The 56,630-nt window shown below is 56.2% G+C and carries 55 protein-coding genes, 2 tRNA genes and 3 pseudogenes (1 of these 60 running past the window's edge); 20 read left to right on the top strand and 40 right to left on the bottom strand.

Features of this window, described 5'->3' with window-relative positions:
- From treZ to GV764_RS15985, 8 genes are all read right to left on the bottom strand, one after another.
- Window positions 1–1,527, bottom strand: the 5' portion of a protein-coding gene (gene treZ / locus GV764_RS16020) for a malto-oligosyltrehalose trehalohydrolase (protein ID WP_161660992.1). It extends 258 nt beyond the left edge of the window; only the first 1,527 of its 1,785 coding nucleotides appear in the window; it begins with the start codon at window positions 1,525–1,527; the stop codon falls past the left edge of the window.
- A 417-nt stretch (window positions 1,528–1,944) separates the two neighbouring features.
- Complete coding sequence (locus tag GV764_RS16015) at window positions 1,945–3,171, bottom strand: Zn-dependent hydrolase (RefSeq protein WP_161660991.1); 1,227 nt, start codon at window positions 3,169–3,171, stop codon at window positions 1,945–1,947.
- Window positions 3,168–3,650 (bottom strand): L-2-amino-thiazoline-4-carboxylic acid hydrolase, encoded by a 483-nt coding sequence (locus GV764_RS16010; protein WP_125295086.1) that lies wholly within the window; start codon window positions 3,648–3,650, stop codon window positions 3,168–3,170. The genes GV764_RS16015 and GV764_RS16010 overlap by 4 nt, the downstream gene beginning before the upstream one ends.
- A 17-nt stretch (window positions 3,651–3,667) precedes the next feature.
- Window positions 3,668–4,825, bottom strand: coding sequence for a branched-chain amino acid ABC transporter substrate-binding protein (locus tag GV764_RS16005; protein WP_161660990.1), 1,158 nt, complete (start codon window positions 4,823–4,825; stop codon window positions 3,668–3,670).
- Window positions 4,826–4,852: 27 nt separating this feature from the next.
- Window positions 4,853–5,572, bottom strand: coding sequence for an ABC transporter ATP-binding protein (locus GV764_RS16000; protein ID WP_161660989.1), 720 nt, complete (start codon window positions 5,570–5,572; stop codon window positions 4,853–4,855).
- On the bottom strand, window positions 5,565–6,332 hold the full coding sequence (locus GV764_RS15995) for an ABC transporter ATP-binding protein (RefSeq protein WP_161660988.1): 768 nt from the start codon (window positions 6,330–6,332) through the stop codon (window positions 5,565–5,567). The genes GV764_RS16000 and GV764_RS15995 overlap by 8 nt, the downstream gene beginning before the upstream one ends.
- Complete coding sequence (locus tag GV764_RS15990; RefSeq protein WP_161660987.1) at window positions 6,329–7,435, bottom strand: branched-chain amino acid ABC transporter permease; 1,107 nt, start codon at window positions 7,433–7,435, stop codon at window positions 6,329–6,331. Before GV764_RS15990 ends, GV764_RS15995 begins: the two co-directional genes overlap by 4 nt.
- An 8-nt stretch (window positions 7,436–7,443) precedes the next feature.
- Window positions 7,444–8,394 (bottom strand): branched-chain amino acid ABC transporter permease, encoded by a 951-nt coding sequence (locus tag GV764_RS15985; protein WP_161660986.1) that lies wholly within the window; start codon window positions 8,392–8,394, stop codon window positions 7,444–7,446.
- Window positions 8,395–8,565: 171 nt separating this feature from the next.
- Here GV764_RS15985 and GV764_RS15980 point away from each other — a divergent pair, with 171 nt between their 5' ends.
- Window positions 8,566–9,489 carry a LysR substrate-binding domain-containing protein gene (locus GV764_RS15980; protein WP_161660985.1) on the top strand — a complete coding sequence of 308 codons (924 nt, stop codon included), beginning with the start codon at window positions 8,566–8,568 and terminating at the stop codon, window positions 9,487–9,489.
- 61 nt (window positions 9,490–9,550) lie between these two features.
- Here the strand turns inward: GV764_RS15980 and GV764_RS15975 are convergent, their stop codons facing one another.
- Together GV764_RS15975 and GV764_RS15970 are read right to left on the bottom strand one after the other, a co-directional pair.
- Window positions 9,551–10,039, bottom strand: coding sequence for a DMT family transporter (locus tag GV764_RS15975; protein ID WP_161660984.1), 489 nt, complete (start codon window positions 10,037–10,039; stop codon window positions 9,551–9,553).
- Window positions 10,040–10,048: 9 nt separating this feature from the next.
- Window positions 10,049–10,483 carry a DMT family transporter gene (locus GV764_RS15970; RefSeq protein ID WP_161660983.1) on the bottom strand — a complete coding sequence of 145 codons (435 nt, stop codon included), beginning with the start codon at window positions 10,481–10,483 and terminating at the stop codon, window positions 10,049–10,051.
- Window positions 10,484–10,583: 100 nt separating this feature from the next.
- On the opposite strand from GV764_RS15970, the gene GV764_RS15965 reads away from it, so the two are divergent.
- Both GV764_RS15965 and nepI read left to right on the top strand, forming a co-directional pair.
- Window positions 10,584–11,516, top strand: a complete 933-nt coding sequence (locus GV764_RS15965) for a LysR family transcriptional regulator (protein WP_161660982.1) — start codon at window positions 10,584–10,586, stop codon at window positions 11,514–11,516.
- A 110-nt stretch (window positions 11,517–11,626) separates the two neighbouring features.
- On the top strand, window positions 11,627–12,808 hold the full coding sequence (nepI, locus tag GV764_RS15960; protein WP_161660981.1) for a purine ribonucleoside efflux pump NepI: 1,182 nt from the start codon (window positions 11,627–11,629) through the stop codon (window positions 12,806–12,808).
- Here the strand turns inward: nepI and GV764_RS15955 are convergent.
- Window positions 12,795–13,769: an apurinic/apyrimidinic endonuclease family protein gene (locus GV764_RS15955; protein WP_161660980.1), complete on the bottom strand. Its 975-nt coding sequence runs from the start codon at window positions 13,767–13,769 to the stop codon at window positions 12,795–12,797. The two genes, nepI and GV764_RS15955, sit on opposite strands and share 14 nt — an antisense overlap.
- 133 nt (window positions 13,770–13,902) lie before the next feature.
- On the opposite strand from GV764_RS15955, the gene bla reads away from it, so the two are divergent.
- Window positions 13,903–14,766, top strand: a complete 864-nt coding sequence (bla, locus tag GV764_RS15950) for a class A beta-lactamase (protein ID WP_161660979.1) — start codon at window positions 13,903–13,905, stop codon at window positions 14,764–14,766.
- A gap of 6 nt (window positions 14,767–14,772) precedes the next feature.
- On the opposite strand, the gene GV764_RS15945 is transcribed toward bla, so the two are convergent.
- On the bottom strand, window positions 14,773–16,191 hold the full coding sequence (locus GV764_RS15945) for an aminotransferase-like domain-containing protein (RefSeq protein ID WP_161660978.1): 1,419 nt from the start codon (window positions 16,189–16,191) through the stop codon (window positions 14,773–14,775).
- 175 nt (window positions 16,192–16,366) lie between these two features.
- Here GV764_RS15945 and GV764_RS15940 point away from each other — a divergent pair, with 175 nt between their 5' ends.
- Both GV764_RS15940 and GV764_RS15935 read left to right on the top strand, forming a co-directional pair.
- Window positions 16,367–16,528, top strand: coding sequence for a DUF1127 domain-containing protein (locus tag GV764_RS15940; RefSeq protein ID WP_161661013.1), 162 nt, complete (start codon window positions 16,367–16,369; stop codon window positions 16,526–16,528).
- A 147-nt stretch (window positions 16,529–16,675) separates the two neighbouring features.
- Window positions 16,676–17,845, top strand: a complete 1,170-nt coding sequence (locus GV764_RS15935) for a coiled-coil domain-containing protein (protein WP_161660977.1) — start codon at window positions 16,676–16,678, stop codon at window positions 17,843–17,845.
- A gap of 264 nt (window positions 17,846–18,109) precedes the next feature.
- Here GV764_RS15935 and GV764_RS15930 read toward each other — a convergent pair.
- The 6 genes from GV764_RS15930 to deoC form a co-directional block, all read right to left on the bottom strand.
- Window positions 18,110–18,185, bottom strand: a tRNA-Thr gene (locus GV764_RS15930).
- 154 nt (window positions 18,186–18,339) lie between these two features.
- Window positions 18,340–19,239, bottom strand: a complete 900-nt coding sequence (locus tag GV764_RS15925) for a sugar phosphate isomerase/epimerase family protein (protein WP_161660976.1) — start codon at window positions 19,237–19,239, stop codon at window positions 18,340–18,342.
- Window positions 19,236–20,366 (bottom strand): Gfo/Idh/MocA family protein, encoded by a 1,131-nt coding sequence (locus GV764_RS15920; RefSeq protein WP_161660975.1) that lies wholly within the window; start codon window positions 20,364–20,366, stop codon window positions 19,236–19,238. The genes GV764_RS15925 and GV764_RS15920 overlap by 4 nt, the downstream gene beginning before the upstream one ends.
- Before the next feature lie 37 nt (window positions 20,367–20,403).
- Window positions 20,404–20,904 (bottom strand): D-ribose pyranase, encoded by a 501-nt coding sequence (gene rbsD, locus GV764_RS15915; protein WP_161660974.1) that lies wholly within the window; start codon window positions 20,902–20,904, stop codon window positions 20,404–20,406.
- Between the two features lie 29 nt (window positions 20,905–20,933).
- Window positions 20,934–21,845, bottom strand: a complete 912-nt coding sequence (locus GV764_RS15910; RefSeq protein WP_201743229.1) for a ribokinase — start codon at window positions 21,843–21,845, stop codon at window positions 20,934–20,936.
- A gap of 72 nt (window positions 21,846–21,917) precedes the next feature.
- Window positions 21,918–22,619 (bottom strand): deoxyribose-phosphate aldolase, encoded by a 702-nt coding sequence (gene deoC / locus GV764_RS15905; protein ID WP_161660973.1) that lies wholly within the window; start codon window positions 22,617–22,619, stop codon window positions 21,918–21,920.
- Between the two features lie 232 nt (window positions 22,620–22,851).
- Here deoC and GV764_RS15900 point away from each other — a divergent pair, with 232 nt between their 5' ends.
- A complete protein-coding gene (locus tag GV764_RS15900) occupies window positions 22,852–23,739 on the top strand; it encodes an AraC family transcriptional regulator (RefSeq protein ID WP_161660972.1) in 888 nt (295 codons plus the stop codon).
- Between the two features lie 16 nt (window positions 23,740–23,755).
- Here GV764_RS15900 and proA read toward each other — a convergent pair whose 3' ends face one another.
- Both proA and proB read right to left on the bottom strand, forming a co-directional pair.
- Window positions 23,756–25,009 carry a glutamate-5-semialdehyde dehydrogenase gene (proA, locus tag GV764_RS15895; RefSeq protein ID WP_161660971.1) on the bottom strand — a complete coding sequence of 418 codons (1,254 nt, stop codon included), beginning with the start codon at window positions 25,007–25,009 and terminating at the stop codon, window positions 23,756–23,758.
- 9 nt (window positions 25,010–25,018) lie between these two features.
- Window positions 25,019–26,122, bottom strand: coding sequence for a glutamate 5-kinase (gene proB, locus GV764_RS15890; protein WP_161660970.1), 1,104 nt, complete (start codon window positions 26,120–26,122; stop codon window positions 25,019–25,021).
- Between the two features lie 292 nt (window positions 26,123–26,414).
- On the opposite strand from proB, the gene phoE reads away from it, so the two are divergent.
- The gene (gene phoE, locus GV764_RS15885; RefSeq protein ID WP_161660969.1) at window positions 26,415–27,470 is read left to right on the top strand and encodes a phosphoporin PhoE; all 1,056 of its coding nucleotides are present in this window, start codon (window positions 26,415–26,417) and stop codon (window positions 27,468–27,470) included.
- 70 nt (window positions 27,471–27,540) lie between these two features.
- Here the strand turns inward: phoE and crl are convergent, their stop codons facing one another.
- The 3 genes from crl to gpt all read right to left on the bottom strand — a co-directional run bounded on the left by crl (window position 27,541) and on the right by gpt (window position 29,813).
- Complete coding sequence (gene crl, locus GV764_RS15880; protein WP_161660968.1) at window positions 27,541–27,942, bottom strand: sigma factor-binding protein Crl; 402 nt, start codon at window positions 27,940–27,942, stop codon at window positions 27,541–27,543.
- 57 nt (window positions 27,943–27,999) lie between these two features.
- Window positions 28,000–29,241: an esterase FrsA gene (gene frsA, locus GV764_RS15875; RefSeq protein ID WP_161660967.1), complete on the bottom strand. Its 1,242-nt coding sequence runs from the start codon at window positions 29,239–29,241 to the stop codon at window positions 28,000–28,002.
- 113 nt (window positions 29,242–29,354) lie between these two features.
- Entirely contained in the window at window positions 29,355–29,813 is a 459-nt protein-coding gene (gene gpt, locus GV764_RS15870) for a xanthine phosphoribosyltransferase (protein ID WP_161660966.1), read from the bottom strand.
- 257 nt (window positions 29,814–30,070) lie between these two features.
- On the opposite strand from gpt, the gene pepD reads away from it, so the two are divergent.
- Window positions 30,071–31,528, top strand: coding sequence for a cytosol nonspecific dipeptidase (pepD, locus tag GV764_RS15865; RefSeq protein ID WP_161660965.1), 1,458 nt, complete (start codon window positions 30,071–30,073; stop codon window positions 31,526–31,528).
- Between the two features lie 34 nt (window positions 31,529–31,562).
- Here the strand turns inward: pepD and GV764_RS15860 are convergent, their stop codons facing one another.
- From GV764_RS15860 to GV764_RS15820, 9 genes are all read right to left on the bottom strand, one after another.
- Window positions 31,563–32,075, bottom strand: a complete 513-nt coding sequence (locus tag GV764_RS15860) for a GNAT family N-acetyltransferase (protein ID WP_161660964.1) — start codon at window positions 32,073–32,075, stop codon at window positions 31,563–31,565.
- Between the two features lie 24 nt (window positions 32,076–32,099).
- On the bottom strand, window positions 32,100–33,155 hold the full coding sequence (gene dinB / locus GV764_RS15855) for a DNA polymerase IV (RefSeq protein ID WP_161660963.1): 1,056 nt from the start codon (window positions 33,153–33,155) through the stop codon (window positions 32,100–32,102).
- A 99-nt stretch (window positions 33,156–33,254) separates the two neighbouring features.
- On the bottom strand, window positions 33,255–33,467 hold the full coding sequence (gene nqrM / locus GV764_RS15850; protein ID WP_161661011.1) for a (Na+)-NQR maturation NqrM: 213 nt from the start codon (window positions 33,465–33,467) through the stop codon (window positions 33,255–33,257).
- A 2-nt stretch (window positions 33,468–33,469) separates the two neighbouring features.
- Window positions 33,470–34,696: an NADH:ubiquinone reductase (Na(+)-transporting) subunit F gene (gene nqrF / locus GV764_RS15845; protein ID WP_161660962.1), complete on the bottom strand. Its 1,227-nt coding sequence runs from the start codon at window positions 34,694–34,696 to the stop codon at window positions 33,470–33,472.
- Between the two features lie 9 nt (window positions 34,697–34,705).
- Entirely contained in the window at window positions 34,706–35,302 is a 597-nt protein-coding gene (gene nqrE, locus GV764_RS15840) for an NADH:ubiquinone reductase (Na(+)-transporting) subunit E (protein ID WP_125295130.1), read from the bottom strand.
- Between the two features lie 4 nt (window positions 35,303–35,306).
- Entirely contained in the window at window positions 35,307–35,945 is a 639-nt protein-coding gene (locus GV764_RS15835) for an NADH:ubiquinone reductase (Na(+)-transporting) subunit D (RefSeq protein WP_125295131.1), read from the bottom strand.
- Entirely contained in the window at window positions 35,938–36,732 is a 795-nt protein-coding gene (locus tag GV764_RS15830) for a Na(+)-translocating NADH-quinone reductase subunit C (RefSeq protein WP_161660961.1), read from the bottom strand. Before GV764_RS15830 ends, GV764_RS15835 begins: the two co-directional genes overlap by 8 nt.
- Window positions 36,725–37,963, bottom strand: a complete 1,239-nt coding sequence (locus tag GV764_RS15825) for an NADH:ubiquinone reductase (Na(+)-transporting) subunit B (RefSeq protein ID WP_161660960.1) — start codon at window positions 37,961–37,963, stop codon at window positions 36,725–36,727. The genes GV764_RS15830 and GV764_RS15825 overlap by 8 nt, the downstream gene beginning before the upstream one ends.
- Before the next feature lie 2 nt (window positions 37,964–37,965).
- Window positions 37,966–39,309, bottom strand: coding sequence for a Na(+)-translocating NADH-quinone reductase subunit A (locus GV764_RS15820; RefSeq protein WP_161660959.1), 1,344 nt, complete (start codon window positions 39,307–39,309; stop codon window positions 37,966–37,968).
- Window positions 39,310–39,771: 462 nt separating this feature from the next.
- Between GV764_RS15820 and dpaA the strand changes: the two genes are divergently transcribed.
- Window positions 39,772–40,509: a peptidoglycan meso-diaminopimelic acid protein amidase gene (dpaA, locus tag GV764_RS15815; RefSeq protein ID WP_161660958.1), complete on the top strand. Its 738-nt coding sequence runs from the start codon at window positions 39,772–39,774 to the stop codon at window positions 40,507–40,509.
- Here the strand turns inward: dpaA and GV764_RS15810 are convergent.
- Both GV764_RS15810 and lpcA read right to left on the bottom strand, forming a co-directional pair.
- Window positions 40,480–41,247 (bottom strand): class II glutamine amidotransferase, encoded by a 768-nt coding sequence (locus GV764_RS15810; RefSeq protein WP_161660957.1) that lies wholly within the window; start codon window positions 41,245–41,247, stop codon window positions 40,480–40,482. The genes dpaA and GV764_RS15810 overlap by 30 nt on opposite strands.
- A gap of 47 nt (window positions 41,248–41,294) precedes the next feature.
- Window positions 41,295–41,876, bottom strand: coding sequence for a D-sedoheptulose 7-phosphate isomerase (gene lpcA / locus GV764_RS15805; protein WP_125295137.1), 582 nt, complete (start codon window positions 41,874–41,876; stop codon window positions 41,295–41,297).
- A gap of 228 nt (window positions 41,877–42,104) precedes the next feature.
- Here lpcA and fadE point away from each other — a divergent pair, with 228 nt between their 5' ends.
- Both fadE and GV764_RS15795 read left to right on the top strand, forming a co-directional pair.
- Window positions 42,105–44,549: an acyl-CoA dehydrogenase FadE gene (fadE, locus tag GV764_RS15800; RefSeq protein WP_161660956.1), complete on the top strand. Its 2,445-nt coding sequence runs from the start codon at window positions 42,105–42,107 to the stop codon at window positions 44,547–44,549.
- Between the two features lie 162 nt (window positions 44,550–44,711).
- Window positions 44,712–45,485: an amidohydrolase gene (locus GV764_RS15795; RefSeq protein ID WP_161660955.1), complete on the top strand. Its 774-nt coding sequence runs from the start codon at window positions 44,712–44,714 to the stop codon at window positions 45,483–45,485.
- Here GV764_RS15795 and GV764_RS15790 read toward each other — a convergent pair.
- From GV764_RS15790 to dnaQ, 3 genes are all read right to left on the bottom strand, one after another.
- A complete protein-coding gene (locus tag GV764_RS15790) occupies window positions 45,482–46,744 on the bottom strand; it encodes a pyridoxal-phosphate-dependent aminotransferase family protein (protein ID WP_161660954.1) in 1,263 nt (420 codons plus the stop codon). The two genes, GV764_RS15795 and GV764_RS15790, sit on opposite strands and share 4 nt — an antisense overlap.
- 167 nt (window positions 46,745–46,911) lie before the next feature.
- A tRNA-Asp gene (locus tag GV764_RS15785) sits at window positions 46,912–46,988 on the bottom strand.
- 130 nt (window positions 46,989–47,118) lie between these two features.
- Window positions 47,119–47,850 (bottom strand): DNA polymerase III subunit epsilon, encoded by a 732-nt coding sequence (gene dnaQ, locus GV764_RS15780; protein WP_161660953.1) that lies wholly within the window; start codon window positions 47,848–47,850, stop codon window positions 47,119–47,121.
- Here dnaQ and rnhA point away from each other — a divergent pair.
- Entirely contained in the window at window positions 47,804–48,379 is a 576-nt protein-coding gene (gene rnhA, locus GV764_RS15775; RefSeq protein WP_328515176.1) for a ribonuclease HI, read from the top strand. The two genes, dnaQ and rnhA, sit on opposite strands and share 47 nt — an antisense overlap.
- Here rnhA and GV764_RS15770 read toward each other — a convergent pair.
- The gene (locus tag GV764_RS15770) at window positions 48,372–49,091 is read right to left on the bottom strand and encodes a class I SAM-dependent methyltransferase (RefSeq protein WP_161660951.1); all 720 of its coding nucleotides are present in this window, start codon (window positions 49,089–49,091) and stop codon (window positions 48,372–48,374) included. The genes rnhA and GV764_RS15770 overlap by 8 nt on opposite strands.
- Before the next feature lie 33 nt (window positions 49,092–49,124).
- On the opposite strand from GV764_RS15770, the gene gloB reads away from it, so the two are divergent.
- Window positions 49,125–49,880 (top strand): hydroxyacylglutathione hydrolase, encoded by a 756-nt coding sequence (gloB, locus tag GV764_RS15765; RefSeq protein ID WP_161660950.1) that lies wholly within the window; start codon window positions 49,125–49,127, stop codon window positions 49,878–49,880.
- 71 nt (window positions 49,881–49,951) lie between these two features.
- Entirely contained in the window at window positions 49,952–51,316 is a 1,365-nt protein-coding gene (gene mltD, locus GV764_RS15760; RefSeq protein ID WP_161660949.1) for a murein transglycosylase D, read from the top strand.
- 52 nt (window positions 51,317–51,368) lie between these two features.
- On the opposite strand, the gene GV764_RS15755 is transcribed toward mltD, so the two are convergent.
- Window positions 51,369–52,136: a class I SAM-dependent methyltransferase gene (locus tag GV764_RS15755; protein ID WP_161660948.1), complete on the bottom strand. Its 768-nt coding sequence runs from the start codon at window positions 52,134–52,136 to the stop codon at window positions 51,369–51,371.
- 69 nt (window positions 52,137–52,205) lie between these two features.
- A complete protein-coding gene (locus tag GV764_RS15750; protein WP_125295176.1) occupies window positions 52,206–53,009 on the bottom strand; it encodes an endonuclease/exonuclease/phosphatase family protein in 804 nt (267 codons plus the stop codon).
- Between the two features lie 258 nt (window positions 53,010–53,267).
- Here GV764_RS15750 and yafC point away from each other — a divergent pair, with 258 nt between their 5' ends.
- From yafC to GV764_RS22125, 5 genes and pseudogenes are all read left to right on the top strand, one after another.
- Entirely contained in the window at window positions 53,268–54,173 is a 906-nt protein-coding gene (yafC, locus tag GV764_RS15745; protein WP_161660947.1) for a DNA-binding transcriptional regulator YafC, read from the top strand.
- Between the two features lie 103 nt (window positions 54,174–54,276).
- A pseudogene (locus GV764_RS22135) lies at window positions 54,277–54,861 on the top strand (DDE-type integrase/transposase/recombinase); the annotation flags it as partial.
- 64 nt (window positions 54,862–54,925) lie between these two features.
- Window positions 54,926–55,919, top strand: a pseudogene (locus GV764_RS15735) (IS3 family transposase); the annotation flags it as partial.
- A 280-nt stretch (window positions 55,920–56,199) separates the two neighbouring features.
- Window positions 56,200–56,429: pseudogene (locus GV764_RS22130) on the top strand (IS3 family transposase); the annotation flags it as partial.
- Window positions 56,426–56,630 (top strand): hypothetical protein (locus GV764_RS22125; protein WP_236651886.1); only part of this gene is annotated, 205 nt, incomplete at its 3' end. The pseudogene GV764_RS22130 and the gene GV764_RS22125, both read left to right, overlap by 4 nt.

Below are 56,630 nucleotides of genomic sequence, written 5' to 3'. Positions count from 1 at the left end.
CAGCAGCTGGCGGGTCAGCGCCAGCCACTGTTTGCCCTGCTCGCTGGAGCGGCGGTGCCAGTCCAGCTTCGAGCGTTCGAAGGTTTGCGCGGCGTTGGGATCGGGCACGTCTTCGCCATCGTGGCCGTGATGGCCCTTAAACTCTTTGGCCCGCCCTTCGCGCACCGCTCTGGCGAGATCGCCATGGAAGTCGGTAAAAAACAGGAATGGGTTGGTTTCGCCATACTCCTCGCCCATAAACAGCAGCGGGATATGCGGCGACAGCAGCAGCGTGGCGAGCAGCACTTTGGTGCGATCCGCGCCCGCCAGCGTGATTAACCGGTCGCCGTGCGCGCGGTTGCCGGTCTGATCGTGGTTCTGGATAAAATCGACAAAGGCAGTGGGCGGCTGGCCGGTGCTGTCCACCCCGCGTGCTTTACCCGCATGGGGCGAGTATTCCCCCTGCCAGGCAAACCCTTCCGCCAGGCTGCGGGCGACGTGTTGTTCCGGCTGTTCAGCAAAATCTTCGTAATAGGCGTGGGTTTCACCGGTGGCGAACACGTGAACGGCATTGTGGAAATCATCGTTCCATTCTGCGGTAAACAGCGGCGCGGCCCCCTGCTCAGTGCGGGGATGCAGGTCGATGATATTGCTGCTGTCTTCGGTCGTCAGGTGAATCGGCCGGTCGGTGATTTCCGCGCGGATGCGTTCGGCAATCTCGTTCAGGACGTGTTTTTCTGAGAGGTCATGAATATGGTCGATGGCGTCAAAGCGCAGGCCGTCGAGGTGGTATTCCTTCAGCCAGTAAAGCGGCGCGTCGACAATATAACGGCGCACCGCGTCCACGTCATAGGCGATGCCTGGCCCCCAGGGGGTCATACGCTCTTTATGGAAGAAATCCGGGGCCAGCAGCGGCAAATAGTTGCCTTCCGGGCCGAAGTGGTTGAGTACAATGTCCAGCACCACCGACAGACCGTAGCCGTGGGCGGCATCGATAAAGGCTTTGAAATCGTCCGGCGTGCCATAGGCAGAATGCGGCGCGTAAAGCAGCACGCCATCATAGCCCCAGCCGCGATTGCCGCCGAACTGCGAGACGGGCAGCACTTCGATCATGGTGATGCCGAGTTCGGCGAGATACGGCAGCTTTTCAATCGCCGCGCGGTAAGTGCCTTCAGGAGTAAAGGTGCCGAAGTGCATCTCATAGACCACCGTTTCTTCCCACGGACGCCCCCGCCAGCCGGTGTTTTGCCAGGCGTACTGGTCAGGATCAATGACCAGAGACGGTCCGTTTACATCGGCTTTTTGCGCGCGCGACGCCGGATCGGGGACCGCCATGCCGTCGGCGAGCACAAACTGGTACTCTGCGCCGGGCGATACGCCGGTCGCCTCAAGTTCAAACCAGCCGTCATCGGCGGCCTTCATCGGCGTATCTTCGCCATTAAGCCGCAGCGCCATACTCTGCTGCCCGGGCGCCCACAGGCGAAAGCGCACTGCGCCATCCGTTACAAACTCACTGCCCCAGCTTTTAATAAAAGTGTTGGATCCCATATCAATGCCTCGTTTAACCCAAAAGTGAGCAATGCACGCCACCGCGCCTTTGTCGCCGGGGCGAGCTCCAGTAGCTTAAACGCGAAAGTCAGTCCTGAATGCCACCACGGGCCGGTCGTCTCCAGGTTGTCCTGAAGATGCCGGCACCGCAAAGAGAGGGGGATTGAAACGGTCTCCAGATACCGTGACACCAGGTTCCATACGAAAATCAATCATAGACTATGGGGTGAAAAGTGAAGGGAGACAGTCACAAAGCAGCGCAGGGGCAATACCGCTCAGAACGGCCGGGAAGCGTGAAAGATGAAAGGGTTAATGAGCGGAATATATTTTGCCAAAAAAATGAAAGAGTTCCTTTCACGGGCGGCTTTTACGTTTCGGCCAGCGTGAAATGCGGCGTTGCCGCCGCACTGTCATAATTTACCTTTCCTGCGCTGCCAGCAACACACTATTCAACAGCACATTCGCGCCTTTTTCCGACCAGGATTGATAAATATTTTCTGCTTCGTTATGGCTGATGCCTTTGACGCAGGGAATAAAAATCATGCTCGCCGGGGCAATTTTGCTGATGTAACAGGTATCGTGGCCTGCGCCGGATACCATGCGTTTGGTGCTGTAACCCAGTTCCCGCGCCGCCTGTTCGCTGCGGCTCAGGCAGCCCGCGTCAAAGACAATGGGCGCATAATCGAAAATCCGCTCCACGTTCGCCGTCACGCCGCGCGCCGCCAGGTGGTCTGCCGCCTGGCGCAGCGCGGCTTCCATCGCGACCAACGCTTCGGTTTGAGGGTGGCGGAATTCCACGCTGCATACCACGCGGGACGGTACAACGTTACGCGAGTTCGGTGTGATATGTGCCATACCGATGGTGGCGCGTCCGTCTGGCGCGTGCTGTACGCCGATCTCTTCAACCTTCAGCGCCAGTTCGGCAAACGCGGTGAGCGCGTCGCGACGGCTGAGCATCGGCGTGGTGCCCGCGTGGGCGGCAAATCCGTCCAGAGTAAGGGTAAACCAGCGCTGGCCCATCGCCGCATGCACTAAACCGATATCGATGGCTTCATCTTCCAGAATCGGTCCTTGCTCAATATGCAGTTCATAGCAGGCGTGAACCGGGAACGCGCGGGCGGGCGTCTCACCTTGATAGCCGATAGCCTCCAGCGCCTCGCCCACGCTGACGCCTGCGCTGTCGGTCCGGGAATACGCGAATTCCTGCGAAAACTGCCCGGACCAGACGCCGGAGGCCAGCATCGCAGGCGCAAAACGCGCGCCCTCTTCGTTGGTCCAGTTCACCAGCACGATGTCGCGTTCGGTTTCAATGGCGCGATCGTTCAGCGTGCGCAGCGCTTCCAGCCCGGCCAGTACGCCGTAGATACCGTCATAGCGCCCGCCCAGCGGCTGGGAATCGACGTGCGAGCCGGTCATTACCGGCGCAAGTTCAGGGTTTTTACCCGCGCGGCGGATAAACATATTGCCCATGCTGTCGACGTCGCAGCTGAACCCGTCTTCCCGCGCCCAGTCGCGCAGCAAATTGCGGGCCAGGCGATCGTCTTCGCTCAGCGCCAGACGGGTGACACCTCCGGCAGGCGTGCCGCCGATGTGCGCCATCGTCTCCAGGGTTGACCACAGGCGCGCGGCGTTAACGGCGATCATGCTTTATCCTTAGTGCTGCGGTAGCGGAAATCGCAGCACGAGCCGCCCTGCATAATGGTGGAGGTGCGGGTCAGCTCCACATCCGGCGCGTAGCCGACGATGAATTTCTCATCGCGAGCGCAGGAGAGCAGATGGCCGATCTCACCAAGCCCCATCTCGTGATACATCTCGGCATACCGGCAGCGGGTGACGTTGTAGTTGTACTGCTGGTCGTCGGCGTCGATGACTTTAACGTCCAGGGCGTTATCTTTCTCCCACAGGTATTGCAGGGCGATAAAGCTCTTCACGTCCGCGCCGTTGGGTTCTTTAGCGGCAAACTCTTTACCGGCGTTAATGGCGGCCTGCTCAATGGCTTCGCCAATCACCGCCTGGGCACGGGCTTTCCCTATTTCGCGCACCAGGATTTCATAAATCGGTTTAATAATTTCTGCTTCGATTTTGCGGCGGGCGAGAATGCCCAGCTCATTATTATCACTCATCACATTGCCTCACTGCGTTACTTCGCGTTTGCGCCGCCCAGTACGGTTTGCGGCTGCCATTTGCCGTCGACCACTTTGTAAACGGTAAATGACGGGGATTTCAGGTTGCCCTGCGCGTCAAAAGCGATCTGGCCGGTGACGCCGGAATAGCTGATGGCGCGCAGTGCGGGCAGGTATTCCGCCGGATCCACGGAATCGGCTTTCTGCATCGCGGCCACCAGCACGCGGGTCGCGTCATAGGCGAACGGCGCGTGCAGTTCGATATGGCTGTGCCAGCGCGACTGGTAGGCCTGTTCGAAGGCTTTGCCACCCGGCATCTGATCCACCGGCAGGCCCGGCTCCAGCGCCACCACGCCCTCGCCCTCTTTCTGGGCCAGTTGCAGGAAGGTCTGGCTGACGAAGCCGCCCGCGCCCATCAGTGTGGCGTTCATGCCCAATTGCTTGATACGACGCGCCAGCGGTGCTGCCTGGCTGTCCACGCCGCCGAAGAAGATCAGGTCGGCGTTTTTGCTGCGGATGGCGGTCAGTACGGCGCTGAAGTCTACGGTTTTGTCGTCAACGTACTGGCGGTCAACGATTTTCACGCCCTGGGCTTCCAGTGATTTGATGAATTCATCCGCCAGCCCCTGGCCAAACGCGGTACGGTCGTCGATCACCGCGATGCGTTTCGCCTTCAGGGTTTCGACGGCGTATTTACCGGCGTACTGACCGCCGTCATCGTCGTGGCCCATCACGCGGAAGCTGGTGTCGAAGCCCTGTTTGGTATAAGCGTGTCCGGTAGCGACCGGGGCCACCTGGGCGATGCCCGCATCGTGATACACGCGCGCCGCCGGGATGCTGGTGCCGGTGTTCCAGTGGCCCACCACGCCCGCGACGCCGCTGTCCACCAGACGTTGCGCCACCGCGACGGCGGTACGCGGGTCGGACTGGTCATCTTCGGATTGCAGTTTAAAGGTCACCGCTTTCCCGCCGATGGTCAGGTGCTGTTTGTTAACGTCATCGATTGCCAGCTGCGCGCCGTTTTCCAGATCCTTACCGATACGCGCGGATGGACCTGTCAGCGGGCCTGCCAGGCCGATTAATACGGTTTCGCTGTCGGCGGCCCACGCGCCGGTTGCGGCAAAACCGTTGAGCAGAATGGCGGCGCTGAGCGCACTGATTTTTGCTGTTTTCATTGTTTTTCCCTGGTGTTGGTTGGTGTGTTAAACGGGCATATCGCCCAAATAAATCTGTGCAATCTGGTCATCGTCCAGCATGGCCTGCGAGTCGCCCTGGTGGACGATGCTGCCGCTGTCCATTACCCACGCGCGGTCGGTCACCTCCAGCGCCAGCCGGGCGTTTTGCTCAATCAACAGCAGCGCCACGCCCTGATGGCGCAGCCCGGCGATCACCTCAAAAATGTTTTCGACCATTTTTGGGGCCAGGCCCATCGACGGCTCATCGAGGATCAGCAGGCGCGGGCGGCTAAGTAGCGCGCGGTTAAGCGCCAGGAGCTGCTGTTCGCCGCCGGACAGCAGCCCGGCAAGCTGGTTCTGGCGTTCGCCGAGGCGCGGAAAGCGCTCGAACATCTGGCTCAACTCCTGCCTGACCGCTGCCGCATCGCGGCGCAGCCAGGCCCCCATCAGGAGGTTTTCCAGCACCGTCATGCGGGCGAAAATACCGCGCCCTTCCGGCACCATCACCAGCCCGTCGCGCAGCAGCGCTTCGGCTTTGCGCTTGCGCACCGGCTGACCGTTAAAGGCGATGTCGCCGCCAAAGGTTTCCAGCCCGGTGATGGCGCGCACGGTGGAGCTTTTCCCCGCGCCGTTGGCACCGATCAGCGTGGCCTGCTCGCCCTCTTTCAGGCTGAATGAGACGTCGCGCACCGCCTGAATGCCGCCGTAATGCACGTCCAGACGCTCAACGGTTAATAACTCAGACATGGGCGTTGCCTCCAAGCCATGCGGCGATCACCGCCGGGTCGCGGCGCACGGTATCCGGGGTGCCGCTGGCCAGGGTTTTACCGTAATCCAGCACGGTAAGACGATCGCAGATGCTCATCACCAGCTTCACGTCATGTTCAATAATCAGCAGGGTTTTACCGTCGTCGCGGATGCGCATCAGCAGTTCGCCGAGGGCCGATTTTTCCACCGCGTTCATCCCGGCGGCGGGTTCATCCAGCGCCAGCAGCAGCGGATCGGTCGCCAGCGCGCGGGCAATTTCCAGCCGACGCTGGTGACCGTAGGCCAGGTCGCAGGCGCGATAGTGGGCGTATTTTGCGATACCCGTGTATTCCAGCCAGCGCCACGCCTGTTCGCGGGTATCGGCTTCTTCAGCGCGGGCGCGCTTATGGCGCGACAGCGCCGCCCATAAGCCGTTGCGGGTGCGTACGTGGCGGCCCACCATCACGTTTTCCAGAACCGACATTTCATTAAACAGCCGCACGTTCTGGAAGGTGCGGGCGATACCCGCCGCCGTGACCTTTTCGATGTGCTTCGGTGTATAGGGCTTATCGGCAATCAGAAACTCGCCGGCATCCGCCGGATACAGTCCGGTGATCAGGTTAAAGCAGGTGGTTTTGCCTGCCCCGTTCGGGCCAATCAGGCCGTAGATCTCCCCGGCGTTAATCGTCAGGGAGACGTTATCCACCGCCGTCAGGCCGCCAAAGCGTTTAGACATATTGCGCACGGTTAACAGGCTCATGCTTTTATCTCCTTGTGGCGCACCGGCCAGATGCCGGACGGACGCACCAGCATCACGCCCACCAGCGCCAGGCCGTAGAACAGCTGGCGCAGGATTTCCGGGTCGATCAGCACCGTGCCAAACAGCGCCTGCTGCACCGGAGCCGCCTGGCTGCGCAGGATTTCCGGCAGCGCGGTCAACAGCACCGCGCCGAGGATCACGCCGGGGATATGGCCCATACCGCCCAGTACCACCATCGCCAGTACCGCGATGGATTCCTGAAGGGTGAAGGATTCCGGGGATACAAATCCCTGGAACGCGCCAAACAGCGCCCCCGCCACGCCGCCAAACGATGCGCCCATCGCGAAGGCCAGCAGCTTGTAGTTACGCACATTGATGCCCATGGCGCGAGCCACGTCTTCGTCTTCACGAATGGCGTGCCAGGCGCGGCCAATGCGCGAATGCTGGAGTCGCAGGCAGACAAAAATTATCGCCACAATCACCAGCATCAGCAGGTAGTACCACAGCCACAGCGCCGGAACCTTCACGCCGAACCAGTGGTAGACGCCGCTGAATTTCAGGCCGAACAGGTTCAGGGTATCGACGCCGGTAATGCCTTTCGCGCCGTTGGTGATGTTGACCGGGCGGTCGAGGTTGCGCATCAGGATGCGGATGATTTCCCCAAAGCCGAGGGTGACAATCGCCAGATAGTCACCGCGCAGTTTTAGGGTCGGCGCGCCGAGCAGAATGCCGCACACCGCCGCGACCAGTGCGGCAATCGGGATAATCAATAAATACGAGGTGTGCAGCCCGTCCGGGAACCACGCCTCCAGTACCGGGAACGCTTCGAGCAGATGCGGCGAGGCCAGCAGCGCCGCCAGATACGCGCCCACGGCGTAAAAGGCGATAAAGCCCATATCCAGCAGGCCGGTATAGCCGACCACGATATTCAGCCCGAGCGCCAGCATGATGTAGAGCAGCGCGAAGTCGATAACGCGCACCCAGTAGTTGCCGCCAAGCTGGCTGGCGACCACCGGGGCAATCAGCAACGCAAGAATAAACAGCGTCATGCCGGACCAGAAACGGCGAGGAACGGCAGGCGCCTGAAGTTGTGCAGTTGTCATGTTTTCCCCTACGCCCTGTGCGCCACGCGCTCGCCAAGTAATCCTGCCGGACGGAACACCAGTACCAGAATCAGCACGATGAAGGCGAACACGTCCTGATAGTTACTGCCGAACACGCCGTTGGTCAGTTCACCCAGGTAGCCCGCGCCGAGGGATTCGATAATCCCCAGCAGAATGCCGCCGATCATCGCACCGCGAATATTGCCGATGCCGCCAAGAACCGCCGCGGTAAAGGCTTTGATGCCCGGCAGGAAGCCCATCGAGAAACTGGCGTTGCCGTAGTTGCTGGCCATCATCACGCCCGCCAGCGCGGCAAACACGCCGCCGATGGCGAAAGTCAGGGTAATAATCGCGTTGGGGTTAACGCCCATCAGGGTGGCCACGCGCGGGTTTTCCGCCACGGCGCGCATCCCGCGGCCAAGGCGGGTGTATTCCACCAGCAGCCACAGTCCGACCATCACCACCAGCGCCAGTACCACGGTGACGATACCGGTGACGGTGATAATTGCGGGCGGATGCGCCTCGCTGCCGGCGGTGACGGTAATCGGGTCCATCGGCAGGATCTGCGGGAACATCAGCGGGTTGCGGCTCCAGATAATCATCGCCACGGTTTGCAGCAATACCGAAACGCCGATCCCGGAAATCAGCGGTGCCAGACGCGGCGCGTTGCGCAGACGACGATAGGCGAAGCGCTCCACCGCCATCGCCAGCAGGGCGCACACCGCCATGGCAACGACCAGCGCGAAACCGAGCTGGAGCAGCTGCGGCATCGCGGGAAAATGGCTGTTAAGTACATTAAGCGCCGACAGCGTGGTTAACGCGCCGACCATCAAAATATCGCCATGTGCAAAGTTAATAATGCGCAAAATGCCATACACCATGGTATAGCCGAGCGCGATCAGCGCGTAGATGCTGCCCAGCATCACGCCATTGATCAGTTGTTGTATGAGTGTGTCCAACGTGGTTACCCGACAAATTGCTCTTTCAGCGGGTAACATCTAATAAGTGAATTAAATTGTAAAATACGCATATATTATTTCTTATGTTTTTTCGAACTTGTTTTATGTGAATGATTTAAAAGAGAATGCACAACACACGACATGGGCGAATCACCCTAAAGAAATCAATATATGAATAAAACAGAACAGTCCCTGCTACCTGATTACGCCGACAGCCGGCTCGCCAACGATCCACCGCTGCGGGCGGTGCGCGCATTTGAAGCCATCGCCCGGCTGGGCAGCGTTACCCTGGCGGCGCAGGAACTGGCGATTTCTCCTTCCGCCGTGAGTCACCAGCTCAAGGTGCTGGAGGGCTATCTGCAAATGCCGCTCACCGAACGTCAGGGCCGCAGGCTGATCCTCAGCCAACAGGGGCGCGAATATTACCGCTCGATCCGCGCGGCATTTAACGTGCTGCGCCAGGCCACGGAGCATCTGGTGGATCAGGCGTTAACCCGCCAGGTGACGATCAGCCTGATCCCGCTCTTCGGCATGGGCTGGTTTATTCCGCGCCTTCCCGCGTTTATGCGCGCCAATCCGCAAACCGAAATCAACGTGGTATACGCCAACCATCGCAACTACCTGAGCGACGCGTCGGATATGTCGATCCGCTTTGGCAACGGCCAGTGGGCGGGCTATCAGAGTGAAAAACTGCTCTCCGGACGGATGGTGCCGGTATGTAGCCGCGATTTTTTGCGCCTGCACGGCCATATCGATACACCGGATCAGCTGCTGCAAATGCCGCTGCTGCATGACGAAGAGCGTGCCACCTGGGGCCAGTGGTTTGTTCAGCAGGGTGTTAAGCGCCCTCCCCGCTCTGCCGGGCCGCTGTTTGAAGATGGTTTGCTGACGCTGGCTGGCGTGCAGGCGGGGCTGGGCTGTGCGCTGATGCGCGAGCCGCTGATCGCGCAGTATCTGAAAAGCGGCGAGCTGGTGAAGATAGTTGATTACGCGATTGATGATGGCCGGGATTATTACCTGTGCGTGCGTAAAGACAGCGATATGACGCCGGATGGGGTGCTGTTGCAGAACTGGCTGAGGAACGAGGCGGTATAATGATGGGCCATTGAGTTGCGCATCCCGCTAACCTCACGGCAAAGGGATGCGGCGATGAGTCTTAACTCTTCAGCAACTGCTCGTCATTTTTTGCCGATAAAGACGAAGATTTACGATTACTGGCGTAGATAAAGAACAGCGCGATCCCGAGGCAAATCACCGCACCCAGGCGGGTGAAGGAGAACGCAATGGCGTCGTTGCCCAGCCAGCCGAAATGATCGATTAACATACTCATGGCGAGCTGTCCGAAGATCACGGCCACTGTCGCGACGGCTGTACCAATACGCTGCACGGCAATCACCATGACAACGATATAAGGTACGCCACATAAGGCACCAAGCAGTTGCCATTTTGGCACATCCAATAGCGTAACCGCCTGCTTCGGCTCGAAGAAGAAGATAAGCAAGGCGGTAATCAGCGCACCCACGGAGAAAGTCAGAAATGCGCTGCGAAAAACGCCAACGTTACTGCCCAACTGGCCGTTGATAGCGGCCTGGATGCTCAGCATGGCTCCGCCTGCCACTGTCAGCATAATAATGATAAATGTCATGGTGTTAGCCTACCCTTTCGCCACTAAAGAAAGTGCGATAATGATAAAAATCAGTGCAATGATGCGCTTCGCATCTGTCTTTCTGCGCGCCGTGCCCAGTAGCCCAAAGTGATCGATGATCAGACTTTTAAACACCTGGCCCGCCAGGATGCCAATCATGGTCATGGCAATGCCGATAACCGGTGCGGCAACGGTCAGGATGATGACGTAAATCGGCCCGAGCACGCCGCCCAGTAGTTGCCATGCAGGCTGGGCGAAAAAAGAGGGGCTGTTACGCGGACTGAAAAACAGCATCAGGAGAAAGGTCAGCGCCGCGCCAACGCTGAAAATGCTGAACGTCGCCCATAAATCGCCGACCTCCTTACCCAATGGCCCAAGTAAACCCGCCTCCACCGACAGCCCCATGCCGCCCGCAATCACACATAAAATCAGTAAAAAATGCATCGCCATCCGCCTTTTTGAAATCAAGGCGCAGAAGCTTATAGCGGCAAGCTGCGCTAAAAAACCGTATAATCAACCAAACACTTTTGCAGGATATGCATTAATGAACGATCCCGGCTCGATTACCCTTCGTGCGCTGAAAATGTTTACCGACGTTTACGAGTCGCAGAATTTTTCTGTGATTGCCCGGCGTGAAGGCATTTCGGCGTCACAAGTGTCAAGGGTGATTCAGCAGCTTGAAGATGCGCTGGGCCAGCAGCTTTTCTATCGCAATACCCGGGCGATTATTCCCACCGAAAGCGCGCATCTGTTTATTGAGCATGCCCGGATGATGACCGGACAAATTGAAGAAGCGCGTATTGAACTGCTGGAGCGGACTCTGGAGCCATCCGGGCTGGTACGCATCAATGCGCCGGTGTTTTTCGGGCAGCGGCATATTGCGCCCTGGCTGGCGGGCCTGTCTGAGCGCTTCCCACGCCTGCTGATCGACCTGACGCAAACGGATGATTATATCGATCCGCATCGCGATGCGGCTGACGTGCTTTTCCGTATCGGGCCGTTAACGGATTCCTCTTTCCAGGCGCGTGTTTTTGGCGTGCAGCGCTATCATCTCGCGGCGTCACCCGCTTATCTGGCCCGCTACGGCACACCGCACTCCCCTGCCGATATTCATCAGCATCAGTGTCTGGTGTATCGGGGATCGTCCGGCCCGAATCGCTGGTTGCTCAAATCGCCAGGCGGCGAGTGGGTGCATTACGCCATCGCGCCGTTACTCACGTCGAATAACGCCGAAACGTTGCTGATTGCCGCGCTAAATGGCATGGGCATTGTCCTGTTCCCGGACTGGCTGATTAACGATCGGTTGAAAACGGGGGAACTGGTCAGGCTGCTGCCGGAGAGTGAAGCGTCAATCAGAACCGAGCCTTTATCTATCGCGGCAATTTATCCCCACACGCGGCATCAACCGCTCAACGTCCGGGTGGTCATCGATTACTTTGTTGAGGTGTTTGGCGAGCCGCTTTACTGGCAGATTTAATCCGGCTGAGGGTGCGGGCGGGCGTTAAGTTGCCAAAATGTTAATTAGATCACGCTTTAGTTTGTTACACTGCGCAACTTTCTCGCTGAAAACCAAGCCAGGTAACAATAATGATCGATGCGCAGCAGGCCCCGCCTTTTACCACTGAGATAGCTCGCCCCAACTGGTCGGCGGTATTTGCCGTCGCGTTTTGCGTGGCCAGCCTGATTACCGTTGAATTCCTGCCGGTGAGTCTGTTGACGCCGATGGCGCAGGATCTCGGGGTTTCGGAAGGCGTGGCCGGGCAATCCGTCACGGTCACCGCGTTTGTCGCGATGTTCGCCAGTCTGTTTATCACCCAAATCATCGGGAAAACCGATCGCCGCCGGGTGGTCATCGCTTTTTCCGTGCTGCTGACGCTTTCCTGCCTGCTGGTCTCGTTTGCCGATAATTTCATGCTGATGCTGGCGGGCCGCGCCTGTCTGGGGCTGGCGCTCGGCGGCTTCTGGGCGATGTCGGCCTCATTGACCATGCGGCTGGTACCCGCCCGCAGCATTCCTAAAGCGCTGTCGGTGATTTTTGGCGCGGTGTCGATCGCGCTGGTGATTGCCGCGCCGCTGGGCAGTTTCCTCGGTGGGATCATCGGCTGGCGGCACGTGTTTAACGCGGCGGCGTTGATGGGATTTGCCTGTATTGTGTGGGTCTGGAAAGCGTTGCCGACAATGCCGGGACAGACCGAGCATCACCAGAATATGTTTGGCCTGCTGAAACGTCCGGGCGTGCTGGCGGGTATGCTGGCGATTTTTATGGCCTTCGCCGGGCAGTTCTCCTTCTTCACCTATATCCGCCCTATCTATATGAACCTGGCGGGGTTCGACGTTGACGGCCTGACGCTGGTGCTGCTGAGCTTCGGTATCGCCAGCTTTGTCGGCACGTCGTTCTCTTCCCATATCCTCAAGCGCTCCGTAAAACTGGCGCTGGCGTGCGCGCCGCTGATCCTGGCGTTAAGCGCTGCCGTATTGATGAAGTGGGGCGAGAATCAGAAGGTCGCCGCCGCGATTGCCATCATCTGGGGACTGTCGTTTGCGCTGGTGCCGGTAGGCTGGTCAACCTGGATCACCCGCTCGCTGGCCGATCAGGCAGAAAAAGCCGGATCTATTCAGGTGGCGGTGATCCAGCTGGCCAATACCTGCGGTGCCGCGGTAGGCGGTTACGCGCTGGATAATCTGGGGCTGCTTTCCCCGCTGGCGCTCTCCGGCACCCTGATGCTGTTAACCGCGCTGCTGGTGGCGAGCAAGGTCAAAGTGAAGTGATTGAGCCCCGCGACAGCGCAGAGTGATACAGCCGGTCGCGGGCGAGGTTTTTCATTTTCACTTCGCACATGATGTCGAAATGGGTAAATGACAGCGCCCAGTCGTTCAGCGTCGGGTTAAAGTAAAAATCCGAGTGCGCCCTGAGTTTGGTTTTCGCCACGCCCAGGGCGTTTTGATCCGGGAAACCCTGTTCCGGGATAATGCCCTCCTGCGAGATGGAGTAATGCATCACCGGCGTCACGCCGCGCCAGGAGTCGATAACCTGCGCAATGCGCGGATCGTCCGGCTGAAGAAATGCGTTCTCTTTCACCCAGTGATGGTGGATATCTACCACAACCGGGCATAGCGCTTTCGCCTGCAACACATCATCCAGCGAGCAGGAGATTTCATCATTTTCCACCGTCAGCATGCGCCGCGCTTCCGGGCTGAGCTGGCCGAACGCGCGCTTAAAGCCTGCAAAACCCGCTTTGCCATTCATATGAATATTAATTTTGAAATCCTGAAACGCCTGGCCGTAGCCCATCAGCGTCGCGCACAGCGCGTGATACTCAACGTCCTCCAGCGCCCTTTCCACCACCAGCACATTGTCTGACGCCAGCACCGAATACTGCCCCGGATGAAACGACAGCCGGATAGCATGATCCCTGGCGAACGCCCCGCATTTTGTGAACAGCGGAGCCAGCGTCGGCAAAAATTCGTTATACAGCGCCGTAGCCTCAGGCACGGTGTACAGCGGCAGCAAATCGCTGCCGATGCGCATCATCCGCAGCGCGGGCGGCTGCCGGGCCAGTTGCTGGAAAATCAGATACAGGTTGGTGAGATTGGCGGTGGCGAGCGTATGAAGCAGCGTGGCTCTCTCGTCATGGCTCAGGCTTAAAAACCGGGTGCGGGTGGTGGATTTAAAGGGAAAGGGTTGTTTGAAGTCAGCGTCCAGATATTTACACGCGAAGCCTAATTTCATGCGTCCTCCAGGAGATGGCCTCGGGTGAGTGTAGCAGCTTGTCGGCTTCACGCGCGGGGTAGATATCGGATAGAGTGGCGGGGGTTGACCTGGCTGACTTCACCGTGCCGAACGCGGCATTTAAGGATAAATCATGAAACGTCTCATCGGCATGGCCGCGTTCATTTTGCTGACGCTGATCCCCCCCGCAATAGCCGTTACCGCTCCAGCAATGACGCAATTTCTGCAACAGCAGGAAAAGCGGCTTAACGCCCGGATCGGTATGGCAGTGGTGAATGCGCAGGGCGAGCCTGTTTTCGGCTATCGGCAGGACGAACGCTTTCCGCTGACCAGCACCTTTAAACCCCTTGCCTGCGCCGCCCTGCTGGCGAGGTTGCAGAAAGACGGCGGATCGCTGGATCAGCAGGTCACTATCCAGCCCGACGAACTGCTGGACTATGCGCCGATCACCAAAAATTATCTGGCCCCGTCGACCCTCTCGTTGCGAATGCTGTGCGCGGCGGCGGTAAGCTACAGCGACAATACCGCGGGCAACCGGATCCTGACGTATCTTGGCGGGCCGGGGGCCATCACCTCGTTTATGCGTCGCCTCGGCGATAACGTCACGCGGCTGGATCGCACCGAGCCGGCGCTGAATGAAGCCACGCCTGGCGATGCGCGCGATACCTCCTCGCCAAAAAGCATGGCTTTGGGGCTGCAAAAAATGCTTACCTCAAACACCCTGACGCCGACGAACCGGGCAACGCTGGCTGGCTGGATGCGGGAAGATAAAGTGGGCGACGCGCTGCTACGCGCCACGCTGCCGCCAGGCTGGGCGATTGCTGATAAAACCGGCGCGGGCGGCCACGGTTCACGGGCCATTATTGCCGCCGTGTATCCACCGCAGCAGGCACCGTTTTATGTGGCGATTTATCTCACCCGCACGGAGGCGACAATGGAAATGGCGAATACGGCGATCGCGCAGATCGGCGAGCGGCTTTTTAAACCGATGCAGTAACCGTCATCAGGCCCCTTCCATCGCTCGTTGAATCGCCTCGCCAATCTGCTTCAGCGCATTGCGGTTGCGCTCGTTCGGCGGCAGCGCGCAGTTGATGCGCAGGCTGTTGCGATATTTCCCGGACGCCGAAAACAGCGAGCCCGCTGCAACCTGAATGTTCTGAAGCCTCAGTTGCTTGCTGACGGACACCATATCGACATTCTCAGGCAGCTCAAGCCACAGCAAAAAGCCGCCCTGCGGGCGCGTCACGCAGATCCCGCAGGGAAAGTATTGCCGCACCAGGCAGGTATAGGTTTCCATATTCTGTTGATAAATCTGACGCATACGCCGCACGTGCCGGTGGTAATGCCCGTCACGGATAAAGGCGGCGACCGCCATCTGGGTTGCCGGTACGCCAAAACTGCTGGCGGCGTATTTCATGTGCACCACCCTGTCGTAGTAACGCCCCGGCGCAATCCAGCCCACGCGCAGGCCCGGCGCGACGCTCTTGGTAATGGAGCTGCACAGTAATACGCGCCCGTCCACGTCATACGATTTAATGGTGGAAGGACGCGGGTAAGCCGCCGCCAGCTCGCCGTAAATATCGTCTTCAAAAATCACGATATCGTGGCGCTGGGCCAGCGACAGGATCTGCCGCTTACGGTTATCGGGCATGATAAAACCCAGCGGATTATTGCAGTTCGGCACCAGGATCACGCCCTTGATCGGCCACTGCTCAAGCGCCAGTTCAAGCGCTTCAATGCTGATGCCGGTTTGCGAGTCGGTTGGGATCTCAATAGCTTTAATATCGAAGCCGCGCAGCATCTGCATGGTGCCATGGTAGGACGGCGATTCGACGGCCACGATATCGCCAGCCTTGCACACTGACAGCAGCGCGATAGCCAGCGCGCCGTGACATCCACTGGTTACCACGATTTCATCCGGCGGGACCTGCGCCCCGCCATCCAGCATCAGACGGGCGATTTGCTCGCGCAGCTCCTGCCGCCCGGTCAGCATGTCATAGCTCAGCACCGCTTCCGGCTGATGCTGGGCCACCCGGCTGATTTCGCGCCACAGAGGTTTAAGTCCCGGCTGATTCAGATCCGGCGAGCCGCTGCCAAAGGGAACCACGTTTTTATCGCCGCGCGAGTCAAGCAGCGTCATGACCTCGTCCCACTGGGAAACGTCTACCGGGCGCTGGACCGGGCGCGTCATGGCAGGCACCGGTGGCTGCGCTTTACGTGGCGAGACAAAGTAGCCGGAGCGCGGCAGCGGCGTGATCAGCTGTAGGTTTTCCAACAGCCGGTAGGCCTGTTGTATGGTGCTGATGCTGACGCCATGCTCCTGGCTCAGCGTACGCACCGACGGTAAACGCTCGCCGCTGCGATACAGGCCTTGTTCAATGCGCTCAGCCAACAGATTAGCCAGATGTTGATAACGGGTCATGCTGTATCCCTGGGTTGTCTCATACAGATAAATAAACCGGTACAGTTTGCCGCCGAAAACGGCATTCAGATCCTGTTTTAACCAATCTGTATGTTAAATAAAAGTTGTTTTTGGCTCTGTATTGCCACAGGAAAATTGCATGATGATAAAGCCTCTGACCAGTGAGGAAAACATCATGGAATTCAATGAAAATCGTGCAAAACGTCCGTTCGTCGTGTTTATCTGGCTGTGGGAAGCGATAAAAAGCGGGTATCGCATTCACCGGACGCGCCGGATTTTGCAAAAGATGAGCGATGAGCAACTGAAGGATGTCGGGCTGACGCGTCATGATATTTAAGCGCGTCGAGAGTATGACCGGCTTCACGGCAGGTAATACTAAAGAAATCCCCCATCGCGCCGATCATAATCCGTGTGTATGATTTGCGCTGAACTGAACCACAACTAACCTTAACTCAACTTCTTAAGCGCCAAAGCGAAACGCATCATGAGCACACCGATCAAGCGGCTGGAAATCATTAAAAATGCCATCGAACTGGAAGATGATGACATCATCCAGAGCCAGCTGGCACGGCTGAAAAGCGAAGCGTTTGACGATGAGCTTCTGGGGATCGTCACCGCGCTGGAAAGCAAAAACTACACCTCTGCGATGGCGGCGATCGTCGCCTGGTTGCAAAGCCAGCGCGCGCTCGCCCAGTGGCGCGATCCGCAGGTGGCGGCCAGTAAGCTGGAACTGAAAGCGCTGGAGGAACGCCTGCGCGATCTGATCGATCGCCGCAACGCGCGGGTACAGCAGTTGGATGAGTTTAACGATCTCTATTTCTCACGCCTTGGGCCGCTGATGCAGCAGATCCTCTCGCTGCGTAAAACGCTGGCGGAACTGAACCTGCGCCGCCAGCAGGCGGAAGCGCGCCGTCGCGAAGAGGATTATCGCCGCTGCCAGCAGTATACGGCTCAGGCGGTGGAGGTGCTGGCGACGCTGACGCAACGCTGGCGCGATCTGCCTGCGGATTCCGTTCAGGCTGCCGATGCGCGTAAACAACTCCAGCAGCAGAGTAACCTGATCGCCAATCTGCTTGCCGAAGCGCTGGAGCTGGAAACGGGGTTAACCCGCGAAGAGGAGCCTGCCCGCCAGGCCCGGGACCAGGCAAATGAAGAGTTCGAAAAATACCGCGAACAGCATCACGATGTAGAGATTCGGTTACGCAAAGGCAAAGCGCTGTCGGAAGACGATCGCAACGAGTTAAAACGGCTGTGGCGACAGGCCAGCAAGCTTTGCCACCCGGATTTGGTGGCCGACGATCGCAAAGAAGAAGCCAACGCCATCATGGTCCAGCTTAATCAGGCGAAGCAGCGCGGCGACGTGAAAGCCATTCGCTCGCTGGTGGCCCGCCTGCAACACGGGTTCGAACCGCTGATGGCGAGCGACAGGCTTAACGATCTGGAACGCATTCGCAAACGAATCGCACAGGTGCGCGAGCAAATCGATACTCTGGTTAGCGAGCTGGCGGAACTGGAAAAAGAGGAATCCTGGCTGCTGGTCTCTTCACTGAGCAATATGGAAGCCTATTTTGCTCAGCAGGAAAAGGCCCTGCACAACGTGCGCGCCTCGCTGGAACATCAGGTTAGCGAAGCGCAAGTGGATGCGGCGGCGTAGATGATCCAGACGGAATACTCATCGGCATCCAGCCTGACAACCCTTACCCCTCTCCAGGTGTACCGGCTTTAGCTTCAGGCTTAGCGCGGCATAGCGGCATAGCGTTTAAAGGCATGTGTACAGGGATCCAGGATCGAACAGGAGCACAGAAACATTCCGTACCGGATCCCACGGATGGTACAGGCTACTATGGACTAAAAAGAATAAAAATACTTATAAATCAGAAGGTTTACGGACTAATACGGACGTTTGAGGAATTTAAAATGGTGCCGATAATAGGAGTCGAACCTACGACCTTCGCATTACGAATGCGCTGCTCTACCAACTGAGCTATATCGGCCCTGAGAGAAATGCCCACGGGCGCGGACACGGGGTAAAAGGTTAAGGAAATCTGGCAGGGCCGTCAATGGGCTTATGATTTAAGTGGTGAGTTTTACACCAGTTAACTCCGGCATCCCGCTCTGTTCCGCGGAATGCCGGATTAAGATTAGGAATTACGCCCCGGTCACCATCAGCACGTCATCGACAAAATTTTTGGCGCGCGGAATATCCGACTCGTCGACGTGTTCAATGATCAGCGGAATGTTCGGATGGTTTTTCGCCAGCAGCTCTACATACAGCAAATAGTTCAGCGCTCCTAACCCTGCTGCGGGCAGCTCCACCGACCCGGCGCCGCGAAAGCTGTTATGCTCCGCCGCGCCGTCGCCGAATTTCTCAATCACCACGTCGGTTTTCTTGCAGTCTTTGGCATGGGCGATTTTGATTTTGCTGTCCAGCACATTGAAGATGCTGTGCAGCGTTTCATCGATGGCATCGATATTTTTATCATCAAAATAGTTGGTCGGATCCAACGCCAGCCCCAGGCCGGGGTGATCGATATCGCGCATCAGGCGCGCCACCTGGCTGACCGAACCGATAATGTTATTCACGTAGTTTTCCACCAGGAACACCGCGCCGTGATCATACGCGAAAGCAGCCAGATCGCGGGCGATGGCTTTAAACTCCTGATACGCCTCTTCAGTGCTGTTTTTCGGATCGTACAGCCAGTCGCTATCAACGTTATAAGTGCCGGTTTCGCTGATCACATACGGCGTCCCGAAGTCCCGCGCGTGAGCAAGGATCTCCTTCACCGCCGCGATATTCTCGGCACGCTTCGTCGGATCCGGATGAACAAGATTGGTATACGCCGAGATGGCGACGATAGGCAGGTTGGCTTTGCGAAACGCGTCGCGTACCTGATGCGCTTTCTCTTTGGTGATATGTCCCCGGCTCAGATCAACATCGGTAAATTCGAGGTCAAGCTGCACGCAGCCCATCCCCGCCTGCTTAATCTTCGCGATGGTCTCTTCCAGGGTGTAGGGGTAGTAACCGGTAAAGATGCCGACGTTAATCATTTTGTATTCTCCTCAAGGATTTCATCGAGATAAACGGTTCGCTCTTCCTGAACAGAGGCATAACAGGCTTCGATGCAGGCCAGCGTGCCGAGATTGTCCTCGGCGCTGATTTCCGGTTCGACGCCGTGTTCCAGGGCGCACAGCAGGCTCGCCATGGTGCCGATAAACGCATCCGGGAACCACTGTCGCTCCCATTGCGGGGCGATCCAGCGATCGGGATAGTCGCGTGATGCCAGTTTGAGGGTGCTGCCGCAGTATTCCGGCGGACGGCGGTGCCAGCCAAAATCCCCTTCCGCCAGCCCATCGGTGCCCTCCACCCGCCAGTTGATATAGTTATTTTTAGCGCAGGGTTCCCCCGGCCAGGCCCAGACGTCGTCCAGGCTGGTGGCAATCAGGCCACTGGCGTACTGGAAGGTGTACTGGGTGATGCCATCGGTGTGTTCAAAAGCGGTACGCGGGTCAGTGCGGCAAACGGCGGTGACTTTAACCGGGTCGCCAAACAGGAAGCGGAAGGCGTCGATATGATGGATGGCCATGGCATACAGTTCGAGCTTTTTATAGTGTTGAAGGAACGGCTGCCAGTCGGGAATGGCGCGCATATCAATGCTGGCAATCACCGGCGTGCCGATCAGCTGGTTATCGAGAATGTACTTGAGCGCCCTGATCGACGGGTCGTAGCGCATATTGGAGTTCACCGCGATGGGGATACCGCTCTCTTTGCTGAGACGGACGATTTCGCGGCCCGCTTCCAGCGACATCGCCAGCGGTTTCTGGCACAGAATGGCCTTCACGTTTTTCGCCGGAGAATGTTTGCCGCAGATAAAACGCACAATCTCTAACTGAATATGCGGCGGTACGGCGATATCGATAATCTCGATTTGCGGATCGCACACCATCTCCTGCCAGTTAGCGTAGATTTTGGGGATACGGAATGCCCCGGCCAGCCGCTGGCTATGGCTGACGTCCAGCGAGGTGATCCCGTATGGCGTAAACCCCGCTTTCTGGTACGCCACCAGATGGCAATGCTCGACGATAAATCCCGCGCCAATAACACCGATTCTGTAGTCTGTTCTTTGCGGTAACGCTGGACGTGTCGCCTGCTCTAATAAGCGTTCTAACGAATCCATAATGCCCCCGTTATGAGTAATGAAATGACTACACGCGTTAGTTAAGCTGCGGGACGTAGTTCTCTTTAATCCGCTGACGGCGCGTCACGTAGGCGGGCAGCGGCTGAACGTTGGTGCCTTCGGCAAACCATGCGAACGGATCGGTACTGGCCACCAGCGCGAAGTTGGCCCACGGGTTAAACGAACCTGAGCGAATAATCACTTTGGCTTTGTAGGCGAGCTCATTGCACAGCACTTCATGGCTGGCTTCGCTGAAAACCGTTCCTGAGCCGGTAAAGATATCCTGCACCTGGCGGTACAAATCGCCATTGCAGTCGCGAACTTCGCGGGCAAATTTAATATCTTCGACAAACACTTCATGGCGCAGCACGCGCAGGATATCGGTTACGTCGGGAATGCCCGGCCAGAAACCAAGGTCGATGCGATTCGCGTGCGGCGGGATGGGGAACCCGGCGTCGGTCACCAGGATAATATCGGTATGACCGAGGGTGGACAGCGCCGCCGCGAGTTGAGGATGTAGGATACGTTCAGGTCTCATGGTTATCTCTCCGAATTGAGTTTTTATAATTAACAACCGAGAAATTGTTCGACTTCTTGACGCGTTTTGTAGGAAGGCACGGTTTCCCAATCGCAGCAGCACAATGCAGCGGTGGCATTGGCGAATAACGCCGCTTTTTCGACGGGCTGCCCTTCGCTGAGCGCGACCGCTAATCCCGCGTTGAAGCTGTCTCCCGCGCCGTTGCTGTCAACCACGTCCACGTTGCAGGACGGGATTTCCAGGGTATCGGTGCGGCTGAACACCGCGCTGCCCGCTTCGCCAAGCGTCATCACCACATAGCGGCAACCGGTCTCCAGCAGCAGATCGGCGATCTCGCGGTTGCTGCGCGCATCGTCGGGCGCCAGCCCCAGCGCCACGCGGGCTTCAGTTTCGTTAGGGGTCAGGTAATCGATATGGCTGAGGTTTACGCCGCGCAAATCCCTGGCCGGGGCGGGATTGAGAATGGTGATGTTGCCGAGCTGCTTAGCGAGACTCAGGCCGTAGAGCGCAGTCTCCAGCGGGATCTCCAGTTGCGCCAGCGCCACGCGGCTCTGTTCAATCAGCGCCTTTGCTTCGTCCACATGCGCCGGGCTGAACAGTTTATTCGCCCCCATATCCACCACAATCACATTACGGGCCTGATTATCTTTAATAATCAGGCCCGCGCCGGTGGGTAATTCCGGGGTTAAGGTCAACGCATCGATATTGACGCCTTCGTCGCGCATCAGGGTCACAAATTCATGGCCGAAGGTGTCGTCACCCACCACGCCGGCATAGGCCACGCTCGCCCCGAGCCGTGCCGCCTGCACCGCCATATCCGAGCCTTTGCCGCCCCAGGTCTGGCGAAAATCGGTGCCGATTAACGTCTCGCCCGCCATGGGAATACGATCTGCCGTCATGACCAGCGCTTTGGCATAACTGCCAAGGATAAAAATACTCATCAGTAATTCCCCTTTTCGACTGACAGTGGCACAACGCTGCGCCGCCGCAATGACGCTTGCGGCGGCAACACATTAATAGGCGTTGATATCCCCGGTCAGGCCTTTAACCAGTTCCGGCCCGGAGCTGGTGCCGACCAGTTCGGCCCCGGCTTCGAACATCGCTTTCATTTTTTCCAGGGTATTGACCTTACCTGATACTTTTACCCGGCACGGTAACTGAATATTGGCTTTGAGAAGCCGGACATCTTCTACTGTCGCTTCGCAGCCGCCCTTGCCCCAGCCGCTGGACTGTTTCACCCAATCAATACCGGCTTCAAAGGCATAGCGGGTGGCTTTGATTTTCAGCGCCTCTTCGGTGATGAAACCAAACTCCAGCATGGCTTTGACTTTCATCCCCAAATCATGGGCGACGTGGACCACGCTTTTCAGCTCGTTGAAATAGAGATCCTCCTGGCCGCCCAGCAGATAGCCAGGGTTCGGCGGGAAGTCGAACTCATCGGCGCCCTCTTTCGCCAGTTCGCGTACCACCGCGACTTTCATCGCCGTGGTGTCGTTGGCCATCGGGAAATTGACCGTGGTCGCTACCCGCACGCCGCTGCCTTTCAGCATTTCTTTAGCAAGGGAAACCCAGCAGGGGGCAATCATCGCGGCATCAAACTGATACTGCATGCAGGTTTCCAGATGTTTAATCACCCCTTCGCACGTCAAATCCGGGTTGACGTTGGTGTACTGAATCGCCCTGGCAATCTGGCGCGGATCGTTAAAATCAATCATGGACAGCTCCTGTCTGGTAAGTAAAAAGCCGGTAAGTGCGCAGTGAAGATGTCGTTACTTTAGGGGGGATGGTGGATGAACGTGATAGGCAGAATTCCCTGGAACATGGATGAAATTTTCATGTCAATGGAAATGTGAGGCAGGTCAAAAATCGCTCATCTTGAACTGCGTACTGAAGGGCTAAAAATGCCACCATGGCGGGCGAAACGGGCAGACAACAAACCAGGCCGCTATGTCAAAGCAAAAACAACGCACCCGGGCGATCGCCAACTGGTATCGGGGTTCTGACGAGTTCTCCACGCTGATGAACTACCGGATTTTGCGCGCCGGGCATATTGAGACCGCCGCGGATTTCCACGTCCATCGCCAGTCGGTGGTGGGCCACGAGCTGCTGTTTTGCCTGCACGGTGCGGGGTTTATTCGCATTGAAGACCGGCTTTATCCGGTGCGCGAGGGGCAGCTCGCCTGGCTGCCGGTACGCTGGCCGCATGAACATTACCCCGACAAACAGTCTCCCTGGGAGATCCTCTGGCTACGCATTGAGGGCTCAAAACTTAACAATATCATGCAGATAATGGATGTCCCTCAACGTCCGGTTTTCCAGTTTGAGCAGCCCGAAAAGATCGTTGAAATTTATCACCATATTTTTGACCAGATGAACAGCTATACCCTGGTGACCGATGCCCACTGCGATATGCTGTGCAGCCAGCTGATATTTACTCTGCTGGAAAACCGCAGCCACGATGCCGCGCAGTCGCAGGTGATCACCCATCGTGGACTGGGCAAATTGCTGTATCAGATCCACAGCCATTACAACGATGACTGGGATATCGAGAAATTTATGCATTACTGCCAGGTGAGTAAGTCGCAGCTGTTTCGCTTATTTCAGGCCACGTTTAACCAGAGCCCCCTGAAATGGCTGAAAAATTATCGGCTGTCTCAGGCGCGGCGAATGTTGGTGGAAACTCAGGAAAGCATCAGTCGAATTGCGGTTCAGGTGGGATATAACGATCCGCTGCATTTCTCGCGGGATTTTCATCGCGCCATTGGCCTGTCGCCCAGCGCGTTCCGCAAACAGGAACAGCTGGAAGGGGCGCAGCAAAAAAAGGGCGATGCCTGAGCATCACCCTTTTTCATCAGGCGCGAACGGTGTCGTCGCCGTAGCCGATCCACTTATAAGTGGTCAGCGCTTCCAGGCCCATCGGCCCGCGCGCGTGCAGTTTCTGAGTGCTGACCGCCACTTCTGCCCCAAGGCCAAACTGCCCGCCGTCGGTGAAGCGCGTCGAGGCGTTAACGTACACCGCTGAGGAATCCACCTCGTTGACGAAACGGTCAGCGTTGCGCAGGGTACGCGTCAGGATCGCGTCGGAATGCTGGGTGCCGTGCTCGCGAATATGGGCAATTGCGCCGTCGATGTCCGCCACCAGCCTGACGTTGATGTCCAGCGACAAAAACTCATCGTCATACTCTTCTGGCTTCACCGCCACCAGCTGCGCCGGGCCGTTTTTCAGCTGCTCAAACGCGTTGCTGTCCGCATGCAGCGTCACGCCGCTGGCGGCCATTTTCTCACTCAGCGCAGGCAGGAAACGGTCTGCGATCCCCTGATGAACCAGCAGCGTTTCCACCGTGTTGCAGGTGCTCGGCCGCTGGGTTTTGGCATTCACGATGACGTTCAGCGCCGCGTCGATTTCGGCACTTTCATCGACAAAAATATGGCAAACGCCGATCCCACCGGTGATCACCGGAATGGTGGACTGCTCGCGGCACAGCTTGTGGAGGCCTGCGCCGCCGCGCGGGATCAGCATGTCGATGTATTTATCCATGCGCAGCATTTCTGACACCAGCGCGCGATCCGGGCTTTCAATCGCCTGAACCGCGCCCGCCGGTAAGCCGCACTCTTCCAGCGCCTGCTGGATAACTTTTACCGTAGCGGCATTGGTGCGCCAGGTCTCTTTACCGCCGCGCAAAATCGCCGCGTTGCCGGTTTTCAGGCACAGCGATGCCACATCGACCGTGACGTTGGGGCGCGCTTCATAAATCACGCCGATCACGCCGAGCGGCACCCGGCGGCGCTCCAGACGCAGGCCGCTGTCGAGCACGCCGCCGTCGATCACCTGCCCGACCGGGTCGGCAAGGTTGCACACCTGACGCACATCGTTCGCGATGGCGTGCAGACGCTGGGGCGTCAGGGCCAGCCGGTCCTGCATCGCGTCGCTCAGGCCGTTGGTTTTGGCTTCGGCCAGATCCTGCTGGTTGGCGCTCAGGATCGCGTCGGACTGGGCTTCGAGATAGTCGGCGATTTTCTCCAGCACGCGGTTTTTCTCGCGGCTTGATAACAGCGCCAGCTGGTAAGAAGCCGCTTTCGCCGCTTTACCCATTTGTTCAAGCATTGCAGCTCCTTAGATGAGGATCAGGTCGTCGCGATGAACGGCGACCGGGCCATATTCATAACCGAGAATGGCATCGATTTGCTGGGAGTGATGCCCGGCGATGCGGCGCAGCGCATCGCTGTTGTAACGGCTGACGCCGTGGGCGATGTCACGTCCTTCCTGGTTGCGGATGCGGATCACCTCGCCGCGCGAGAAATTGCCGGTTACGGTTTTGATGCCTTTCGGCAGCAGAGAACTGCCGCGCGCCAGAATCGCCGTTTGCGCCCCTTCATCGACGCTGATTTCGCCTGCTGGCGGCGCGCCGAAAATCCAGCGCTTACGGTTTTCCAGCGGCGACTGTTGCGGATGGAAACGGGTGCCCACCGGCAGCCCTTCGATGACATCGCCTATCACGCCCGGCTTGCTGCCTGCGGCAATCACGGTTTCGATCCCGGCGCGTCCGGCGACATCGGCGGCTTGCAGTTTAGTGCCCATCCCGCCAGTACCCAGCCCGGATACGCTGTCGCCGGCAATGGCGCGCAATGCGTCATCAATGCCGTGGACATCGGCGATCAGCTCCGCCTGTGGATTGCTGCGCGGATCGGCGGTAAACAGTCCCTGCTGATCGGTCAGCAGCAGCAGTTTATCGGCCCCGGCCAGGATGGCAGCCAGCGCAGAAAGATTGTCGTTATCGCCAACCTTGATTTCCGCCGTAGCAACGGCGTCGTTTTCGTTAATAACCGGGACAATATTGTTATCCAACAGCGCGCGAAGGGTATCGCGCGCGTTGAGAAAACGCTCACGATCTTCCATATCGGCGCGAGTCAGCAGCATTTGCCCAACGTGGATCCCGTAGATGGAAAAAAGCTGCTCCCAGAGCTGGATCAGGCGGCTTTGCCCCACGGCGGCGAGAAGCTGTTTCGAAGCGATGGTCGCTGGCAGCTCCGGATAACCGAGGTGTTCACGCCCGGCGGCGATGGCGCCAGAGGTAACGATAACAATACGATGCCCTGCGGCATGCTGCCGGGCGCACTGGCGCACCAGTTCCACAATATGGGCGCGATTCAGGCGGCGCGAGCCGCCTGTTAAGACGCTGGTCCCCAGTTTTACGACCAGGGTCTGGCTATCACTCATGATTCTCTGCCGTATCAACAAAAATTAGTAAAAGAACAATCAGAAAGACGTTGTAACAGGAGTCAGGCAACTTGCCAACTCTGCCGTTTTAAATCCCCACACTCTGTGCGGCGTAAAGGGGAAATATTCCCTGGAATTCCGAAAATCACATTTTTAGAAACATCGTTTCATCCTTTTTTATAATTTTTCTCACTCTGTCACAGATCTTTCATACAGCCTCGTTATGATTCATCCCGATTTTCAATGGGCGGAAGTCCGAAACTTAGCGCGTATAAAAATATTGGGATTGAAAATGAAAAAAAGCACGTTGGCATTAGTGGTGATGGGCGTTGTAGCAGCATCAGCAGCGCAGGCAGCAGAAGTGTATAACAAGAACGGCAACAAACTGGACGTATACGGCCGCGTTAAAGCAATGCACTACATGAGTGATTACGCCGCGAAAGATGGTGATATGACTTATGTTCGTTTCGGCTTCAAAGGTGAAACACAAATCACCGACGCCATTACTGGCTTTGGCCGCTGGGAAGCGGAATTTGCGGGTAACAAAGAAGAAGGCGCGGCTAACGCACAGAAAACCCGTCTGGCTTTCGCCGGTATTAAATTCCAGGACTTCGGTTCTATCGACTACGGTCGTAACCTCGGCGCGCTGTACGACGTTGAAGCCTGGACCGATATGTTCCCGGAATTCGGCGGCGACTCTTCCGGCCAGACCGATAACTTCATGACCAAGCGTTCCAGCAGCCTGGCGACTTACCGCAACACCGATTTCTTCGGTCTGGTTGATGGTCTGAACACTACGCTGCAATATCAGGCTAAAAACGAAGGCCGTGCTGCTAACAAAGAGAACGGCGACGGTTTCGGTACAGCGGTAACCTATGACTTCGGCGGCAGCGCATTCAGCATCGGCGGCGCATATACCAACTCCGATCGCACCGATCTGCAGGAACAGCAACTGCGCGGCCAGGGTAAAAAAGCGGAAGCCTGGGCAACCGGTCTGAAATATGACGCTAACAACCTGTACCTGGCCACCATGTACTCTGAAACCCGCAACATGACCCCCATTTCTGGCGGCTTTGCGAACAAAGCCCAGAACTTCGAAGCGGTTGTACAGTACCAGTTCGACTTCGGCCTGCGTCCGTCTCTGGGCTATGTCCAGTCTGAAGGCAAAGACATTAACGGCATCGGCGACGTTGATTTAGTGAAATACATCGACGTGGGCGCGGTGTACTACTTCAACAAAAACATGTCCGCTTTTGTGGACTACAAAATTAACCAACTGGATGGCGACAATGCGCTCGGCATCAACAACGATGACATCGTTGCCGTTGGTGTGACTTACCAGTTCTAAGCAGTAAAACGGATGGCTACCAAACCCCCCGCGCAAGCGGGGGTTTTGCATTGTAAGGCGGGGAAATTAATCAGGCGGTAAGTTTGATATTCGCTTCGGCAAAATCATCTGCCGGCTCTAACTTAAGATCCATTGAGGCCAGCAATTCGCGCAGACGCTCGTGAAAATCACGCAGGGTTTGCTCCAGCTTTTCCGTCACCTCGCGATCTTTAATCGGCGTCGCTTTCCAGACGCCCTCTTCATCATAAAGACCAAAATGCCAGGTGTAGGTAAAGCGTTTCTCTTCCGCTTCCAGTTCCATCCACCATCCCCAGAACTCACGCTTTTCCGGCGCGGGTTTGACATTGACGCAAACTGCCAGGCAGTCAAAAAAGAAACGGTTGTCTTCACATTGCCCTTCCCGGATATAGGGGCCAAGGGCCGTGAACTTTTTAATCATCCTGCTCTTCGGGTGTCCACTCGGTAACGTCATTGCGATCTCCTTTGGTGAAGCAACTGTTTTACCAAATCAATGGAATTTAGCAATCTATTAACTAAATCGCTTGTTAATCCAGTCGGCAATTTCTTTTAACGCTTTATCAAAATTCCGATACACCGGATTAAAGGGGATTTCCAGTAATTTGCCATCCGAGGATGACGAGGTGATGAATCGCGACTCTTCAGGCGGGCTAAAGGGATCGTTTTTCCAGTAGCCTGACAGCATCGGCGTCGGGCAACGACGGCCCAGCAGCCCCTGGGTTTTCAGCGAATAGCGGTTAAGTTCGGTGCGCAACGCGCTATCCGCCGCATCGTACATGCCCAGCCGGCTGGCCAGCACGTCCATATACATTTCCGGCACTTTATTTTGCAGCGCCGCGTCGGTCAGCAGCTGATGGACTACAGGCCCCAGGCACGCCACGGCTCTCAGGCGCGGCGATTCGAGATAGGCCAGGCGCACCGCCACGTTGGCACCGAAGCGGAAGCCAAACAGCGCCACGCGGGTATGGTCAATCCAGGGGAGGTCCGGCAGAGATTTCAGCACGTACTGGTGTAGCAGGCTGGAATCCTGGGTAAGTTTCCATTTGGTGGAGAAGCCGACCGACGGCATATCGAGAGTCAACATGGCGATACCCAGCGGCGCGAAATATTTTTCGAACAGGGTGAAGTAATCACTTTGTAACGCGTCAAGGCCGCCGCACATCAGCACGACAGGAAATGGCCCGTCACCTTTCGGCTGATGTAAAAAACCGCTTACAGGGCTACCGCCAGGCACGTTGAATTCCAGTTCGCGAATATTGCACGACAGGCGTTGCGCGGCCTCTTCATAGGCGCGGTTCGCCAGCGCCTGGGCCTGTTCCGCCAGTTCGTCGCCTTTTAAATGCGGGTACGCCGCGATGCTGTACAGGTTAGAGGCTTTTAGCCAGTGACGGCCGGCGGTCGCCTCATCGTCCACCTGACCCGCCCGTTGCTGCCAGAGCATAGCCTGCTTTGACCATTCGTAAATCCAGTTGCCACCGCGATAGCCGATCACCGTATCGTACAGCGCCGGATCGGTGCGCTCGGCGTCGCTCATCACGATACGCGCCTGCACATCGAGGATTTCTCGCGGGTCAATGCCGCGCCATACCCACATCAGCCGGTTAATCATCCGGTACCAGTGGGGAACATTTTTACCATCGAGGGCGGACTGAATGGCGGGATGGCCGGTGTGATGCACCCGCCGGACGAGGGTTGACGTCTCCGGGTGTTTAAAGCGGGGTTTAAACAGGGTTTCGCTCAGATTTTTTGCCATGTCGTTCAGCCTCCATAACGCTCAATGGCCCTATTGTAGCGTGTCAGGGGCTAAAAAAAACAAACGCCCGGCAAGCGGGCGTTGATATCAGTCAGACAAAATGCGGTTTGGCATTAACGGCCAGACAATGGCGGTACAAACACCACGCCCATGTCCCAGGGTTGTTCAATCCAGGTATCCTGCGGGATATCGACCACATAGTCATCCACCAGGGGTTTACCGGCCGGTTTGGCGAAGATGGTCACGAAATGCGCTTTCGGGTACATCTCACGGATGGCAATCGCGGTGCCGCCAGTGTCAACCAGGTCGTCAATCACGATAAAGCCTTCGCCATCGCCCTCAGCGCGCTTCAGTACTTTCAGTTCGCGCTGGTTATCGTGGTCATAGCTGGAAATACAGACGGTATCGACATGGCGAATACCCATTTCACGAGCCAGCAGCCCGCCAGGAACCAAACCACCGCGGCTAACGGCGATAATGCCTTTCCATTGATCGGCTGGCAGCAAGCGGCTTGCCAGTTTGCGGGCGTGAATCTGCAACATGTCCCAGGTGACGATGTATTTTTCGCTCATGTGAAGTGTCCCGGCCTGTTTTTAACGGCTTAAAAGTATTCAGGGGAAAATAGGTTGCGCGAGATTATAGAGATCTGACGCGCTAAAAACCAGTGCTGTGCGGCATCCGCTGCGGTTTTTACGTGAGGCGGTCTACATGACGTAACAGAAAGTGGTATGCTCACGACATCACGCAAGCCTGGCTTGTGGTACATCGTAATCAGGTAAACCTGTGACCGGCAGCACCTTTTGCCGGGTCAACGTCAAGGAGACTTAACGTGTCTGAACTGTCTCAACTCTCCCCGCAGCCGCTGTGGGATATTTTTGCCAAAATCTGCTCCATCCCTCACCCGTCTTATCATGAAGAACAACTCGCCGAACACATTTTAAGCTGGGCCAGTGAGCAAGGACTGGAAGCGGAACGCGACAGCGTCGGTAACATTCTGATCCGCAAACCGGCAACCCCCGGTATGGAAAACCGTAAAACGGTAGTGTTGCAGGCGCACCTCGATATGGTGCCGCAGAAAAATAACGATACTGAACATGACTTCACCAAAGACCCGATCCAACCGTGGATCGATGGCGAATGGGTGAAAGCGCGCGGCACGACGCTGGGCGCGGATAACGGCATCGGCATGGCGTCCGCGCTGGCGGTGTTGGCGGATGATTCCGTGGCCCACGGCCCGCTGGAAGTGCTGCTGACCATGACCGAAGAAGCGGGCATGGACGGCGCGTTTGGTTTGCAGCCGGGCTGGTTAAAAGCCGACATTCTGATTAACACCGACTCTGAAGAAGAAGGTGAAATCTATATGGGCTGCGCGGGCGGTATCGACTTTATCACGACCCTGAAACTGGAGCGCGAAGCGATTCCGGCTGGTTTTGAAACCTTCCGGCTGACCCTGAAGGGCCTGAAGGGCGGTCACTCCGGCGGCGATATCCATTTAGGCCTGGGCAACGCCAACAAACTGCTGGCGCGCTTCCTGGCCGGTCACGCCAGAGAACTGGACCTGCGTCTGGTGGACTTTAACGGCGGCACTCTGCGTAACGCCATCCCGCGTGAAGCCTTCGCGACCGTTGCCGTTCCGGCAGACAACGCGGATGAGCTGAAAAACCTCGCCAGCCATTATCAGGCGATCCTGAAAAACGAACTGTCGGTCGTGGAAAAAAATCTGGTGGTGTTGCTGGACAGCGCAACCGCCGATAAAGCCGCCCTGACCGCGAAAAGCCGCGATGCGTTTATCAGCCTGCTGAACGCCACCCCGAACGGCGTGATCCGTAATTCCGACGTCGCGAAAGGCGTGGTGGAAACGTCCCTGAACGTCGGCGTGGTGACCATGGAGCAGGACAGCGCGCAGATTATCTGCCTGATCCGTTCGCTTATCGACAGCGGTAAAGATTACGTGGTCAGCATGCTGGAGTCGCTGGGCAGCCTCGTGGGTGCGCAAACCGAAGCCAAAGGCAGCTACCCCGGCTGGCAGCCGGACGCCAGTTCGCCGGTGATGGCGCTGGTGCGTGAAACCTACCAGAAGCTGTTCAACAAGACGCCGAACATCCAGGTGATCCACGCGGGGCTGGAATGCGGTCTGTTCAAGAAACCGTATCCGGAGATGGATATGGTGTCGATTGGGCCAACCATTACCGGGCCGCACTCCCCGGATGAGCAGGTTCATATCGAAAGCGTCGGTCAGTACTGGACGCTTCTCACAGAACTGCTGAAAGCCATTCCGGCTAAATAAGTTCAGATTAAGGGCAACGCGATGTTGCCCTTTTTTATTCGCTCAGCTCACGGTATTCGAGCAGCGTGAGCGCCTCGCCCAGCCACTTTTGCATCCGGTAATGGATAAATTCTTCGCCGCGCAGCGCCACGGTCTGTTTTGCTATGACTTTGAATCCGTGCCGCTCAAAGAAAGGCCGCGCCGTGATGCTGGCCTCGGTAAACAGCGTGGCGATGTTTTGCGCGCGGGCCTGGCTTTCCAGACGATTCAACAGCGCAGTGGCGGTTTTTTGCCGCTGGTAATCAGGATGCACAAACAATAAATCGAGGTGGCCGTCGCGCTCAAGGGTAATAAACCCGGCGAGTTCATCCTGATAACAGGCGACAAACGTCCAGGCGTGGGACAGGCGAACCATCCAGCGCTGTTCATCAATTTGCGCCCAGGCGCGGGTTTGCGCCTCGTTGTAATCTTTAGCCGCCACTTCGCCGACCGAACGGAGAAACACTTCCACCACGTCAGGGAAATCGCGTGGATGATAGCGACGAATAACAGGCGCGTCATTGACCATCACAGCCTCCTGTTTAAGCAAGATTCAAAGCCCCAGAACCAACTGACGCTCCAGCTGTGGGTCGAGTAAGGTGACATGCAGGCCCACCAGCCGAACGCCGCGCCCGGCGCGCCGCTCGTCCCAGGTTTTTCGCGCCGTGGCGAGCAAGTCTTCTTTATTCAGCCGCGGCCAGACGTGCTCCTGGGTGGTAAGCTGGAAATCATTAAACTTAAGCTTAACGCCCTGGCGGGCAATTAACAGGTCAGGTTTGACATTGGCAAGCCGCCGTTCAAGTTCCGGGTACAGGCGTTCGATAATTTCTTCACAATCAGACCAGGCGTGAATGTCCTCGGCCAGAGTGCGCTCCACACCGATGGATTTACGCTGCCGGTCGTTACTGACCTCCCGCTCATCAATACCCTGACTGCGTTCCCACAGCACTCGCCCGAATTTACCAAAACGCTTTAACAGTGACGCCAGATCGCATTTCTGCACGTCTTCACAGGTTACCAGCCCCAGCTGTTCCAGCTTGCCGGCGGTGACTTTCCCAACGCCGGGGATTTTCGACAGCGGCAGAGTTTTCAAAAACGCGGGCATCTCTTCCGGCGTGATCACGCACTGGCCGTTGGGTTTATTCAGATCCGAGGCGATTTTGGCCACAAACTTGACCGGGGCGATCCCTGCAGAGGCGGTAAGCTGAAGCTCATCAAAAATGGTCTGGCGGATTTCCCGCGCCATCAACGTTGCCGAACCGTGGCAGTGCGGGCTGTCGGTGACGTCCAGATAGGCTTCGTCCAGCGACAGCGGTTCAATCAGCGGCGTGTAGCGCAGGAAGATTTCGCGGATATGGTTAGAGGCTTCTTTATAGGCGTCGAAGCGGCCAGGCAACAGCGTGAGATGAGGGCAAAGTTTCAGGGCCATTCCCGTCGGCATGGCGCTGCGCACGCCGAATTTGCGCGCCGGATAGTTCGCCGTGCTGATGACCCCGCGCCGCTCCCGGCTGCCGCCGATGGCAATAGGGATATCGCGTAGCGCCGGGTTGTCGCGCATCTCCACGGCTGCAAAAAAGCAGTCCATATCGACATGAATAATTTTGCGCATAGCCCACCTCAGGAATAACACTGGATAAGTATACAGCCTGATTTGGCAAATTGAGAAGGGCCGGATAAGACATCGCCTCCAGAAAGGAGGCGATTCAGATTAGAGAATGCGGTTCTGGCGCTGGGCCGCCCGGGCCATGCGTTTTTTCCGCGCATCGCAGGGCTCGGGGCAATCGCACACCTTTTCCATTCCCAGCGCGGAGATCCCTCCGCAACTGCCCTGGAGGGTTTTGCGTTTGATCAGCACGCCGAGCGACATGCCGAAAATCACCAGCAGGAAGATGGCAAAGGTGGCGATAAAAAGGGTCAGCATCATTAACCTCCGAAATCATCCAGCAGGATGTTTTCATCCTCAACGCCGAGATTCTTCAGCATGGCGATCACCGCGGCGTTCATCATCGGCGGACCGCACATGTAGAACTCACAATCTTCCGGCGCCGGGTGGTCGCGCAGGTAGTTTTCATACAGCACATTATGGATAAATCCGGTATAGCCGGTCCAGTTGTCCTCCGGCAGCGGATCGGACAGTGCAATATGGAAGCTAAAGTTCGGGTTATCCCGCGCCAGTTGCTCAAACTCCTCCTGGTAGAACATTTCACGCATTGATCGCGCGCCGTACCAGAAGCTGATTTTGCGTTGGGTTTTCAGGCGTACCAGCTGGTCGAAAATGTGCGAGCGCATCGGCGCCATCCCTGCTCCGCCGCCGATAAACACCATTTCAGCGTCGGTCTCTTTCGCGAAGAACTCGCCGAACGGCCCGGATATGGTCACGCTATCCCCGGCCTTCAGCGACCAGATATAAGAGGACATAATCCCCGGCGGCGCATCGGGCACGCCCGGCGGCGGCGTGGCGATACGCACGTTCAACATGATGATGCCCTTTTCATCCGGGTAGTTCGCCATGGAATAGGCGCGCACGCAGGGTTCGGTCACGGTTGACTGGAAACGGAACAGATTGAATTTTTCCCAGTCGCTGCGATATTCCTGCGGCACGTCGAAATCGGCGTAATTCACCGTGTGCGGCGGGCATTCGATTTGAATGTAGCCGCCCGCGCGGAACGGCACATCTTCCCCTTCAGGAATGCGCAGTTTCAGCTCTTTGATAAAGGTGGCTTTGTTATCGTTTGAGATCACTTCGCACTGCCATTTCTTAATCCCAAAGATCTCTTCCGGCAGCTCGATTTTCATATCCTGGCGCACCGCCACCTGGCAGGCTAAACGGCAGCCCTCTTTGGCTTCACGTTTCGAGATATGCGCCCGCTCGGTGGGCAAAATGTCTCCGCCGCCGGATTTCACCGTCACGCGGCACTGGCCGCAGGAACCGCCGCCGCCGCAGGCGGATGAAACGAAAATCCCCTGGTTCGATAAGGTGTTAAGCAGCTTGTCCCCCGCTGGCGCGCGGAACTGTTTATCGGTGTCGTCGTTGATTTCAATCACCACATCGCTGGCGTTAACCAGCAGCGATTTGGCGAACAAAATCAGCACCGAAAGCACCAGAACAATCAGCGTGAACATCCCCACGCCAAGTAATATTTCTGTCATAGCAATCCCTTAAAGCTGCACACCGGAGAAGGACATAAAGCCCAGCGCCATCAGGCCGGTGGTGATAAAGGTAATCCCCAGGCCGCGCAGACCCGCTGGCACATTAGCGTATTTCAGCTTTTCACGGATCCCCGCCATGGCGACAATCGCCAGCATCCAGCCGATGCCGGAGCCAAAGCCGTAAACGATGGATTCGCTGAAGTTATAATCACGCTGCACCATAAACGAGACGCCGCCGAAGATGGCGCAGTTCACCGCGATCAGCGGCAGGAAGATGCCCAGCGCGTTATACAGCGACGGGAAGTACTTATCGAGGATCATCTCCAGGATCTGCACCAGCGCGGCAATCACGCCGATAAAGGTGATGAAGTTGAGGAAGCTCAGGTCAACGCCGTCCACCAGCGCGCCATCGCGCAGCACCAGGTTGAACACCAGATTATTCACCGGGACGGAGATACCCAGCACCACGGTGACCGCCACGCCGAGGCCAAACGCCGTCGAGACCTTTTTCGACACCGCCAGAAAGGTACACATCCCCAGGAAGAAGGCCAGCGCCATGTTTTCGACAAACACCGCGCGCACAAACAGGCTTATGTAATGCGCCATGGAATTACTCCTTTTCCTGCTGTTCGGGCTTCAGGGTGCGTAGCGCCCAAATCAGCAGCCCGATAATAAAGAACGCGCTCGGGGCCAGCAGGAATAAGCCGTTCGGCAAGTACCAGCCGCCGTTTTGTACGGTATCCAGCACGGTGACGCCAAACAGTTTGCCGCTACCAAAAAGCTCGCGCAGGAAGCCGACCACAATCAAAATCACGCCGTAGCCCAGACCGTTACCGATGCCGTCCATAAAGCTCGCCAGCGGCGGCGATTTCATGGCGTAGGCTTCGGCGCGCCCCATCACAATGCAGTTAGTGATGATCAGGCCGACAAACACCGACAGCTGTTTGGAGATCTCATAGGCGAAAGCGCGCAGGATCTGATCCACCACGATCACCAGCGAGGCGATGATGGCCATCTGCACGATGATGCGCACGCTGTTAGGGATGTAGTGGCGGATCATCGAGATAAACATGCTGGAAAACGCCGTCACCAGCGTCACCGCCAGGGTCATCACAAAGGCGGTTTCCAGTTTGGTGGTGACCGCCAGCGCCGAACAGACGCCGAGTACCTGTAAGGAGATCGGGTTGTTATCCACCAGCGGGCTGACCAGCACCCGCTTGATCTCTTTCATATTGCTGATTTCAGCCATTGTTGAGCGCTCCTTCACGAAGGCGTTTTAAGAACGGGCCAAAACCGAGTTCGCCCATCCAGAAATCGAAACTGTGCTGCACACCGTTCGAGGTCAGCGTCGCGCCGGAAAGGCCGTCCACGCCGTATTCATCGCCTGAACGCGCGCCGCCTTTAACAATCTTCAGCGCTGGCTTGCCGCTCTCATCAAGCAGCTTTTTCCCTGTCCAGCGTTGCTGCCAGTTCGGGTTTTCGATTTCACCGCCCAGCCCCGGCGTTTCGCCGTGATCGTAATAGGTGATGCCCTTAACGGTGCGGCCATCGGTATCCAGCGCCACGAAAGCGTACATCACCGACCACAGTCCATTGCCATACACCGGCAGCACGATTTCCTGAGTCTGCTGCTGCTCGTCGCGCACCAGATAGATTTCCGCGATATTGCTGCGACGCTTAATACCAGCCGGGTCCTGCTCTGCAGGTAGCGCGATGCTGAGATCCGGGTCTTTTAGCGCCAGGCTTTGATCGAACTGCGCCGGATCTTTATTCACGAATTCGCCGGTTTTTAAATCGACCAGACGCGCGCTGATACGCGTGTCATAAATCGATTTCACCTCTTCGTTGGTTAAGTGGGGGGCCATCAGCCCGGCAACCTGCAAAATATTGCGCTGCTTATCGAGCAGTTTTTGCTCCTGCTGGCGCGATTTCAGCCCTACCGCCGCACCGGCCACAATCACCGAACACACCAGGCACAGCACCAGCACCGCCAGCAGCGTTCTGCCTGGGGTATCAAAACTTTTCACCTCAGCCACGGGACGCCCTCCGCTTGATATTGGCCTGCACCACCAGGTAGTCGAACAGCGGCGCGAACAGGTTGGCGAACAGGATCGCCAGCATCATCCCTTCCGGATACGCCGGGTTGACCACGCGGATCAGCACGCACATCACGCCAATCAATGCGCCGTAACACCATTTGCCCTTCTCGGTAAAGGAGGCGGACACCGGGTCGGTGGCCATAAACATCATCCCGAAAGCGAACCCGCCGAGCACCAGATGCCAGTACCACGGCATGGAGAATAACGGGTTGGTGTCGGAGCCGATAAGGTTAAACAGCGTGGCGGTGGCGATCATGCCAACCATCACGCCCGCCACGATGCGCCAGGAAGCGACGCGGCCAAACAGGATAATCGCGCCGCCAATCAGGATCATCAGGGTAGACACTTCGCCAATCGAACCGGGAATGAAGCCTAAGAAAGCGTCCATCCAGCTCACCGGCAGGCCGGTGGTGACGTCTACCAGCGATTCGCCGCCGCCCGTCGCCCACTGAGAGAGCGGCGTGGCGCCGGAAAAACCGTCCGCTGCGGTCCACACCAGGTCGCCGGAAATTTGCGCCGGATAGGCGAAGAACAGAAACGCGCGCCCCGCCAGCGCCGGGTTGAGGAAGTTTCGCCCGGTGCCGCCGAACAGCTCTTTAGCGATCACCACGCCAAAGCTGATGCCCAGCGCCGCCTGCCACAGCGGCAGCGTCGGTGGAACAATCAGGGCAAACAGGATCGAGGTAACGAAAAAGCCCTCGTTGATCTCATGTTTACGCACGATGGCGAACAAGACTTCCCAGAATCCGCCCACCAGAAATACCGTCAGGTAGAGCGGCAGAAAGTAAACGGCTCCCAGCGTCATCATGCTGATCCAGCCCGCGTCCGGCGCAAAACTCACCCCCAGCCACTGGGCCGTCTGATAATGCCAGTTGTTGGCAATCACCTGCGCCAGCTGAGCGGGATCGTAGAGCTTGTGAAGAGCAGGAAGCGTTTGCAGCCCGACGTTGTACATGCCCCAGAACATGGCCGGAAATACCGCGAACCACACCAGGATCATCATGCGCTTTAAGTCGATGGCGTCGCGCACGTGGGACGCGCCCTTCGTGACCATGCCCGGCGTATAAAAGATGGTGACCGTCGCTTCATACAGCGGGTAATACTTCGCCAGCTTGCCGCCTTCAATAAAATGCGGCTCCAGTTTTTCAAAAAAGTGCTTCAAACCCATGCTTATCCTTCCTGCTCAATACGGGTTAACACGTCGCGCAGCACCGGGCCGTACTCATATTTTCCGGGGCAAACATAGGTGCAGAGCGCTAAATCCTCTTCATCCAGCTCCAGGCAACCCAGCGCCTGGGCGGCGTCGGTGTCGCCCGCCAGCAAATCGCGCAGCAGCAGAGTGGGTAAGATATCTAACGGCATCACGCGCTCGTAGTTGCCGATCGGCACCATCGAGCGTTCCCCGCCATTCGTATCAGTGGAGAAGTTGAACAGTTTGTTTTTCAGGAAATGGCCCAGCGTGGTGCGGGTGATCGAGAACTTTTCTTTGCCGGGCATCACCCAGCCGAACAGCTCTTTATCGCCGCCTTCCGGCAGGACGCTGACCTGCAAATGAAAACGTCCGAGAAAGGCATGCGGCCCGTGGGCGCGCACGCCGTTGAGCACCGAACCGGAAATGATGCGGTTATCGCCGTCCTGCAACTCCCCGGCGGTAAGCTCGTCCAGCGATGCGCCAGCGCGGGTGCGGATCAAACGCGGGTGTTTGACCTGCGGGCCGCCAAGCGCCACGATGCGCTCGGTCCACAGTTCGCCCTCGATGAACAGCTTGCCGATGGCAATCACATCCTGATAGTTCAGGTGCCACACCTGCTTATGCAGGCTGACCGGCTCCAGAAAGTGAATATGGGTACCCGGCAGGCCCGCCGGATGCGGTCCGGCAAATTCGTTAAAGGTGACCTGGCCGCTGGTGTGGCCGCCAAGCTTGCCGCCGCCGGCCTGGCAAACGTGCACTTTACCCGGCGTCAGGCGCGTGAGCACGCTCAGCCCCGCGTCAAACATGGCACGGTGGCTGAGAATAATCGGCTCCGGGTTGGCGCTCAGGGGGTTGGTGTCCATGGCGGTGACGAAAATCGCCGCAGGTACGCTACCCGGCACCGGCGTTTTACTGAATGGACGGGTGCGGAACGCCGTCCATAGCCCGGAATCCAGCAATTGGCTCTGCAAGGTTTCACGGGGCAGCGAGGCCAGCGAGGCGCGCTCATGGCAAGCGAAGGTTCGCTGCTCGTCGCCTTCAATGCGGATCACCACAGATTGCAGAATGCGTCTTTCCCCACGGTTGATTGCCACCACCTCGCCGCTGGCGGGCGCGGTGAACAACACGCCGGGGATTTTTTTATCTTCGAACAGCGCCTGCCCTTTTAGCACCCGGTCGCCTTCTTTGACCAGCATGGAGGGGCGCATGCCAACGTACTCCTCGCCGCGCAAGGCTACGTGCTGGATAGCGGGGCCATCCGTCACCTGCTGTTCCGGCAGGCCCGCGATGGGAAGATTTAGCCCTTTTTTAATTTTAATCATAAGGTTAGCACGGAATAGTTAACGTAATTCCCGGCATGGAATGCCGAAACCAGAGTTCAACGTCGCTGCAATGTGGAAGAAAAGAAAGATGGGACATTACGAATGCGCTACGGCCGACAATGCCAGAAAAGGCAGAATTCGGGTAATGATCGTCAGGAGAATTTCCTTTCTTCTGTGCAGGTCATCATACGGCGTGAATGGTAACATCAATCGTTTGATTAGCGTCAGAAATAGATGAAAAGGAATCATAACTGCGAGGAAGCGCGCAAAGTTTGTGTCGCGCGCAGGCGGGCCAGGCAATACTGTGTAGCAAAACTGAATTGTAAACTCACTTCGACGCGCTTGCGAAAAATAACAGCGGTGCTAATGTGAGCGCACTCAATCCAGAATCATCCGATTTAGGGTTTCTTTTTGTTGTGCCGTTCCGGCATTTGTTATCGATTTATCAAGGAAACAAGCAGTATGCGTAAAATCGCAGTGTTACTTGCGATGCTTCTGATGCCGTGCCTGGCGTTCGCCAGTCTACTCAGCAACGACAGCGCCACACCGATCAAAAAAGAATTGAAACAGCAGTTGATGGGCTCGCCGGTTTATATTCAGATCTTTAAGGAAGAACGCACCCTCGATCTGTATGTGAAAATGGGCGAACAGTATCAGCTGTTGGACACTTATCGCATTTGCAGCTATTCCGGCGGCCTCGGCCCGAAACAGCGCCAGGGCGATTTCAAAAGCCCGGAAGGGTTTTACTCGGTGCAGCGCAGCCAGTTGAAGCCGGATAGCCGCTTCTATAAAGCGATTAATATTGGCTTCCCGAACGCGTTTGACCGCGCGCACGGCTATGAAGGCAAATACCTGATGATCCACGGCGCCTGCGTATCGGTTGGTTGTTACGCCATGACCGACCAGGGCATTGACGAGATCTTCCAGTTCGTGACCGGCGCGCTGGTGTTTGGTCAGCCTAACGTACAGGTAAGCATTTATCCGTTCCGCATGACCGACGCCAATATGCAGCGCCATAAATACTCGTATCACATCGATTTCTGGAAGCAGTTGAAGCCGGGTTACGACTATTTTGCCGCCACCCACCAGCCGCCTGTGGTCTCGGTGGTGGATGGCCGCTATGTGGTCAGCAAGCCGATCGGCAGCCAGCCCGTCCAGCCGCAGTTGGCCTCAAACTATACGCTCTCCGAGGCAAAATAATGCCCACTCGCCTGGCATGATCTTCTGCCAGGTTTCATTGCCGGTCAGCGGCTGAGTGGCAATCACGGTGACCACATCGTTGGGTGTGGTCTCCTGCTGAAAGTCGATTTCCACATCCTGATCCAACAGTTTCGCCACGCCAAACGGCGCACGGCGGGTTATCCAGAATAAGTTGGTCGAGCAAAACGCCATGACGTAGCGTCCGTCCGACAGCAGCATATTGAATACGCCCTTCTCGCGCAGCTCCCCGGCCAGCGACGCCACATAGCGGAACACCGCTTCCATATTGCCAGGCGTGCGCGGGTAGCGCGTGGTCAGTTTATGCAGCAGCCAGCAAAAGGCTTTTTCGCTGTCGGTTTCTCCCACTGGCCGAAAATTCCCGGTCTCCAGACCCTGATAGCCTTTGAGCTGCCCGTTGTGCGCGTAGGTCCAGTTGCGGCCCCACAGCTCGCGGGTAAACGGATGAGTGTTTTCCAGCGCCACTTTTCCCCGGTTCGCCTGGCGGATATGCGCCACCACCGAACAGGACTTTATCGGATATTCCTGGACCAGCCGGGCAATCGGCGAATTAAAGCTGGGTTGCGGGTCTTTAAAGGTGCGACAGCCTTTACCTTCATAAAAGGTAATACCCCAGCCATCTTTATGCGGACCGGTGCCGCCGCCGCGCTGAACCAGCCCGCTAAAGCTAAAGCAGATGTCGGTTGGCACATTGGCGCTCATCCCGAGCAGTTCACACATCACCCACCTCCCGTTTCAAAAAAGGGGCTTGCGCCCCTGTCGTGCAATTACGCTTTTACCATTTCTTTTTCGATCAGCTGGATCAGGATGTGGATCACTTTGATATGGATCTCCTGAATGCGATCGGCATAGCCAAAGTGCGGCACGCGAATTTCGATGTCCGCGCTACCCGCCATTTTGCCGCCGTCTTTGCCGGTCAGGGTGATCACTTTCATCCCTTTGGCGCGGGCCGCCTCAATGGCTTTAATGACGTTAGCGGAGTTGCCGGAGGTGGAAATTCCCAGCAGTACGTCGCCGTCGCGGCCAACCGCTTCAACGTAGCGGGAGAAAATGTAGTCATAACCGAAGTCGTTGCTGACACAGGAGATATGGCTGACATCAGAGATGGCGATAGCCGGGTAGCCTGGACGGTTTTCGCGATAACGGCCCGTCAGCTCTTCAGCAAAATGCATGGCGTCGCAGTGGGAACCGCCGTTGCCGCAGGAGAGCACTTTGCCGCCCGCTTTGAAGCTGTCCGCCAGCAGGACCGCTGCACGCTGGATGGCGTGAATATTAGCGTCGTCTTTCAGGAAGTTAGCCAGCGTTTCTGCGGCTTCGTTCAGCTCGCTGCGAATCAGATCCTGGTACATGAGGATTTCCTTAAGGATGAATGAAAATAACCCTCGCAGTGTACCGGATAGGGTTGAAAGCGAGAAGCATCACCCGGCCCCCTTTCATGACGTTTTCAGCCGATCGGCAGGAACAATGTGAACCAGGTTGTAATTATATTGTAAATACATTGCTAAAAAACTGCGCATCCACTACAACCTAATCATCACAAGTGGTCAGACCTCCTACAAGACAGGGAGCTTTTAGCTATGATGATGTTGAGTATTGTTGCCACCGTTATTCTGCTCGGGGTGCTGTTTTATCACCGGGTCAATCTGCTGGTCAGCAGCCTGATCCTGCTTGCCTGGACCGCTGCCTTAGGCGTGTCTGGCCTGTGGTCAATCTGGGTGCTGGTTCCCCTCGCAATTATCCTTGTGCCGTTCAACCTTGTGCCAATGCGTAAATCGCTGATTTCCGCGCCGGTATTTAAAGGTTTCCGCAAGGTGATGCCGCCGATGTCTCGCACCGAAAAAGAAGCCATTGACGCCGGCACCACCTGGTGGGAAGGCGAACTGTTCCAGGGCAATCCTGACTGGCAGAAGCTGCACAACTATCCGAAGCCGCAGTTAACGGCGGAAGAACAGGCGTTTATTGACGGTCCGGTTGAAGAAGCCTGCCGCATGGCCAATGACTTCCAGATCACCCATGAAATGGCCGATCTGCCACCGGAGCTGTGGGCGTACCTGAAAGAGCACCGCTTCTTTGCGATGATCATCAAGAAAGAGTACGGCGGCCTGGAGTTTTCGGCTTACGCCCAGTCGCGCGTACTGCAAAAACTCTCTGGCGTGTCGGGCATTCTGGCGATTACCGTCGGCGTACCGAACTCGTTAGGCCCGGGCGAGCTGTTGCAGCATTACGGCACTGATGAGCAGAAAAACCACTATCTGCCGCGTCTGGCCCGCGGCCTGGAAATCCCCTGCTTTGCGCTGACCAGCCCGGAAGCGGGTTCCGATGCGGGCGCTATCCCCGATACCGGCGTGGTGTGCATGGGCGAGTGGAAAGGCGAGCAGGTGCTGGGCATGCGCCTGACCTGGAACAAGCGTTATATCACCCTGGCCCCTATCGCTACCGTGCTGGGTCTGGCGTTTAAACTCTCTGACCCGGATCGTTTGCTGGGCGGCGAACAGGAGCTGGGCATCACCTGTGCGCTGATCCCGACTAACACCCCGGGCGTGGAAATCGGCAAACGCCACTTCCCGCTGAACGTGCCGTTCCAGAATGGCCCGACCCGTGGTAACGATATTTTCGTACCGATTGATTACATCATCGGCGGCCCGGCGATGGCTGGCCAGGGCTGGCGTATGCTGGTGGAATGCCTCTCCGTGGGCCGCGGCATTACCCTGCCGTCCAACTCCACCGGCGGCCTGAAGTCCGTCGCGCTGGCAACCGGCGCCTATGCGCATATTCGCCGTCAGTTCAAAATCTCCATCGGTAAGATGGAAGGCATCGAAGAGCCGCTGGCGCGTATCGCCGGTAACGCTTACGTGATGGATGCGGCGGCGTCGCTGATCACCTACGGCATTATGCTGGGCGAGAAACCGGCGGTACTGTCGGCCATTGTGAAGTATCACTGCACCCACCGCGGCCAGCAGTCCATCATTGATGCGATGGATATCACCGGCGGTAAAGGCATCATGCTGGGCGAAAGCAACTTCCTGGCCCGTGCCTATCAGGGCGCGCCAATCGCGATTACGGTGGAAGGCGCGAACATTCTGACCCGCAGCATGATGATCTTCGGCCAGGGCGCAATCCGCTGCCATCCATACGTGCTGGAAGAAATGGCGGCGGCGCAGAACAACGATGTGGATGCGTTCGATAAACTGCTGTTCAAACATATCGGCCATGTCGGCAGCAACAAAGTGCGCAGCTTCTGGCTGGGCCTGACCAACGGCTTAACCAGCCGTTCGCCGACCCGCGATGCCACTAAACGTTACTATCAGCACCTGAACCGCCTGAGCGCCAACCTGGCCCTGTTGTCGGACGTGTCGATGGCGGTGCTGGGCGGCAGCCTGAAACGCCGCGAACGTATCTCGGCGCGGCTGGGCGATGTGCTGAGCCAGCTCTACCTGGCGTCCGCCGTGCTGAAGCGCTATGACGACGAAGGCCGTAACGAAGCCGATCTGCCGCTGCTGCACTGGGGCGTTCAGGATGCGCTGCATCAGGCCGAACAGGCGATTGACGATCTGCTGCGTAACTTCCCGAACGGCGCTGTCGCCGGGCTGCTGCGCGTGGTGATCTTCCCGCTGGGCCGCCGTTACGATGCGCCGTCCGACAAGCTGGACCATAAAGTGGCGAAGATCCTGCAAACGCCGTCTGCGACCCGTTCACGCATCGGTCGCGGCCAGTACCTGACGCCGAGCGAGTACAATCCGGTGGGTCTGCTGGAGGAAGCGCTACAGGATATGATTGCTGCCGAGCCGATCCACGAACGCATCTGCAAAGCGTTGGGTAAAAACCTCTCCTTCACCCGTCTCGATATGCTGGCGAAACAAGCGCTGGAGCAGGGACACATTACTCAGGAAGAGGCGGATATCCTGGTCAAAGCGGAACAAAGCCGTCTGCGCAGCATTAACGTGGACGAATTTGAGCCGGAGGAACTGGCGACTCAGCCGGTAAAGATGCCGGAAAAACTGCGAAAACCTGAAGCGGCCTAACCCTCAACGCTTCACTGTCAAAAGACCGGTTGCCATAGCCGGTCTTTTTTTTGGTTAACGGTGGCCTCGCCGGGTTTGCGAGGTTGATCTGCAATCTTCTCCGCCATTTGCTAAAAGGTCATGCTAGAGTGAAATCCCCCCGTCAACGAGGAGAATGAGATTGTGCCTGGGTTAAAAGTATCGTTGTTACAACAACCGCTGGTGTGGATGGATGGCCCTGCCAATCTGCGCCATTTTGATGTGTTGCTGGATGAGCTAACCGGGCGGGACCTTATCCTGCTACCAGAAATGTTCACGACGGGCTTTGCGATGGAAGCCGCTCAACAGTCGATGGCCGAAGAAGAAGTCATCAACTGGATGCAGATTAAAGCCAGCCAGTTGGGCGCGATGGTCGGCGGCAGCGCCGCGCTGCAAACCGAACGCGGCCCGGTGAACCGTTTTCTGCTGGTCGAGCCGGAAGGCAAAGTGCATTTTTACGATAAGCGTCATTTATTCCGCATGGCCGATGAGCACCACCACTACGTGGCAGGTGAGCAGCGGCTGATTGTCGAATGGCGCGGCTGGCGCATTCTGCCGCTGGTCTGCTATGACCTGCGCTTCCCGGTGTGGTCGCGCAACGCCAGTGATTATGACCTGGCGCTGTATGTGGCGAACTGGCCCGCGCCGCGCTCGCTGCACTGGCAGGCGCTGCTGACCGCACGCGCCATCGAAAACCAGTGTTACGTCGCCGGCTGCAACCGGGTCGGGACCGACGGCAACGGGCACCACTACCGCGGCGATAGCCGCATTATCAATCCGCAGGGGGAGATCCTCGCCAGCGCCGATGCCCATCAGGCAACGCGGCTGGATGCGGAGCTGTCGTTAAACGCGCTTAAGGAGTACCGGGAAAAATTCCCTGCCTGGCGCGATGCCGATGATTTTACGCTGAACGGTTAACCTTTCGCCGGTGCGGTCGCCGATCGCACCGAGTCATAAACTTTCCATGCCGCCTGCATGGCTTCGCCCTGCACCGTGCGCAATCCATGTCGATTTAATACTGCTTCCAGCGCCGCGAGCGTTTGCAGCACGCAGTCTTTGCGCGCGTTATAGCCCATGGTGCCGATACGCCAGATCTTGCCCTGCAACGGGCCAAACGAGGTGCCGATCTCGATGTGGAAGTCTTCAAGCAGTTGCTGGCGCACCGCTTCACCGTTGATGCCGTGCGGGATAACGACGCCGAGCACGTTATTCATTTTGTGCCGGAGATCGCCAAAGGTTTCCAGCCCCATCCCCTGGATCCCGGCCAGCATCGCCTTGCCATGTAAGGCGTGACGGGCAACGCGGTTATCCATCCCCTCTTCCAGCATGATGCGGGCGCATTCCCGGGCGGCGAACAGCATGCTGGTGGCTTCGGTATGATGGTTCAGACGCTCCGGCCCCCAGTAATCCATGATCATGCCGAGATCGAAATAATTGGAGTAGATCATCTCGTCGTCGCCGTCCTGATGATCCTGAGTGCGTATGCCGGCTTCGACGCATTTTCGCGCGCGTATCACCGCTTCCATCTGCGGGCTAAGGGTGATCGGCGCGCTGCCTGACGGGCCACCGAGGCATTTTTGCAGACCTGCCGAAACGGCATCTACACCCCAGTCATCGGTTTTTAAGGTGTTGCCGCCCAATGATGCAGTCGCGTCGGTGTAAAACAGCACGCCATGGCGACGGCAAATCTCACCCAGATCCGCCAGCGGTTGCAGCATGGTGGTGGAGGTATCGCCATGAACCGTCAATAACAAACGGGGTTTGACGCGTTTAATCGCCTCTTCAATACGGTCCGGGCAAAATACCTCGCCCCAGGGAACCTCAAGGGTATGCACTTCTGCCCGGCAGCGGCGGGCGATTTCACACAACAAGTGACCGAAGCGACCAAACACCGGCACCAGCACCCGGTCGCCTGGGCGGATCGCCGAAACCAGAATAGCTTCAATGCCCGCGCGCGAGGTGCCGTCGATTAACAGTGTCCAGCGATTGTGGGTATTGAACACCTGACGGTACAGCGCCATGGTTTCGTTCATATAGCCCGTCATCGCCGGATCGTACTGGCCAATAAGCTGGCTCGCCATGGCGCGCAATACGCGGGGATCGGCGTTAATCGGCCCTGGTCCCATTAATAAACGAGAAGGCGGGTTGATTTGGGTTGGCAAAATGAAATCGGACATGACGCGCTCCGGTCACAGCAGAAATTAATTTGAAGAAAATCAATGTGCCAGATGGAAGCAGGTTTGGCTATGTGAGAGTGGGCTAAAGCGAAGACAAAAAAACCGTATCCCTTGCGGTGATACGGTTTTCTGAACTTTGCAGCACTGAGGCTACAGAGTATAAATGTTGGCGGAACGGACGGGACTCGAACCCGCGACCCCCTGCGTGACAGGCAGGTATTCTAACCGACTGAACTACCGCTCCGCGTTGTTCCCCTGGGAACGAGGCGAATATTACGGGGAGCCTCTCTAAGCGTCAACGCTTTTTCTCAGGATTATCATCGTTTGCTGCAAATTTCGCCCGAGTGACGACAAATCGCGCAAATTAACGGACGTTATGCGCGCCACAGGCAGCTGCCGCCCTTCTTTTGCACCAGATCCAGGCGTGATTCATGGGCGGCGCATTCTTCATCGGTAGCGGTAATCACTTTTAAACGCGACGCCTGGCGCACCAGACGCTGAATGCCCGTGGTGTCCTGTACGTTCTGAGCCTCGCCTTCCATCGCAAACGTCATCGACGTCTGTCCACCGGTCATGGTCAGCCAGACATCCGCCAGAATTTGGGAGTCAAGCAACGCGCCGTGCAGCGTACGTTTGCTGTTATCGATTTCATAACGCGAGCACAGCGCATCCAGGCTATTACGCTTGCCGGGGAACAACCGCCGCGCCAGCGCCAGGCTATCGGTTATTTTGCAGAAGGTATCGGTTTTCGGGATTCCACGTTTAAGCTTGCTGAATTCATAATCCATAAAGCCGATATCGAACGATGCGTTGTGGATGATCAACTCCGCGCCGCGAATGTAATCGATGAAATCATCAGCCACATCGCCAAACACCGGTTTATCCAGCAAAAATTCATCCGCAATACCGTGAACATTGAAGGCGTCTGGATCGATCAGGCGGTCAGGTTTGATATAAACGTGAAAGTTATTGCCCGTTAAACGGCGGTTAATCACCTCGACAGCACCAATCTCAATGATGCAATGCCCTTCGTAATGGGCGCCAATCTGGTTCATACCGGTGGTTTCAGTATCGAGGACGATCTGTCGTGTAATTGGTGTGCTCATAAGGCTCGTTTATGTCAGACTGGGTTTTTTGATCACAGGAAGTCTACCAGAGATGCGCAAACAGGTAGAAATTTTCACCGATGGTTCGTGTCTGGGTAATCCAGGACCGGGCGGCTACGGTGCGATTTTACGCTATAAACAGCACGAAAAAACCTTTAGCGAAGGGTATAAGCTGACCACCAATAATCGTATGGAACTGATGGCTGCCATCGTGGCGCTGGAAGCATTGCGTGAGCATTGCGACGTGACGCTGAGTACCGACAGCCAGTACGTCAGGCAAGGCATCACCCAGTGGATCCATAACTGGAAAAAACGCGGCTGGAAAACTGCCGATAAGAAACCGGTCAAAAATGTTGATTTGTGGCAGCGGCTGGATAAGGCCTTAAGCCAGCATAAAATCAACTGGGAGTGGGTCAAAGGCCACGCCGGCCATCCTGAAAACGAACGCTGCGATGAACTGGCGCGCGCAGCGGCCAGCAACCCTCAACATGTCGATGTCGGGTATCAGGCGGAAAACGCGGTTAGTTAGGTTTCCGGTATTGCCGCGTTGCGCCCACCGCCGGGCGTAACTGCGTTTTGGCGCTGCGTTGTTTCATCGGGTTCAGCGTTAAAGGGATCGTGCGTTTACGTGCCACGATAACCTGCATACAGCCCAGCGCAGGTAAGTGAGTGCTCAGCAACTTACCCCCCTGTTTATTCCATGGCAATACCTGGAAATTGGTCTGATAGAGCACTTCGAAATTAAGCAAGGCAAGCCAGTCAAGCTGGCGGGCTAAGGTGAACATCCGGCTATTATAAGGGATACGCTGACGGCGAAACGGTACCAGTTTCCCCACACCTAACAGACTAAAGGGGTTAAAACTGCTCATAATTAACCACCCGTCATCAACCAAAACTCGGTCAACTTCGCGCAGTAATCCGTGTGGATCGGAGCACCATGAGATAGTGTGCGCTAACAAACAGGCGTCGACCGCCCGGGGAGCAAAAGGGAGCGCCAGCGGGTCGGCTCTTACCTGAAGCTGCTCGCCATGAGTCGCCACATTAACCTGGTGAGAAATCGCACAACTCTCAGTATTGATTTCCGCGCTGAGATTGCCAATCTTAAGTAAGTGAAAACCAAACATTTTTGCAAGCCAGGGGCGCATCTGGTATTCAAGCGCGTCGCGATAATATTCGCCCCAGGGGAGTTCAGCCCAGTGCCCTGGCGTCTGGTACGTCTTGGGTATCCTTGCCGGTTTCATCGCTACCTTCTGTCACGCATTAAGAGGTGTTTTATGAATCTTATCAGTATTCCCGCTTTTCAGGATAACTACATCTGGGTGCTTAGTGAGAACAATGGCCAATGCCTGATCGTCGATCCCGGTGAAGCCGACCCCATCATTTTGGCCATTGAACAGTATGGTTGGCAGCCTGAGGCGATTTTGCTTACCCATCATCATAACGACCATGTGGGCGGTGTACCGGATTTGTTGAAAAAATATCCTTCTCTGCCGGTCTACGGCCCTCAGGAGACCGCCAGTAAAGGTACAAACCGGGTAGTCAACGAAGGGGATAAAATCAATCTACTGGGGCATGAATTCACCATTATTGCCACACCAGGTCACACTTTAGGACATCTCTGTTACTTCAGTTATCCTTACTTATTCTGCGGCGATACGATGTTTTCCGGCGGCTGCGGGCGTTTGTTTGAGGGTACGCCGAATCAGATGTATCAATCATTTAATAAATTAAACGTCTTACCAGACGATACTCTGATATGTTGCGCCCACGAATATACATTAAGTAATTTAAAGTTTGCGATAAGCATATTGCCTCATGATCGTGACTTAAACGAATACTATCGAAAAGTGAAGGAGTTACGCGCAAAAAACCAAATTACATTGCCAACAACGCTGGCGGAAGAACGTAAAATCAATGTTTTTTTAAGAACGCAAGATATTGATATTATTAATTCAATTAATAAAGAAACAACTTTGCAACAACCTGAGCAGCGTTTTGCCTGGTTAAGGGCCATGAAAGACAAGTTCTGATAATTCATGCTTGTCATTGAGGACATTCGCCGTTATCATCGCTCGTCTTTTAAGCAACTATTGACACACACATGAAGGCAAAAGCGATATTACTCGCCTCTGTCCTGCTTGTGGGATGCCAGGCGTCAAAGCATGACGCCACCGTCCAACAGCACGCACAGAGCCTTTCTGCAGCTGGTCAAGGGGAAGCAGGGAAGTTTACAAGCCAAGGGCGCTGGATGGACGATGGGACATCTTTCGCTCAGGATCAGGACTTGTGGGCTTTCATTGGCGACGAGCTAAAGATGGGAATTCCGGAAAACAGCCGGATTCGCGATCAAAAACAGAAGTATTTGAGCAATAAGAGCTATCTCCACGATGTAACTTTACGGGCAGAGCCGTATATGTACTGGATAGCAGGGCAAGTTAAGAAACGTAACATGCCCATGGAACTGGTACTACTACCCATAGTGGAGAGCGCTTTTGACCCTCACGCAACGAGTGGAGCTAATGCCGCAGGCATCTGGCAAATCATTCCGAGCACGGGGCGAAACTATGGTCTTAAACAGACCAGGAATTACGATGCACGTCGCGACGTAGTGGCCTCCACCACTGCGGCACTCGATATGATGCAGCGCTTAAACCGTATGTTTGACGGCGACTGGCTCCTGACTGTCGCGGCCTATAACAGCGGCGAAGGTCGTGTAATGAAGGCAATGAAAGCGAATAAAGCACGGGGTAAACCCACGGATTTTTGGTCGCTTTCACTGCCACAGGAAACCAAAGTCTACGTACCTAAAATGCTGGCGTTGAGTGATATTCTCAAAAACAGCAAAAAGTACGGCGTACGGTTGCCGACCTCGGATGAAAGCCGCGCACTGGCGCGCGTCAAACTCAATAACCCTGTTGAGGTGGCGCAACTGGCCGATATGGCCGGGATTTCAGTGAGTAAACTGAAAACCTTCAATGCTGGTGTGAAAGGCTCGACGTTAGGGGCTAGCGGCCCTCAGTATGTGATGGTGCCGAAAAAGCATGCCGATCAGCTGCGAAACTCGCTGGCAGCAGGTGAAATTGCCGCCGTACAGCCAACGCTGGTTGCTGACAACAGCAGTTCTGCGCGCTCCTATAAAGTGCGTTCAGGCGATTCATTATCGGGCATCGCATCGCGTTTAAACGTGTCGACCAAAGATCTGCAGCGCTGGAATAACCTGAAAGGGGCGCATATCAAAGTGGGGCAAACCCTCACCGTTGGTGCAGTTGAAAGCGGTACGCGGCTGGCAAGTAATGACGACAGCATTACCTATAAAGTTCGCAAAGGCGATTCGCTCTCCAGCATCGCTAAACGTCATGGCGTGAACATTAAAGATGTTATGCGCTGGAACAGCGGTACGGATAACTTGCAGCCTGGCGATCAAATTACGCTATTCGTTAAAAACAGCGTAAATGGCGATTCGTAGACATCTACAAAATCAAAAAAGGCACCGATTCCCCCGGTGCCTTTTTCTTTTACTACGGCTTATAAACTTCGATCATAATGGTATCGCTGGTGAATGAGCCTTCGTCTTTCAGTTCAAAGTAACGCTGTACTGCCCCAGACGCACTCTTTTGATACAAGCGAATAGCGGCAGCTAAGGCCTCTGGCGTGCGCATACGGGCGATCCAGCTTGCATATTCCAGTACCAGACGGTCGGTAATAACTGAGGTAGTCAGTAATCCTGCGTCACTGAACATCGCCGCCCATTCGCCACTGGAATAATTTCTGACGTGCGATGTGTCGCGCAACGCTTCAATGGTTTGTAACCAGATATCCAGCACCGCATTGCCGGGCGACATCACATCCATCACGATCGCCTTCCCGCCCGGACGTAAAACACGCTTAATTTCCCGCAGCGCCTGGCCAACATCCTGCCAGTGATGGGCGGAATAACGGCTGATAACAATATCGACGCTTTCGTCAGCGAATGGCAAGGATTCCGCGTAGCCCTGGCAAGTCTGGAGGTTATCTAACCCCCGCTCACGCGCGGCGCTGTTTACCGTTTCCAGCATGCTGGCTGATAAATCATAGGCGATCACTTCTTTTACCTGAGAGGCGGCGATAAAGCTGGCGTGCCCTGCTCCACAGCCTACATCAAGCAGTTGCGCATGAGGAAAAGAGGCCAGGCGCGTTTTTAAGCGTTCCAAATCCCGTCCGCTGGCATGTACCTGGCTGGTTAAGTAGGCCGAAGCCTGAGAGCCGAACTGCTTATTGATGTTGTCGTGGTGCGAGTGTGTTGTCATTACGTTGCCCTTTTTTAAGTGAATGGAGGGCAGAACGTCTGATCTGCCCTACGGCAGACCTGACATACCTTAACGCTTAGCAGGTTTGCCGGGTGTGAATTCAACGAGTAGCGGATTATGGTCGGAGGCACGCGTCACCAGAACAGAGGCTTCGTGAACAGCCAAACCACGGTAGAAAACAAAATCAAGCGGGCGACCGAACGCTCGCCGGCGGTGATCGTCAGTAAAACGCACTTCGCGCAGCGACATTTCGCGCGCGAAACGATAAAGCGCATTCATACGCGGGCGGCTCCAGGCATTAAAATCCCCGGCCATAATAATGGGCCCGCTGTGATGGGCGATTTGATCGCCAATAGGGCCTAATTGTTTGCTATACACGTCCACTCCGAGACTGAAATTTACCGCATGGATGTTAATCACCATCAGCATACGGGTATCGGGCAAGGGATAAACGGTAACCAGCGCCGACTTGGACAGCCTCAGAATAGGCTCTCGTTCGCGCAATGGGCAACAGTAAACAGGATGCGCCGCCGACAGCGTCATCACCCCCGAGGGATGTTGAGGCAGCACAAACGCTGGCACCTGATCGGCTGCCAGATAATTGGTGGTAGCAAAATTGACCAACTCCGGCGTGGTTTGCGCTTCCTGTAGCAATACAAGATGCGCATCCTTACCAAAGTTTTTCAGGACTGAGAGCCATTCAGCGCGCTGCTGCTTAAAGATATTCCAGACCAGCACCCGAAGACGATCGTGGCCTGGAAGCGGTTCTCCCGCAGGTAAAGCCTGACCTATGGTCGCAAACGAGCCGGGCGCCAGGATGCGCTCTGCAGGCTGTCCGGCGACATATCGCATTGCATAGGTAGATTTACGCACTTTCGACTTCATTCCTCTCACAGGTGTGCCCGCAAAAACAGAAGCGGCTTATCAGTTATAGGGATTTTAGCTCACACTTTCAACGTGCAGGGCGATAAACAAGCGTATCCGCTATTTCAGGCGCTTTCTGGCAAGTTATCTGCGCTTCGTTCATCCAATCTGTAGTTATCTGATGCACAAACATGACGCCGCTGTCTGAAGGTGCTTAAATAACAAAAACGACGTTAATCGCGTCATAATGTTGCTTATGGAGCAATAATGAAGGCGACATCAGAAGAGTTAATGATATTTGTTGCTGTGGTAGAGAGCGGCAGTTTTAGCCGCGCGGCGGAACAGCTTTCACTGGCAAACTCGGCGGTGAGCCGGGCCGTAAAGAAGCTGGAAATGAAGCTGGGCGTAAGCCTGCTTAATCGCACCACTCGCCAGTTGAGCCTGACCGAAGAAGGTGAACGTTATTTTCGTCGCGTGCAGCAGATATTGCAGGACATTGCCGCAGCGGAAAATGAAATTATGGAAACGAAGCAGACGCCACGGGGCTTATTGAGAATTGATGCCGCAACGCCAGTGATCCTCCATTATCTGACGCCATTGATAAAGCCCTTTCGGGAAAAGTATCCTGAGATCACCCTCTCTCTTGTTTCTTCAGAAACTTTTATCAATCTTATTGAGCGCAAAGTGGATGTGGCGATTCGCGTTGGGACGTTGAGCGATTCCAGCCTGCGAGCACGACCGTTATTCAGCAGCTACCGTAAAATCATCGCCGCACCGGACTATCTTGTAAAGCATGGGACGCCACAATCGGTTGACGATCTGGCAAATCATCTTTGCCTGGGTTTCACTGAGCCTGCATCATTAAATATCTGGCCTGTCGCGCAGTCAGATGGACAACTCTATGAAGCGAGCCCAGGGTTATCATCAAACAGTGGCGAGACGCTAAAACATCTCTGCCTCGCTGGTAACGGCATCGCCTGCTTATCTGACTATATGATTAATAAAGAGATTGAGAACGGCACCCTGGTCGAAATCATGACCGATATCCGTTTACCCGTCGCCATGCCTTTCAGCGCAGTCTATTACAGCGATCGTGCCGTGAGTGCGCGTATCCGGGCGTTAATTGATTTTCTTAGCGAGCAGATCCCAGCGCATGCCGCTCTGCGAGCATGAGCTTAAGAGGAGGTAAAGGCCAAAATAAATCTCCTCCGGCATAATCAATCTGCCAAAGAAGGAGATCACATGCATAAAACCCGTTGGTCAGCTACATGAGGTGCAGTTTGCCACAGGCTTACGCCAGGCATTCAGGCGATTGTCGCTGAGCGTTGTTATCAACCAGATACACGACGTGATGAGCCGGTGATTATGGGGCTGAACGTGGCGGCTGTAAGCTATCTGCGATAGAGATTCATTAAGCTTTTTCAGGTAATTCGCAGGCAGGACAGTAACGGGATACCGTATAAGAGTTCACCGTATTTAGTGCCTGTTAAAACTGAATTTTTGCCATAAGGTAAAACAGCGCCCGCAGGTGCGTATTCGAGCTCTGCTGCCGACGCCAGAGGCGATGAATCAGAGCTGGTCCATCGATTTTATGTACGATGAGCCAGTGTGAGGCATAGGCTTTCGGAATTTCAACGTGGTAGATGATTTTAACCGCAAAGCGATGGCGATCGAAATTAACCTTCATATCCCGGCGCAACGGGTCGTGAAAGTGCTGGACCGAACCCTGGCAAACCGCAAATATTCCCTGAAGATGCGTATGGATAAAGGCCTGCGGTTGGTCTCTCTGACGCTGGCCCAACAGGCTGAAAAGCCTGGTGGGATGTTGAATTTTATCAGGCCCCCCAAGCCAACGCAGAATGATCCTACCCAGCAATAGTGGGCATGCGACTAAGTGAGTAAACTCTCAGTCAGAGGTGACTCACATGACAAGACCAGCATCAACCACCGAAAAGCCACACAAGCAGCACACGCCTGAACTTCGTCTGGAGGCCCTGAAACTGGCTTAACGCATTGGTGTGGCCGCTGCCGCCCGCGAACTTAGCCTGTATGAATCACAGCTCTACAACTGGCGAAGCAAACAGCAAAATCAGCACTCTTCTTCTGAACGCGAACAGGAGATGTCTGCTGAGATCGCCCGTCTGAAGCGTCAACTGGCAGAACGGGATGAGGAACTGGCCATTCTCCAAAAGGCCGCGGCATACTTCGCGAAGCGCCTGAAATGAAGTATGTCTTTATCGAAAAACATCAGGCTGAGTTCAGTATCAAAGCCATGTACCGTGTACTTCAGGTTGCCCGTAGTAGCTGGTACGCCTGGCATCAACGATGTCATCAGATAAACAGTCGTCAGCAGTTCCGACTTATCTGTGATAACGTCGTCCGGGAGGCATTCAGTGACGCAAAATAGCGCTTTGGCGCTCCACGCCACACGGATGAGCTTCGTGCTAATGGACTGGTCTGTAACATAAATACCGTGGCGGCCAGCCTGCGCCGGCAGGGACTGCGGGCGAAAGCCTCGCGCCGGTTAAGCCCGGTCAGTTACTGTGAATATAGTCTGCCAGTATCAGAGAATCTGCTGAAGCAGGATATTTACGCCAGCGGTCCTAATCAGAAATGGGCGGGTGATATCACGTATCTTCGCACTGGTGAAGGCTGGCTGTACCTGTCGGTGGTTATCGACCTGTGGTCGCGGTCAGTCAGTTGTCGGTGTCCTCGCGGATGACGGCATAGCTTGCCTACGATGCGTTACAGGTGGCGCTGTGGCGGCGTAAACGCCCGGAAAACGTCATCGTTCATACAGACAGAGGCGGTCAGTACTGTTCAACGGATTACCAGAGCTTACTGAGACGCCATAATCTGCGGGGCAGTATGAGCGCCAGAGGCTGTTGTTACGACAATGCCTGTGCTGAAAGCTTCTTCTTCGCCTGATGCAGATTAATTCTGAAAATGGTTTCATTCGTCCGGGTTATGAGGGTAGTTGAGGCTGAAATGTGTACAGCTGATTGTAGAAAGCGTTACTCATACGGACAAGCCAGTGAAGCGATGAGTGTCGGTTCTACCGCCCCTGAAACGCGGGTCCGACACATCAGGGTATTGCGTCCTCTGCAACCCTTGATACGTCAGAGCAGCAACGTTTTGCGAGCTGGAAAGCAGGTCCGCCGTCTGGTAGAGCAGAATAAAGCAAAGCGACAGCTGATGGGGGAAATGCCAGGATAACAGCCTCATGGAGCGCTTCTTCCGCAGTCTGAAAACAGAATGGGTCCCGACGAAGAGTTACTCAGGCAAGAACGAGACCCGACAGCGAATTAATGGTTTCATATTGAACGACTGCAATAACGTCAGAGCACATCATTACAAAGAGGGCAAATGCCGGTAGAGCCAGAGAAAAGATACTGTTTTTACTGTAAAACTGCGGCCAGTATTATATGACCACGATCAAAAATGACCTGCAAGATTCTCCCTTCCGGGGCGTGACTATTTTGCGCTGGCTCTGGCGGTATCGGGTAGGATATCTTCAGACGGAAAAAAACCGTATCGCTATTAAGGCGATACGGTTTTTTTATTCACAAAGACATATTAAAACGTCTCATAACAATGAGTTGGCGGAACGGACGGGACTCGAACCCGCGA

This window comes from Atlantibacter hermannii (assembly GCF_009907385.1).
Taxonomy (GTDB): domain Bacteria; phylum Pseudomonadota; class Gammaproteobacteria; order Enterobacterales; family Enterobacteriaceae; genus Atlantibacter; species Atlantibacter hermannii_A.
This window is presented reverse-complemented; position numbering and strand designations above follow the sequence as displayed.

Excerpts from the sequence above, each read along its gene's own strand:
- GV764_RS16015 (WP_161660991.1), bottom strand. The coding sequence starts at position 3,171 with ATGATCGCCGTTAACGCCGCGCGCCTGTGGTCAACCCTGGAGACGATG.
- GV764_RS15970 (WP_161660983.1), bottom strand. The coding sequence starts at position 10,483 with ATGCATTTTTTACTGATTTTATGTGTGATTGCGGGCGGCATGGGGCTG.
- proB (WP_161660970.1), bottom strand. The coding sequence starts at position 26,122 with ATGAGTGATAGCCAGACCCTGGTCGTAAAACTGGGGACCAGCGTCTTA.
- rbsD (WP_161660974.1), bottom strand. The coding sequence starts at position 20,904 with ATGAGACCTGAACGTATCCTACATCCTCAACTCGCGGCGGCGCTGTCC.
- GV764_RS15975 (WP_161660984.1), bottom strand. The coding sequence starts at position 10,039 with ATGACATTTATCATTATTATGCTGACAGTGGCAGGCGGAGCCATGCTG.
- dpaA (WP_161660958.1), top strand. The coding sequence starts at position 39,772 with ATGCGTAAAATCGCAGTGTTACTTGCGATGCTTCTGATGCCGTGCCTG.
- mltD (WP_161660949.1), top strand. The coding sequence starts at position 49,952 with ATGAAGGCAAAAGCGATATTACTCGCCTCTGTCCTGCTTGTGGGATGC.
- proA (WP_161660971.1), bottom strand. The coding sequence starts at position 25,009 with ATGCTTGAACAAATGGGTAAAGCGGCGAAAGCGGCTTCTTACCAGCTG.
- phoE (WP_161660969.1), top strand. The coding sequence starts at position 26,415 with ATGAAAAAAAGCACGTTGGCATTAGTGGTGATGGGCGTTGTAGCAGCA.
- nqrF (WP_161660962.1), bottom strand. The coding sequence starts at position 34,696 with ATGACAGAAATATTACTTGGCGTGGGGATGTTCACGCTGATTGTTCTG.
- nqrE (WP_125295130.1), bottom strand. The coding sequence starts at position 35,302 with ATGGCGCATTACATAAGCCTGTTTGTGCGCGCGGTGTTTGTCGAAAAC.
- lpcA (WP_125295137.1), bottom strand. The coding sequence starts at position 41,876 with ATGTACCAGGATCTGATTCGCAGCGAGCTGAACGAAGCCGCAGAAACG.
- deoC (WP_161660973.1), bottom strand. The coding sequence starts at position 22,619 with ATGATTGATTTTAACGATCCGCGCCAGATTGCCAGGGCGATTCAGTAC.
- GV764_RS15940 (WP_161661013.1), top strand. The coding sequence starts at position 16,367 with ATGGAATTCAATGAAAATCGTGCAAAACGTCCGTTCGTCGTGTTTATC.
- gloB (WP_161660950.1), top strand. The coding sequence starts at position 49,125 with ATGAATCTTATCAGTATTCCCGCTTTTCAGGATAACTACATCTGGGTG.
- bla (WP_161660979.1), top strand. The coding sequence starts at position 13,903 with ATGAAACGTCTCATCGGCATGGCCGCGTTCATTTTGCTGACGCTGATC.
- GV764_RS15965 (WP_161660982.1), top strand. The coding sequence starts at position 10,584 with ATGAACGATCCCGGCTCGATTACCCTTCGTGCGCTGAAAATGTTTACC.
- GV764_RS15990 (WP_161660987.1), bottom strand. The coding sequence starts at position 7,435 with ATGACAACTGCACAACTTCAGGCGCCTGCCGTTCCTCGCCGTTTCTGG.
- GV764_RS15835 (WP_125295131.1), bottom strand. The coding sequence starts at position 35,945 with ATGGCTGAAATCAGCAATATGAAAGAGATCAAGCGGGTGCTGGTCAGC.
- GV764_RS15980 (WP_161660985.1), top strand. The coding sequence starts at position 8,566 with ATGAATAAAACAGAACAGTCCCTGCTACCTGATTACGCCGACAGCCGG.
- GV764_RS16010 (WP_125295086.1), bottom strand. The coding sequence starts at position 3,650 with ATGAGTGATAATAATGAGCTGGGCATTCTCGCCCGCCGCAAAATCGAA.
- crl (WP_161660968.1), bottom strand. The coding sequence starts at position 27,942 with ATGACGTTACCGAGTGGACACCCGAAGAGCAGGATGATTAAAAAGTTC.
- GV764_RS15900 (WP_161660972.1), top strand. The coding sequence starts at position 22,852 with ATGTCAAAGCAAAAACAACGCACCCGGGCGATCGCCAACTGGTATCGG.
- nqrM (WP_161661011.1), bottom strand. The coding sequence starts at position 33,467 with ATGCTGACCCTTTTTATCGCCACCTTTGCCATCTTCCTGCTGGTGATT.
- yafC (WP_161660947.1), top strand. The coding sequence starts at position 53,268 with ATGAAGGCGACATCAGAAGAGTTAATGATATTTGTTGCTGTGGTAGAG.
- nepI (WP_161660981.1), top strand. The coding sequence starts at position 11,627 with ATGATCGATGCGCAGCAGGCCCCGCCTTTTACCACTGAGATAGCTCGC.
- dinB (WP_161660963.1), bottom strand. The coding sequence starts at position 33,155 with ATGCGCAAAATTATTCATGTCGATATGGACTGCTTTTTTGCAGCCGTG.
- GV764_RS15790 (WP_161660954.1), bottom strand. The coding sequence starts at position 46,744 with ATGTCCGATTTCATTTTGCCAACCCAAATCAACCCGCCTTCTCGTTTA.
- GV764_RS15995 (WP_161660988.1), bottom strand. The coding sequence starts at position 6,332 with ATGAGCCTGTTAACCGTGCGCAATATGTCTAAACGCTTTGGCGGCCTG.
- GV764_RS15820 (WP_161660959.1), bottom strand. The coding sequence starts at position 39,309 with ATGATTAAAATTAAAAAAGGGCTAAATCTTCCCATCGCGGGCCTGCCG.
- GV764_RS15910 (WP_201743229.1), bottom strand. The coding sequence starts at position 21,845 with ATGAGTATTTTTATCCTTGGCAGTTATGCCAAAGCGCTGGTCATGACG.
- GV764_RS15810 (WP_161660957.1), bottom strand. The coding sequence starts at position 41,247 with ATGTGTGAACTGCTCGGGATGAGCGCCAATGTGCCAACCGACATCTGC.
- GV764_RS15935 (WP_161660977.1), top strand. The coding sequence starts at position 16,676 with ATGAGCACACCGATCAAGCGGCTGGAAATCATTAAAAATGCCATCGAA.
- GV764_RS15860 (WP_161660964.1), bottom strand. The coding sequence starts at position 32,075 with ATGGTCAATGACGCGCCTGTTATTCGTCGCTATCATCCACGCGATTTC.
- GV764_RS15955 (WP_161660980.1), bottom strand. The coding sequence starts at position 13,769 with ATGAAATTAGGCTTCGCGTGTAAATATCTGGACGCTGACTTCAAACAA.
- GV764_RS15755 (WP_161660948.1), bottom strand. The coding sequence starts at position 52,136 with ATGACAACACACTCGCACCACGACAACATCAATAAGCAGTTCGGCTCT.
- GV764_RS15770 (WP_161660951.1), bottom strand. The coding sequence starts at position 49,091 with ATGAAACCGGCAAGGATACCCAAGACGTACCAGACGCCAGGGCACTGG.
- GV764_RS15925 (WP_161660976.1), bottom strand. The coding sequence starts at position 19,239 with ATGATTAACGTCGGCATCTTTACCGGTTACTACCCCTACACCCTGGAA.
- GV764_RS16000 (WP_161660989.1), bottom strand. The coding sequence starts at position 5,572 with ATGTCTGAGTTATTAACCGTTGAGCGTCTGGACGTGCATTACGGCGGC.
- GV764_RS15920 (WP_161660975.1), bottom strand. The coding sequence starts at position 20,366 with ATGGATTCGTTAGAACGCTTATTAGAGCAGGCGACACGTCCAGCGTTA.
- frsA (WP_161660967.1), bottom strand. The coding sequence starts at position 29,241 with ATGGCAAAAAATCTGAGCGAAACCCTGTTTAAACCCCGCTTTAAACAC.
- GV764_RS15825 (WP_161660960.1), bottom strand. The coding sequence starts at position 37,963 with ATGGGTTTGAAGCACTTTTTTGAAAAACTGGAGCCGCATTTTATTGAA.
- fadE (WP_161660956.1), top strand. The coding sequence starts at position 42,105 with ATGATGATGTTGAGTATTGTTGCCACCGTTATTCTGCTCGGGGTGCTG.
- GV764_RS15945 (WP_161660978.1), bottom strand. The coding sequence starts at position 16,191 with ATGACCCGTTATCAACATCTGGCTAATCTGTTGGCTGAGCGCATTGAA.
- dnaQ (WP_161660953.1), bottom strand. The coding sequence starts at position 47,850 with ATGAGCACACCAATTACACGACAGATCGTCCTCGATACTGAAACCACC.
- gpt (WP_161660966.1), bottom strand. The coding sequence starts at position 29,813 with ATGAGCGAAAAATACATCGTCACCTGGGACATGTTGCAGATTCACGCC.
- GV764_RS16005 (WP_161660990.1), bottom strand. The coding sequence starts at position 4,825 with ATGAAAACAGCAAAAATCAGTGCGCTCAGCGCCGCCATTCTGCTCAAC.